62 protein-coding genes, 7 tRNA genes, 1 other RNA gene, 1 pseudogene, 1 riboswitch and 1 other annotated feature (1 of these 73 only partly in view) are annotated in these 55,935 nt (G+C 52.2%); of the genes and pseudogenes, 57 read left to right on the top strand and 14 right to left on the bottom strand.

Features of this window, described 5'->3' with window-relative positions; genetic code table 11:
- The 7 genes from IT084_RS14630 to IT084_RS14600 form a co-directional block, all read left to right on the top strand.
- On the top strand, positions 1-1,088 hold the 3' portion of the coding sequence (locus IT084_RS14630) for an alanine--glyoxylate aminotransferase family protein (RefSeq protein ID WP_195713630.1). 64 nt of this gene lie to the left of the window's left edge; only the last 1,088 of its 1,152 coding nucleotides appear in the window; its start codon lies beyond the left edge, outside the window; its stop codon occupies positions 1,086-1,088.
- Positions 1,088-2,677 carry a phosphoglycerate dehydrogenase gene (gene serA / locus IT084_RS14625; RefSeq protein WP_195713629.1) on the top strand — a complete coding sequence of 530 codons (1,590 nt, stop codon included), beginning with the start codon at positions 1,088-1,090 and terminating at the stop codon, positions 2,675-2,677. The genes IT084_RS14630 and serA overlap by 1 nt, the downstream gene beginning before the upstream one ends.
- Before the next feature lie 99 nt (positions 2,678-2,776).
- Complete coding sequence (gene serS / locus IT084_RS14620) at positions 2,777-4,045, top strand: serine--tRNA ligase (RefSeq protein WP_195713628.1); 1,269 nt, start codon at positions 2,777-2,779, stop codon at positions 4,043-4,045.
- Between the two features lie 85 nt (positions 4,046-4,130).
- Positions 4,131-4,220, top strand: a tRNA-Ser gene (locus IT084_RS14615).
- A 21-nt stretch (positions 4,221-4,241) separates the two neighbouring features.
- A tRNA-Ser gene (locus tag IT084_RS14610) sits at positions 4,242-4,336 on the top strand.
- A 178-nt stretch (positions 4,337-4,514) separates the two neighbouring features.
- Positions 4,515-4,591: transfer RNA gene (locus IT084_RS14605), tRNA-Arg, on the top strand.
- 79 nt (positions 4,592-4,670) lie between these two features.
- Positions 4,671-4,747, top strand: a tRNA-Arg gene (locus tag IT084_RS14600).
- 59 nt (positions 4,748-4,806) lie between these two features.
- Here IT084_RS14600 and IT084_RS14595 read toward each other — a convergent pair.
- The 7 genes from IT084_RS14595 to IT084_RS14565 all read right to left on the bottom strand — a co-directional run bounded on the left by IT084_RS14595 (position 4,807) and on the right by IT084_RS14565 (position 10,459).
- On the bottom strand, positions 4,807-6,003 hold the full coding sequence (locus tag IT084_RS14595; RefSeq protein ID WP_195713627.1) for a tyrosine-type recombinase/integrase: 1,197 nt from the start codon (positions 6,001-6,003) through the stop codon (positions 4,807-4,809).
- 3 nt (positions 6,004-6,006) lie between these two features.
- Complete coding sequence (locus IT084_RS14590; protein ID WP_195713626.1) at positions 6,007-6,381, bottom strand: hypothetical protein; 375 nt, start codon at positions 6,379-6,381, stop codon at positions 6,007-6,009.
- 148 nt (positions 6,382-6,529) lie between these two features.
- Positions 6,530-6,886: a hypothetical protein gene (locus IT084_RS14585; protein ID WP_195713625.1), complete on the bottom strand. Its 357-nt coding sequence runs from the start codon at positions 6,884-6,886 to the stop codon at positions 6,530-6,532.
- Positions 6,887-6,980: 94 nt separating this feature from the next.
- Positions 6,981-7,151: a hypothetical protein gene (locus tag IT084_RS14580; protein ID WP_195713624.1), complete on the bottom strand. Its 171-nt coding sequence runs from the start codon at positions 7,149-7,151 to the stop codon at positions 6,981-6,983.
- Complete coding sequence (locus IT084_RS14575; RefSeq protein ID WP_195713623.1) at positions 7,133-7,678, bottom strand: hypothetical protein; 546 nt, start codon at positions 7,676-7,678, stop codon at positions 7,133-7,135. The genes IT084_RS14580 and IT084_RS14575 overlap by 19 nt, the downstream gene beginning before the upstream one ends.
- Positions 7,656-10,163 (bottom strand): bifunctional DNA primase/polymerase, encoded by a 2,508-nt coding sequence (locus IT084_RS14570; protein ID WP_243276995.1) that lies wholly within the window; start codon positions 10,161-10,163, stop codon positions 7,656-7,658. The genes IT084_RS14575 and IT084_RS14570 overlap by 23 nt, the downstream gene beginning before the upstream one ends.
- A 50-nt stretch (positions 10,164-10,213) precedes the next feature.
- A complete protein-coding gene (locus IT084_RS14565) occupies positions 10,214-10,459 on the bottom strand; it encodes a helix-turn-helix domain-containing protein (RefSeq protein ID WP_195713622.1) in 246 nt (81 codons plus the stop codon).
- A gap of 492 nt (positions 10,460-10,951) precedes the next feature.
- Between IT084_RS14565 and IT084_RS14560 the strand changes: the two genes are divergently transcribed.
- From IT084_RS14560 to IT084_RS14535, 6 genes are all read left to right on the top strand, one after another.
- Positions 10,952-11,028, top strand: a tRNA-Arg gene (locus IT084_RS14560).
- A 256-nt stretch (positions 11,029-11,284) separates the two neighbouring features.
- Entirely contained in the window at positions 11,285-11,707 is a 423-nt protein-coding gene (locus tag IT084_RS14555) for a MarR family winged helix-turn-helix transcriptional regulator (protein ID WP_195713621.1), read from the top strand.
- 278 nt (positions 11,708-11,985) lie between these two features.
- On the top strand, positions 11,986-13,095 hold the full coding sequence (locus IT084_RS14550) for a 4Fe-4S dicluster domain-containing protein (RefSeq protein WP_195713620.1): 1,110 nt from the start codon (positions 11,986-11,988) through the stop codon (positions 13,093-13,095).
- An 11-nt stretch (positions 13,096-13,106) separates the two neighbouring features.
- A complete protein-coding gene (locus IT084_RS14545; protein ID WP_243276994.1) occupies positions 13,107-13,568 on the top strand; it encodes a molybdopterin-dependent oxidoreductase in 462 nt (153 codons plus the stop codon).
- Positions 13,526-13,894: a hypothetical protein gene (locus IT084_RS19045; RefSeq protein ID WP_395879923.1), complete on the top strand. Its 369-nt coding sequence runs from the start codon at positions 13,526-13,528 to the stop codon at positions 13,892-13,894. Before IT084_RS14545 ends, IT084_RS19045 begins: the two co-directional genes overlap by 43 nt.
- A gap of 34 nt (positions 13,895-13,928) precedes the next feature.
- Positions 13,929-15,038, top strand: coding sequence for an NADH:flavin oxidoreductase (locus tag IT084_RS14535; RefSeq protein ID WP_195713618.1), 1,110 nt, complete (start codon positions 13,929-13,931; stop codon positions 15,036-15,038).
- A 253-nt stretch (positions 15,039-15,291) separates the two neighbouring features.
- On the opposite strand, the gene yfcE is transcribed toward IT084_RS14535, so the two are convergent.
- Positions 15,292-15,870 (bottom strand): phosphodiesterase, encoded by a 579-nt coding sequence (gene yfcE, locus IT084_RS14530; RefSeq protein ID WP_207744619.1) that lies wholly within the window; start codon positions 15,868-15,870, stop codon positions 15,292-15,294.
- 472 nt (positions 15,871-16,342) lie between these two features.
- On the opposite strand from yfcE, the gene IT084_RS14525 reads away from it, so the two are divergent.
- From IT084_RS14525 to IT084_RS14430, 20 genes and pseudogenes are all read left to right on the top strand, one after another.
- Positions 16,343-16,849 carry an HPP family protein gene (locus tag IT084_RS14525; protein ID WP_195713617.1) on the top strand — a complete coding sequence of 169 codons (507 nt, stop codon included), beginning with the start codon at positions 16,343-16,345 and terminating at the stop codon, positions 16,847-16,849.
- A gap of 270 nt (positions 16,850-17,119) precedes the next feature.
- Complete coding sequence (gene tadA / locus IT084_RS14520) at positions 17,120-17,596, top strand: tRNA adenosine(34) deaminase TadA (RefSeq protein ID WP_313885495.1); 477 nt, start codon at positions 17,120-17,122, stop codon at positions 17,594-17,596.
- 36 nt (positions 17,597-17,632) lie between these two features.
- Positions 17,633-17,726, top strand: a tRNA-Ser gene (locus IT084_RS14515).
- 164 nt (positions 17,727-17,890) lie between these two features.
- On the top strand, positions 17,891-19,369 hold the full coding sequence (locus IT084_RS14510) for an ATP-binding protein (protein ID WP_195713616.1): 1,479 nt from the start codon (positions 17,891-17,893) through the stop codon (positions 19,367-19,369).
- 133 nt (positions 19,370-19,502) lie between these two features.
- Entirely contained in the window at positions 19,503-20,183 is a 681-nt protein-coding gene (locus tag IT084_RS14505; protein WP_195713615.1) for an MBL fold metallo-hydrolase, read from the top strand.
- 59 nt (positions 20,184-20,242) lie between these two features.
- Complete coding sequence (locus IT084_RS14500) at positions 20,243-21,010, top strand: DUF1848 family protein (protein WP_243276993.1); 768 nt, start codon at positions 20,243-20,245, stop codon at positions 21,008-21,010.
- 196 nt (positions 21,011-21,206) lie between these two features.
- Positions 21,207-21,467, top strand: a pseudogene (locus IT084_RS14495) (DUF3786 domain-containing protein); the annotation flags it as partial.
- A 97-nt stretch (positions 21,468-21,564) separates the two neighbouring features.
- Positions 21,565-21,652, top strand: a riboswitch (cyclic di-GMP riboswitch).
- Positions 21,653-21,809: 157 nt separating this feature from the next.
- Positions 21,810-23,210: an SLC13 family permease gene (locus tag IT084_RS14490; RefSeq protein ID WP_195713614.1), complete on the top strand. Its 1,401-nt coding sequence runs from the start codon at positions 21,810-21,812 to the stop codon at positions 23,208-23,210.
- Between the two features lie 384 nt (positions 23,211-23,594).
- Positions 23,595-23,688 (top strand) — tRNA-Ser (locus IT084_RS14485).
- A gap of 83 nt (positions 23,689-23,771) precedes the next feature.
- Positions 23,772-24,037: signal recognition particle sRNA large type (ffs, locus tag IT084_RS14480), an RNA gene on the top strand.
- A gap of 112 nt (positions 24,038-24,149) precedes the next feature.
- A complete protein-coding gene (gene dnaX, locus IT084_RS14475) occupies positions 24,150-26,051 on the top strand; it encodes a DNA polymerase III subunit gamma/tau (RefSeq protein WP_195713613.1) in 1,902 nt (633 codons plus the stop codon).
- Positions 26,051-26,368 (top strand): YbaB/EbfC family nucleoid-associated protein, encoded by a 318-nt coding sequence (locus IT084_RS14470; protein ID WP_395879929.1) that lies wholly within the window; start codon positions 26,051-26,053, stop codon positions 26,366-26,368. The genes dnaX and IT084_RS14470 overlap by 1 nt, the downstream gene beginning before the upstream one ends.
- Before the next feature lie 23 nt (positions 26,369-26,391).
- Positions 26,392-26,991 (top strand): recombination mediator RecR, encoded by a 600-nt coding sequence (gene recR / locus IT084_RS14465; RefSeq protein ID WP_195713611.1) that lies wholly within the window; start codon positions 26,392-26,394, stop codon positions 26,989-26,991.
- A 56-nt stretch (positions 26,992-27,047) separates the two neighbouring features.
- The gene (locus tag IT084_RS14460) at positions 27,048-27,320 is read left to right on the top strand and encodes a pro-sigmaK processing inhibitor BofA family protein (RefSeq protein WP_195713610.1); all 273 of its coding nucleotides are present in this window, start codon (positions 27,048-27,050) and stop codon (positions 27,318-27,320) included.
- 178 nt (positions 27,321-27,498) lie between these two features.
- A complete protein-coding gene (locus tag IT084_RS14455; protein ID WP_195713609.1) occupies positions 27,499-28,173 on the top strand; it encodes a hypothetical protein in 675 nt (224 codons plus the stop codon).
- Between the two features lie 56 nt (positions 28,174-28,229).
- Complete coding sequence (locus IT084_RS14450; RefSeq protein ID WP_195713608.1) at positions 28,230-29,318, top strand: ferredoxin oxidoreductase; 1,089 nt, start codon at positions 28,230-28,232, stop codon at positions 29,316-29,318.
- A 204-nt stretch (positions 29,319-29,522) separates the two neighbouring features.
- The gene (locus IT084_RS14445) at positions 29,523-30,281 is read left to right on the top strand and encodes a thiamine pyrophosphate-dependent enzyme (protein WP_195713607.1); all 759 of its coding nucleotides are present in this window, start codon (positions 29,523-29,525) and stop codon (positions 30,279-30,281) included.
- 3 nt (positions 30,282-30,284) lie between these two features.
- The gene (locus IT084_RS14440) at positions 30,285-30,851 is read left to right on the top strand and encodes a 2-oxoacid:acceptor oxidoreductase family protein (RefSeq protein ID WP_195713606.1); all 567 of its coding nucleotides are present in this window, start codon (positions 30,285-30,287) and stop codon (positions 30,849-30,851) included.
- A gap of 14 nt (positions 30,852-30,865) precedes the next feature.
- The gene (locus IT084_RS14435; RefSeq protein ID WP_195713605.1) at positions 30,866-31,126 is read left to right on the top strand and encodes a ferredoxin family protein; all 261 of its coding nucleotides are present in this window, start codon (positions 30,866-30,868) and stop codon (positions 31,124-31,126) included.
- 79 nt (positions 31,127-31,205) lie between these two features.
- Complete coding sequence (locus tag IT084_RS14430) at positions 31,206-31,442, top strand: sigma factor G inhibitor Gin (RefSeq protein ID WP_313885493.1); 237 nt, start codon at positions 31,206-31,208, stop codon at positions 31,440-31,442.
- Here the strand turns inward: IT084_RS14430 and IT084_RS14425 are convergent.
- The gene (locus IT084_RS14425) at positions 31,349-31,609 is read right to left on the bottom strand and encodes a hypothetical protein (RefSeq protein ID WP_195713603.1); all 261 of its coding nucleotides are present in this window, start codon (positions 31,607-31,609) and stop codon (positions 31,349-31,351) included. The two genes, IT084_RS14430 and IT084_RS14425, sit on opposite strands and share 94 nt — an antisense overlap.
- Before the next feature lie 147 nt (positions 31,610-31,756).
- Between IT084_RS14425 and IT084_RS14420 the strand changes: the two genes are divergently transcribed.
- From IT084_RS14420 to rsmI, 6 genes are all read left to right on the top strand, one after another.
- Entirely contained in the window at positions 31,757-33,217 is a 1,461-nt protein-coding gene (locus IT084_RS14420) for an aminotransferase class I/II-fold pyridoxal phosphate-dependent enzyme (protein ID WP_195713602.1), read from the top strand.
- Between the two features lie 209 nt (positions 33,218-33,426).
- Positions 33,427-34,044: a dTMP kinase gene (tmk, locus tag IT084_RS14415; protein WP_195713601.1), complete on the top strand. Its 618-nt coding sequence runs from the start codon at positions 33,427-33,429 to the stop codon at positions 34,042-34,044.
- Between the two features lie 34 nt (positions 34,045-34,078).
- Entirely contained in the window at positions 34,079-35,059 is a 981-nt protein-coding gene (gene holB / locus IT084_RS14410) for a DNA polymerase III subunit delta' (RefSeq protein ID WP_195713600.1), read from the top strand.
- A 16-nt stretch (positions 35,060-35,075) separates the two neighbouring features.
- On the top strand, positions 35,076-36,005 hold the full coding sequence (locus IT084_RS14405) for a stage 0 sporulation family protein (RefSeq protein ID WP_195713599.1): 930 nt from the start codon (positions 35,076-35,078) through the stop codon (positions 36,003-36,005).
- Complete coding sequence (locus tag IT084_RS14400) at positions 35,896-36,210, top strand: initiation control protein YabA (protein ID WP_313885492.1); 315 nt, start codon at positions 35,896-35,898, stop codon at positions 36,208-36,210. The genes IT084_RS14405 and IT084_RS14400 overlap by 110 nt, the downstream gene beginning before the upstream one ends.
- A 2-nt stretch (positions 36,211-36,212) precedes the next feature.
- Positions 36,213-37,082, top strand: coding sequence for a 16S rRNA (cytidine(1402)-2'-O)-methyltransferase (gene rsmI, locus IT084_RS14395; protein WP_195713597.1), 870 nt, complete (start codon positions 36,213-36,215; stop codon positions 37,080-37,082).
- Positions 37,083-37,090: 8 nt separating this feature from the next.
- Here rsmI and IT084_RS14390 read toward each other — a convergent pair whose 3' ends face one another.
- A complete protein-coding gene (locus tag IT084_RS14390) occupies positions 37,091-37,351 on the bottom strand; it encodes an AbrB/MazE/SpoVT family DNA-binding domain-containing protein (protein WP_195713596.1) in 261 nt (86 codons plus the stop codon).
- Between the two features lie 187 nt (positions 37,352-37,538).
- Positions 37,539-37,811 (top strand) — a binding site (T-box leader).
- A gap of 71 nt (positions 37,812-37,882) precedes the next feature.
- Between IT084_RS14390 and metG the strand changes: the two genes are divergently transcribed.
- From metG to IT084_RS14355, 7 genes are all read left to right on the top strand, one after another.
- Positions 37,883-39,439 carry a methionine--tRNA ligase gene (gene metG, locus IT084_RS14385; protein ID WP_195713595.1) on the top strand — a complete coding sequence of 519 codons (1,557 nt, stop codon included), beginning with the start codon at positions 37,883-37,885 and terminating at the stop codon, positions 39,437-39,439.
- 1 nt (position 39,440) lies between these two features.
- Positions 39,441-40,217 (top strand): TatD family hydrolase, encoded by a 777-nt coding sequence (locus IT084_RS14380; protein ID WP_195713594.1) that lies wholly within the window; start codon positions 39,441-39,443, stop codon positions 40,215-40,217.
- Between the two features lie 121 nt (positions 40,218-40,338).
- Positions 40,339-40,875, top strand: coding sequence for a cob(I)yrinic acid a,c-diamide adenosyltransferase (cobO, locus tag IT084_RS14375; protein WP_195713593.1), 537 nt, complete (start codon positions 40,339-40,341; stop codon positions 40,873-40,875).
- 299 nt (positions 40,876-41,174) lie between these two features.
- On the top strand, positions 41,175-42,191 hold the full coding sequence (locus IT084_RS14370) for a 3D domain-containing protein (RefSeq protein ID WP_195713592.1): 1,017 nt from the start codon (positions 41,175-41,177) through the stop codon (positions 42,189-42,191).
- 115 nt (positions 42,192-42,306) lie between these two features.
- The gene (gene rsmA / locus IT084_RS14365) at positions 42,307-43,170 is read left to right on the top strand and encodes a 16S rRNA (adenine(1518)-N(6)/adenine(1519)-N(6))-dimethyltransferase RsmA (protein ID WP_195713591.1); all 864 of its coding nucleotides are present in this window, start codon (positions 42,307-42,309) and stop codon (positions 43,168-43,170) included.
- A 21-nt stretch (positions 43,171-43,191) separates the two neighbouring features.
- The gene (locus IT084_RS14360; RefSeq protein ID WP_195713590.1) at positions 43,192-43,662 is read left to right on the top strand and encodes a ribonuclease H-like YkuK family protein; all 471 of its coding nucleotides are present in this window, start codon (positions 43,192-43,194) and stop codon (positions 43,660-43,662) included.
- Between the two features lie 175 nt (positions 43,663-43,837).
- The gene (locus IT084_RS14355; RefSeq protein ID WP_195713589.1) at positions 43,838-45,040 is read left to right on the top strand and encodes an MFS transporter; all 1,203 of its coding nucleotides are present in this window, start codon (positions 43,838-43,840) and stop codon (positions 45,038-45,040) included.
- Positions 45,041-45,107: 67 nt separating this feature from the next.
- Here the strand turns inward: IT084_RS14355 and IT084_RS14350 are convergent, their stop codons facing one another.
- On the bottom strand, positions 45,108-45,920 hold the full coding sequence (locus IT084_RS14350; protein ID WP_195713588.1) for a glycosyltransferase family 2 protein: 813 nt from the start codon (positions 45,918-45,920) through the stop codon (positions 45,108-45,110).
- Between the two features lie 150 nt (positions 45,921-46,070).
- Between IT084_RS14350 and yabG the strand changes: the two genes are divergently transcribed.
- Together yabG and IT084_RS14340 are read left to right on the top strand one after the other, a co-directional pair.
- On the top strand, positions 46,071-46,955 hold the full coding sequence (gene yabG / locus IT084_RS14345) for a sporulation peptidase YabG (RefSeq protein ID WP_195713587.1): 885 nt from the start codon (positions 46,071-46,073) through the stop codon (positions 46,953-46,955).
- Between the two features lie 52 nt (positions 46,956-47,007).
- Entirely contained in the window at positions 47,008-47,490 is a 483-nt protein-coding gene (locus IT084_RS14340; RefSeq protein WP_195713586.1) for a hypothetical protein, read from the top strand.
- 44 nt (positions 47,491-47,534) lie between these two features.
- Here IT084_RS14340 and IT084_RS14335 read toward each other — a convergent pair whose 3' ends face one another.
- Genes IT084_RS14335 through IT084_RS14325 form a run of 3 tightly spaced genes read right to left on the bottom strand, consistent with a single transcriptional unit; the run spans position 47,535 to position 48,492 of the window.
- A complete protein-coding gene (locus IT084_RS14335; protein WP_195713585.1) occupies positions 47,535-47,756 on the bottom strand; it encodes a DUF2283 domain-containing protein in 222 nt (73 codons plus the stop codon).
- A gap of 5 nt (positions 47,757-47,761) precedes the next feature.
- On the bottom strand, positions 47,762-48,163 hold the full coding sequence (locus IT084_RS14330) for a HEPN domain-containing protein (RefSeq protein WP_313885491.1): 402 nt from the start codon (positions 48,161-48,163) through the stop codon (positions 47,762-47,764).
- Positions 48,160-48,492, bottom strand: coding sequence for a nucleotidyltransferase domain-containing protein (locus tag IT084_RS14325; RefSeq protein ID WP_195713584.1), 333 nt, complete (start codon positions 48,490-48,492; stop codon positions 48,160-48,162). Before IT084_RS14325 ends, IT084_RS14330 begins: the two co-directional genes overlap by 4 nt.
- 153 nt (positions 48,493-48,645) lie before the next feature.
- On the opposite strand from IT084_RS14325, the gene IT084_RS14320 reads away from it, so the two are divergent.
- The 9 genes from IT084_RS14320 to IT084_RS14280 all read left to right on the top strand — a co-directional run bounded on the left by IT084_RS14320 (position 48,646) and on the right by IT084_RS14280 (position 55,316).
- The gene (locus IT084_RS14320; protein WP_195713583.1) at positions 48,646-48,933 is read left to right on the top strand and encodes a helix-turn-helix domain-containing protein; all 288 of its coding nucleotides are present in this window, start codon (positions 48,646-48,648) and stop codon (positions 48,931-48,933) included.
- Positions 48,915-49,760 carry a helix-turn-helix domain-containing protein gene (locus IT084_RS14315; RefSeq protein WP_195713582.1) on the top strand — a complete coding sequence of 282 codons (846 nt, stop codon included), beginning with the start codon at positions 48,915-48,917 and terminating at the stop codon, positions 49,758-49,760. The genes IT084_RS14320 and IT084_RS14315 overlap by 19 nt, the downstream gene beginning before the upstream one ends.
- Before the next feature lie 16 nt (positions 49,761-49,776).
- Positions 49,777-51,651, top strand: a complete 1,875-nt coding sequence (locus IT084_RS14310; RefSeq protein ID WP_195713581.1) for a type IV secretory system conjugative DNA transfer family protein — start codon at positions 49,777-49,779, stop codon at positions 51,649-51,651.
- 419 nt (positions 51,652-52,070) lie between these two features.
- A complete protein-coding gene (locus tag IT084_RS14305) occupies positions 52,071-52,880 on the top strand; it encodes a replication-relaxation family protein (RefSeq protein ID WP_243276992.1) in 810 nt (269 codons plus the stop codon).
- 72 nt (positions 52,881-52,952) lie between these two features.
- On the top strand, positions 52,953-53,531 hold the full coding sequence (locus IT084_RS14300; protein ID WP_195713580.1) for a hypothetical protein: 579 nt from the start codon (positions 52,953-52,955) through the stop codon (positions 53,529-53,531).
- Between the two features lie 15 nt (positions 53,532-53,546).
- Complete coding sequence (locus IT084_RS14295; protein WP_195713579.1) at positions 53,547-53,969, top strand: hypothetical protein; 423 nt, start codon at positions 53,547-53,549, stop codon at positions 53,967-53,969.
- 490 nt (positions 53,970-54,459) lie between these two features.
- Positions 54,460-54,666: a hypothetical protein gene (locus IT084_RS14290; RefSeq protein WP_195713578.1), complete on the top strand. Its 207-nt coding sequence runs from the start codon at positions 54,460-54,462 to the stop codon at positions 54,664-54,666.
- A gap of 180 nt (positions 54,667-54,846) precedes the next feature.
- Positions 54,847-55,122 carry a hypothetical protein gene (locus IT084_RS14285; RefSeq protein ID WP_195713577.1) on the top strand — a complete coding sequence of 92 codons (276 nt, stop codon included), beginning with the start codon at positions 54,847-54,849 and terminating at the stop codon, positions 55,120-55,122.
- Positions 55,110-55,316, top strand: a complete 207-nt coding sequence (locus tag IT084_RS14280) for a hypothetical protein (RefSeq protein WP_195713576.1) — start codon at positions 55,110-55,112, stop codon at positions 55,314-55,316. Before IT084_RS14285 ends, IT084_RS14280 begins: the two co-directional genes overlap by 13 nt.
- Positions 55,317-55,935 lie beyond the last annotated feature (619 nt).

Raw genomic sequence — 55,935 nt, 5'->3', positions numbered from 1 at the left:
CCATGTCCACACCGATGTTTGGTCATCGAACCCAGGATTTCCAAAATTTGCACCAGGAAATTGTGGCCAAATTACAAAAGTTCTTTCAGACCAAAAATGAAATTTTTGTTTTAACCAGCTCCGGAACCGGCGGCATGGAGTCGGCCGTGGCCAATACCGTTAATCCCGGGGATAAAGTATTAACCCTGGTGGGAGGCAAGTTCGGCGAGCGCTGGTCGGAATTGACCAGGGCGTATGGCGCTGAAGTGATCGAAATAAATTTCGAGTGGGGAACCTGTGTCGACCCGCAAGCCGTCAAGGAAAAACTGGAAGAACACCCGGATATCAAGGTTGTTTTCGCCACCCAGAATGAGACATCCACCGGTGTGGTCAATGACATTGAAAGCATCGGTAAAATAGTGGCCCAAACCCCGGCTCTGCTGGTGGTGGACGGGGTGAGCGGTGTGGGCGGTATTGAAATCAAGGTGGACGAATGGCACGTGGACATTCTGACCACTGGCTCCCAGAAGTCGCTGATGCTCCCCCCGGGGCTGGCCATCCAGAGCATAAGCCAAAAGGCGTGGGAAAAAATCGAAGACAACAAGTCGCCCCGCTATTATTTTGATTTATTAAAAGCCAGAAAATCATACGCTAAATGGAATACAGCCTACACACCGGCGGTATCGCTGTTCGTCGGCCTTAACGCGGCGCTGGATATGATGCTGGAGGAGGGCCTGGACAATGTCTACGCCCGGCACAAGCTGTTACGGGACGCCACCCGGGCCGCCATCCGGGCTTTAGGATTAAAGCTGATGGCCGAGGATTATTACGCTTCGCCGGTGGTTACATCGGTTTACGCGCCCGATGGAATCGGGGCGGACGATATCCGCAAAGTGCTGACGAAGGAATATGGCATTACCTTTGCGGGCGGCCAGGCCCAGTTGAAGAACAAAATATTCCGCATTGCCCATATGGGATTTGCCGGTAAAATGGATGTGCTGATCGCCATCAGCGGTCTAGAAATGGCGCTGGCCCGGGTTGGTTACCCGGTGGAATTGGGTGCCGGGGTCAGGGCGGCGCAACAAGTTTTTCTGGGGGTGCAATCATAATGGCTCAATATAAAGTACTGGTTATGGACAATGTCTCCGAAAAGGGTCTGGAGCCTTTGCGGAAAGAGCCCGACATTGAAGTGGTAATCGGGAAAAAAATGACCGAAGATGAACTGGTGGAGATTATCGGCGAATACGACGCCATGATTGTGCGCAGCGCCACCAAGGTAACCGCCAGGGTGTTGGAAAACGCTCCTAAACTGAAAGTAGTCGGGCGGGCCGGCGTGGGCGTGGACAACATCGACCTCAACGCCGCCACCCAGCGGGGCGTGCTGGTGGTAAACGCCCCGGACGGCAATACCATAGCCGCCACGGAACATACCATCGCCATGATGCTGGCGCTGGCCAGAAATATACCTCAGGCCGTGGCCAAGATGAAAAACGGGGTGTGGGATAAAAAGGCCTTTTTGGGAGTGGAACTGCGGGGTAAAACGCTGGGCATCATCGGCCTGGGGCGGATCGGCTCGGCGGTGGCCAAGCGGGCCCAGGCCATGGAAATGGATATCGTTGCCTATGACCCCTATATCAGTGAAGAAAAGGCGGAATCACTGGGCATCAGGCTGGTAGCTTTTGAAGAGTTGCTTTCAACGGCTGATTTTATCACCATCCACATGCCCAAAACCAAGGAAACATATCATATGTTGGATGAACGGGCCTTTTCTCTGATGAAAGACGGCGTGCGGGTCATCAACTGCGCCCGCGGCGGTATTGTTGATGAGGAAGCACTGTACAAGTATATGAAGTCCGGCAAGGTGGCCGGGGCTGCTCTGGATGTTTTTGAAAAAGAGCCCAACACCGAAAGTCCCCTGCTGGAACTGGACAACTTCATCGCCACGCCGCACTTGGGCGCATCCACGGCCGAGGCTCAGCTTAACGTGGCCCTGGATGTGGCGGAAGAAATTGTGGAAGCGCTGCAGGGCAAGGTTGTGCGCAATACTGTAAACATCCCATCCATAAGTCCCGATGTGATGGCCAAAGTCAAGCCTTACCTGAAGCTGGCGGAGAAGCTGGGTAAGTTCCAGGCGCAACTTGTGGAAGGCCGGGTCACCAAACTTGAAATTACCTATAGCGGGGCACTGGCCGGTGAAGAAGTTAAACCCATAACCACGGCATTGGTCAAGGGGTTTTTGGATCCCATTCTTCAGGAATCGGTCAACTTCATTAACGCGCCGCTGCTGGCCAAGAACCGCGGCATCAGTGTTACCCAAACGGTTAACGGTGCGGCAAATGGTTACGCTAGCCTAATCACTTTGAAGGTGATATCCGACAAGGGAGAAAAATCGCTGTCCGGCACATTGTTCCGGGACAACGAACCCAGGATCGTCATGGTGGATGGCTACCGGATAGACACCAAGCCCGAGGGATACATGCTTTACGTTCCACACATTGACAAGCCCAGGATTATCGGCCCGGTGGGCATGTTGTTCGGGGAGCACAACATTAATATCGCGGGCATGCAGGTGGGACGCAAGGAAGTGGGCGGCAAGGCCGTGATGATGCTGTCGGTGGACGCGCCGGTGCCGGAAGATACCCTTAAAGCGATCGCCGAAATAGACGGCGTTCTCGATGTGAAGTTTGTAAGCCTGTAGTTTTACATGGTTGCATAAATATGGTATAATTATGTCGGCTCAGGCCGGCATTTTTGTTTTGGAGTTTGAATTAGCTGTTTACGGTGGAGGTTTTTGGCCATGCTTGATTTGAAATTTGTACGCAATAACCCGGATGTTGTGAAGGAGGCACTCAAAAAAAGGAATACCAATATTTCACTGGATTCCTTCCTGGCGCTTGACGAGCGCTGGCGGGAAAAACTTGCCGAGGCTGAAAAACTTAAAAACAAGCGCAACGTGGTCTCGGAAGAAATAGGACGCCTGAAAAAGGCTGGTAAGCTGGCCGAAGACCTGGTGCTGGAAATGCGCGAGGTTTCTGCTGCCATCAAGGAAATGGATGAGGAAATTCGCCTCTTGGAGCAGCAACTTCAGCAAACTTTGCTGGGGATCCCCAACATTCCCGACGAAAGCGTGCCCGTAGGTCTTGATGAAAACGACAATGTGGAGATCAGGCGCTGGGGCGAACCCAGGCAGTTTGACTTTAACCCGAAACCCCACTGGGAAATCGGAGAGGCCCTGGATATCATCGACTTTGAACGCGGTGGCAAGGTTACGGGTGCCCGGTTCACTTTTTATAAGGGGGCCGGGGCGGCGCTGGAGCGGGCCGTGATCAATTTTATGCTGGATACGCATACCAGGGAGCACGGTTATGTTGAGATTTTTCCGCCGTTCATGGTCAACAGCAACAGTATGATCGGCACGGGACAACTGCCCAAATTTGCCGAAGACATGTTCAAGGTGGAGAACACGGATTACTACCTAATTCCCACCGCCGAGGTTCCGGTGACCAATCTTTATAATAACGAAATTTTAGATGGGGACAAACTGCCCATCTATCACTGCGCCTACAGCGCCTGTTTCAGGGCCGAGGCGGGAGCGGCAGGTCGCGATACCCGCGGGTTGATCAGGCAGCACCAGTTCAACAAGGTAGAGCTGGTTAAATTTACCCGGCCCGAGGATTCCTACGCAGAGCTGGAAAAATTGACGGCCAATGCGGAAAGGATTTTGCAGTTGCTTGAGTTGCCTTACCGTGTGGTGACGCTCAGTACCGGCGACCTTGGTTTCAGCGCCGCCAAAACTTATGACATAGAGGTTTGGCTGCCCAGCTATAACAGCTACAAGGAGATCTCCTCCTGCAGCAACTTTACGGATTACCAGGCCCGGAGGGCCAACATCAGGTACCGGGTGGGCAAGAGCAAGCCCCGGTTTGTGCACACGCTGAACGGCTCCGGGCTGGCAGTGGGCCGTACGGTGGCCGCTATCCTGGAAAACTACCAGACCGGGGCGGGTACCGTGAAAATACCGGCACCGCTGCAGCCATACATGGGTGGCAAAATAGAGATAAATTAACATGATTCCGGGAGATGCGGGTTTATTGACACGTCTTTGCCGCTGTGTTATACTTTTATATGTCTCTGGTTAAGCAGGTTTAGCTGGAGGGGTGTCCGAGCGGTTTAAGGAGGCGGTCTTGAAAACCGTTGAACCTTTGCGGGTTCCGTGGGTTCGAATCCCACCTCCTCCGCCACTGATTTACTATATTGTTTACGGAGAGATGGCCGAGTAGGTCGAAGGCGGTCGCCTGCTAAGCGATTATACGGGCTAAAACCCGTATCGAGGGTTCGAATCCCTCTCTCTCCGCCAAGTTAGGACCACGGAATTAGTTCCGTGGTTTTACAATGCACAATGTTCCGCTTGTGGCCGCCCGCTCCAGCTATTACTTTAAGTACAAGTTACACTAAGGCGCCAGTCATTTCCGGGTTGACTTTGGCAAGCGTCTTTGTTAAAATAATACCTGCGGCATTAATGAAACAGCTTTTAAGTGCCTGTAGCTCAATTGGATAGAGCATCTGACTACGGATCAGAAGGTTGGGGGTTCGAGTCCCTCCAGGCACGCCAGTAAAATCAAGGGTTTGCGGGTTCAACCACTTACAGCAAAACGGCAATTTACGACAGTTTTACGACAACGGAAAAATGTGCGCTTGTAGCTCAGCAGGATAGAGCAGCGGTTTCCTAAACCGCGTGTCGGGGGTTCGAGTCCCTCCAAGCGCACCAGCCGAAAAAGGAAAAACACCAGGGTGCTGCCTGGTGCTTATAAATGGGTCGTTTGTTTGTTATCCCCTGGCATGGGGGGATTTTTCTTTTTGCAGCATATAGCTGATTTTTTCCACTGCCCGCTTTTTAATATCCTCGTCAACATGGCTGTAAATATCCAGGGTCGTTGTTATTGTGCTGTGGCCTAAAAGCTCCTGTACGGTTTTAGGGTGTTCGTTCGCTTTCAAAAGCATTGTTGCGAATCCGTGCCGTAAGTCGTGAAATCGTACCTTTGGTAATCCGGCTTTTTTCAGCAAGGTTTCAAACTTTCGGGCAAGGTTTCGCGGGTCAATAGGTCCGCCTTTTTCGGCAGTAAACACCAGGTCGGTTTCCCTGCATGTTTGACCAAGCAGTTTTTTCCTTGCTTGTTTAGCCTTATGCCGCCTTAATTCCTGTACCACCTCGGCGGGTATTGGTATCGTCCGCCTCGACTTTTCCGTTTTGGGCTGCAGGTAAGTTAATTTTGTTTTTGTCCCCCCGCCGCTGACGTAAGTTCTGTTGATCGACTGCCTGATAGTAATAGTATGCTCTTTTAGATCAACGTCCTGCCATCTAAGGGCCAGTAATTCGCCTCGCTGCAGGCCACTATATACGGCCAGCAGGAAGGCGGGATATAACCTGTCCTCTTTGGCAGCATCTAAAAATTGTAGGGTTTGTTCCCTGGTGAGGGGTTTTAACTCCTTTCTCTCTTGCTTTGGGAGTGTTACAGCCTCGGCAACATTCCTGTAAATCAAACCTTCCTTAACCGCTTGGGCCAGTGCTGCATGAATTACCGTGTGCAGGTATCTTACCGTACGGGGGGATAAACCTCCTTTGCCATCCAGCCTGCCGCTTTCTCGCTTAAAGTTGTATAAACGCTGTAAATCAGCCGGTTGCAATTGGACCAGGGGAATATCCCCAACGACGGGTTTAATGTGCTGCCTGATAAGGGCCTCGTAACTATTCCATGTCGTCACCCGTGTTTTGGGTTTTGCGTAATCATTCAACCACCGTTCCAGCCATTCGCCCACAGTCGTTTTGTGGGGTTCAACGAATTTTCCCGTGGCCTTTTCGTGCTGAATCTTGGCAAGCCATTCCTGGGCCTCTTTGCGGGTTTTGAAATACTTGGTCAGCCGTTTTGGTTTGCCCTCATGGTTATAGCCAATAGTGATTTTTGCCTCCCATGTGCCGTTATTGCGCTTGCAAATAGTCCCCTCACCGTTTCCACGCCGTGCCATGTCTTATCCCTCCTTCAATTTTTCCAGGGCCTTGATTGCCGCCTCCAACGGCTTTGCAATGTCCGGCCTGGTATCTTTATACTTGTCCCGCTGGCGGGTAAGTAACCTAATAGTGCTTTCCAATGGTATGTCACGCTTTGGCTTAAGGGCCTGCTCGGGGGCTGTTTCCCGTAGTTGCTCCAGTAGTTTTCGTTGCTCCAGGGCGGGCAGGGCCACCTTACCGCTGGTAAGGTATTCGTCCAACTTGCGTTCAGCTTCGGCCAGGGTGGTTCCAAGGTAAACTGCTCGTGTCCGCACGGCCTTTTTTTCTTTGTCCCAATAAACTTCGCGCAAGTAACCATACGGGTTGCCTTTTTTGATTTGCCATCTAATGTGCATATGAGAATCACCTATATAGTTATTTATTCTTATATTACCAGAAAAAATATCCATAATCAAGTTTTTGTAAGGGGTAAATCCGGTTATTTCTGCACCATCCGCTTTACCACTTTAACGCACTAAAGTGCCATATGTCTGCCGCGTCGCCTTACCTTTCGTAAACATCAGGGTCGGAATATTGTATCCAATTTAACCATTCAACCAACGTATACCCGCCGCCCGCCCCGCCTGCATGAGTGCTGTATTCGATTAAACCGGCCTTCTCCAACTTGGTCAGCAGATTCCGCACCTGCCGCCCAGTTAGTCCACAAAGGCCACGGTCAGCGCGAAAACGTACTTCTCCGGGCTGTAAGGTCTCCCAACGGTTGGTTCCCGCATAAAAGCGGACCGGTTCCGTCGCCGCCGCCGCCAACAACTCAATCACCGCCGCCCGCTGTTGGGGGGTTAGCTTGCGCCAAAACGTGGATTCTAGCAGGGGGCGGGGGAGGATAATGCCGTCTTTCATACCGGGTCACCGCCTTTCATATGTCATTTAAAACATATCCAGACAACCAATATACCGGAAAAAAGGAACATTAACCAACTGTCCCATAAAACCATTACTGGTCCCCCTTATAACTTCGAATTTTTGCCGCCCGCGCGCGGGTAAACGCCTTACCTCGCCGTATGGCTTCCTGCCACAGTTCAGGTTCATGCTGTAATATTTGCTGCAGTTCCTGTTCGGTAAAGAAAAGCCTGCACTTGGTTAGCCTTATTTCAATGTAACGCATTTTTGCCACCGAATCCCCCTCTTAGCAAACACCGTATCCAGCACCGCCGCTTTCCCCGGGGGCAGGTCCCACACCCGCCCGCAGCCGAACGCGGCAATGGCTTCCTCCGTGGTTAGTACCCGCTGCTGTTCGTATGTAGTAACCAACATACCAAAGGCTTGCTCGTAACCAGCCGCCGCCCGCCGGCAGCCGGTCATGTCCTGCCCGTGAAACGCCTGGTCAAATTCCTTTTGCGCGGCCAACACCGCCTGCCAAAGTCGGGGCTGGTTCTGTTTCACCCAGCCAATGCAGTCGGGGGGAAATCGCCGCCGGATCCGGTCCAATGCCGCGCGGAATTGTGCCAGGGCGGCGGGTTCGGACCATAACTGCCCGTGCTGTTCTCGTGCCTTAAGTTCCCGCAGCAGGGCCTTAACCTCCGCCGGGATTTTTTCAGGGGGCCAGGGGAGGGATACCCGCACCCGCCCCCCCTCTATGTGAACGGCCACGCCGTGCCGGGCAAGTTCATTAATCAATTGGGAGTTCATCAAGGGTATATTCCCCCCTTAAGGTACCGAAAAAATCTCCCGTATCTCCGGAATCTCCGGAAACCTTGCCGCTGTAAGGCTCCCGGTCCGGAGGTTTTCCGGAGATATTATCTCCGGGCTTTGCAATATCTCCGGAATATCTCCGGACCTGAAAGGCTTGTCCTGCCTGGGTTCCGGAGATTCCGGAGGTTCCGGAGATATTTTCGCTAACTTTACGGATAATAATGTGGACGCTGTTATTTTCATTCCGGGTAACGTCATAAACAATGCCCGCGTCCAGCAGATTGTTTTTAACCTGCCTTAAACGCCTCGACAAAGCATTGGCTGCACGGGGCCACCCTTTCCCCTTGGTGTTAATCCTCTCGGTTTCGGCCACCTTATCAAGCGTGGATAATAACGCCGTTGCTGTTCCGCTCCATTCATTGCGTCCCCTCATCAGGGCAACCACCGCGGCGGCCACCGGACTCCCGGCTATGGCTTCCTCATTGGCTCGACTAATATTGTCTTGGTACGCATCCAGGAAAACTTCGCCGCCGATACCGAGGGCCTCGGCCACAGCATACCCCCACCTGCAAAAATCGGCCATTCTTGGCAACTTGTCCAGCTTCACCGTGGGATAAATCCTCATAGCACGGGCCAGGGTTTTGAAAATTCCTCCCATTATGTAGGGTCGTGCTTTTTCAAACTCCTGCCAAAACTCCGATTCCTCCCGCCGCTTATCCGGACTAATCCGTTCCAGTTCAAAAAGGATTGAACGGTCTAGTAGGTCCGATCTATTTGCCACCAAGTTAATGCCGTTTAATGTGACGCAACGGCGGAAAGAGAGGATTACTTCTTCGTCATCCGTGTAAAGCTCACGTTTGCTTATTCCACCACCAGTTGCAGCACAGCAGAATAGGTCCGATTGCCAGGGCTGTAAACCATCCAGGTTATCATACGCAGGCATGTAGTTATGCGCAAGCTGAAGTACCAGCTCGTTTTTATCCTTTGGCAGTGTAAGAAGTTCTTGCCGTGCCGGGTCAACAATTCGACGCAACACCCGCAGGGCTGTTGATTTGGCTGCCCCTTTTTCCCCATAGAAGGGGGGGATAGCGTGAGGGATATTTGGAATCAGACAAGTAACGATGTAAACCGCCAGCAGGTATTTGTCTGCCTTATTTTTCAGGTTCACAAAGTCCAACAGTCGCCAGATTCCGTCCCTCGCCTCGCGCGGTTCCACTTGCGGGGCAGTGTTTTTGTGTCGCCTAAACAGGATAGGGGGCCGGTCAACTATCCGCCACCCGTCGGGAGTTATTTTCACCGCTCGCCATTGGTTGTCGGCCAGGTCGTACCAAAAGGCATTGTTATGCTCGGCCACCCGGAGGTTTAACTTGTGTTCCGGACCTTCAAAACATGCCTTGCCTTCGATAACCCCCAAGGCTTGATTCACAGCATCCGAGGTTGGGGATTTCCCGGCCTGCTTATAAAATTGATATTTCAGCCACCGTTTAAAGAATTTACTCTTTAACGGCCATATCTCGCCGTGTCCGTCAACTTCCACGAGGGCAAAGGGCTCTTGCAGGTCATCGTGGAATAAAACCGCTGATTCGGCCAGTTCAATTAAAAGGTCCGCTTGGCCTTTTTTCTCACCCTTCCCCCCGGCTTCACCATCAGCGTTTACCGATTTTTGCTCCGGTTCGTACCGGGCCACACTCCGCGCTATTCTTTCCACTTCCGCATCATCCAGCGGCGGGCTGCACCGCCGCCGGTTTTCGGCAAGCAGGGCAGCCAAAATGGAATCGTACGTCATCCCACGCCGCCGCATGCTCCCGGCCAGGGAGGTTAGCGTGTCGTTCCGCTCCCCCTGGGTAATTACTCCCCTTTCGTGGGCGGCGGGGGGTTCCGCCACCCTGGGTTTGTCCATCAAGTTTAGCAGCCATTCGGGGGGGTCGGCCAATGGCTGGTTCTCGAAGGATATTTTCCACTCGTACCGCCCCCCGCTGGCGTGCAGGCTCGGCGGGGCCACAAACATGCCGCCGTTGCTCCGGGTGTCCAGGCCAGGGGCAAAGCGTGCCCGGTTGGTGATTGTCCGCCCCTGGGGGTATTTAAACAACACATGCCGGCCACCGCTGCCCGTGATTGTTTCCGGGGTATCGGGCAGTTTGCTATGCTCGGCTTCAAGTTTAGCCAGGGTTGCCGGTCCGTCGCCCTTCACGTCCACGTCCAGCAACAGGATTCTCGAACGTTCACCGGTCACAATGCCCACATTCGCACGGGGCCAGCGCTGCCACCATTTTAGGATTTGTGCCGGGTCGGTTGATGCTTGGTTTGTCCAATCCCGCAGGATTGGGTGTTTGCCAGGGGTCCGGCAGTCCGGGTTGCCGCAGGCACACTTGCCGTTTGCCGTGGGCCACCAGAGGGGGGTAATCGGCCAGCCATGTTCTGCATATTTTAACGCTGCTTGCAGTAGCAAATTATCCGCATATTGTGATATAATGGTTTCAGACAATCTTGCACCTTCCTTCCCTACCCGGTCCGCCGCCGGGGGTTTTTGTTTTTTTATCGTTGTTGAGTTTCCAGCCAGCGAATGAAAGCCTCGCGGGTAACGCGCAGGCAGCGGCCAATCCGTATGGCGGGGAAATCCGGCAACTGGAAAATTTGGTAGCCTTTATTACGGCCAAGGCCCAACACTCTCGCAATATCTCGCGGGGTCAGGGTCAAAGGTAGATCATTCCAGCTTATACCGTTCCTTCGCGGGGTTAAGGTTAAGGGAAGGTCATTCCAACTTTTACCGGGGTCTATCATGTTACAACGCCTCCTTTAGTTTTGTCTTGGAAAATAATTTTTTGTCCCCGTTTGTTTGGGGTGAACAACCCTGATCAGCGCACCTTTTGAGGTGAGCAATCCTAAAAGTAAGTGCTTTTTTAATTCCGGAAAGTACCGCAAGCCTTGGGGGACGCGGGCTGCAGGGGTTGAAAATTTACGACAGTTTTACGACAATTGGGGAGGGAAAACATAAAATTCGGGGGTATTTAAAGGGATTGGAAGGGAATTACAAAAACCCGCTATCCCTTGGGGGACGCGGGTTTGCGGGATTTTGCAAGGGTTGCGGAATTGGTAGTTTTTAGGTGTCACAAAACTACGGATCAGAAGGTTGGGGGTTCGAGTCCCTCCAGGCACGCCAAAAGTGCAGCGACACATAAGCTATTGTTGTGTCGCTGCACTGTGTATTCTCGGAGTAAGGTTTGTTGTCAAGTAAATTTGCCGGCAACGCCGGTTGCTTAATATGAACATGACGCGCTTGTAGCTCAGCAGGACAGAGCAGCGGTTTCCTAAACCGCGTGTCGGGGGTTCGAGTCCCTCCAAGCGCACCACGTAAAACCAGGCCCCGCAAGGAATTGCGGGGCTTCGCTTTTTCAGCCCATTTTTCCACGTTCTCACTGGAGGAGTAATACTTCTGCAATCCCTGAACCACTTGTCGTTATTGGGCATAGGCTTCCAGGCACGCTGTTTCGTAAAACTCGCCCCATAATCAGGAAATGCAAAAATGTATTGACAAAGATTTATTGATATGCCAAAATTAAATTAGTTAATTAATGATATCTAAAATATTATGAAGGAGGTTAAACGTTGCCTGCTTTTCATGAATATATTTGCTTTCAAGTGGGAATTGCTGCCAGGGTGCTTCAAAAATACTATAATGCCAAGTATTCTGACTATGGACTTACATTGGCTCAATCATTTATTCTTTTGGCGCTTTACGAAAAAGACGGTTTAGGGGTAAAGGGGCTGGCTGAATACCTGTTCCTGGATAGTTCAGCCGTCACAGGTCTAATTGATAGAATGGAGAAAGAAGATCTTTTAAAAAGAAGAGTTGATCCCGAGGACCGGCGGGCTTTTCAGATAAGCCTTACTCAAAAAGGGAGAAATCTTGCCGAACAAATACTTCCCATCTCTAAAGATCTCAATGAGAGTATGAAATTAGCTTTAAATAAGGAGGAATGGAATGGACTCATGTCTTTTGTGAAGAAAATTCAGGAGTACTGTAAGTAATTTTTTTGGCCATATAGTTCACATATCAATAATTTAGATACAATTTATAATTTAAGCAGGGTCACATGGTCAATAGAGTAGTAATGTAAATGAACGGTGCCACCATTACCGGCATACCGGATCGGCTGGCGCGTTTGGATTATGTTGATAAAAAGAATGCTTCGGAGGATTGGCTTGAAGCATATGAATGGGATAGCAATAAATAATAAACCTTTAAGAAGGTGACGGAGAAGCTTGCCGGTTACCTAATCACTTAATTTTACAAGGAGGGCATGGGCATGGGACACTTAACTCATAACAAGGACGAGGTTTACAGGTTGTTGGCCGAGCGCCTGAGCAAGAGTCCGGAAGGAGCACCGGTGAATGAGACCCTGATGGCTATTTTGTACCGTCTTTATACTGAAAGCGAGGCTCTGGTGGGTAGCAAATTTCCTATTCTTCCCGTTACGCTGAATCAGATTGCCGGTATTACCGGGATCAGTGCGGACCAATTGAAAAATATACTGGATGGTATGGCTGAAAAGGGATTGATACTGGATATCCCCCGCAAAGACACTTTCTATTACATGTTGGCTCCGGTGGTGATAGGGTTCTTCGAATATACCTTCATGCGGGTGCGGGACGATGTAAACATGAAGGATTTAGCGGAGCTTTTCCAAACTTACTTTAATAACAAAGAAGTCAGGGAAGAGATGGGCAGGTCGGAAACCAAGATGATGCGGACTCTGGTTTATGAACGTCTAATACCTTTAGCTGTGGAAACTGAGGTTTTGACCTACGAAAGGGCCAGCGAAATTATCCGGCAGTCCGGCGGAGGCGCCATCTCCATATGCCCCTGCCGTCATAAAGCAGCCCACCTGGGCAAGGCCTGTGGAGCACCTCTCGAGGTCTGCACTTCCCTTGGCAGCGCTGCCGAGTGGGTAATCCGCAGAGGTATGGGAAAACCAGCCACGGTGGACGATTTGCTGCGGGTGCTTGATGAAACAGAAAAGCTTGGATTGGTGCATAATTGTGATAACGTAATGAATAAACCTGCTTACATGTGCCATTGCTGCGGCTGCTGTTGCGTAATTCTGACCGGCATAAAAGAATTTGGATCATATGTCACACACCCCAGTAACTTTATTCCCGTATTAGAATCTGAAACTTGTGTGGGCTGCGGTACCTGCGCAGACAGCTGCCATATACAGGCTATCACCATGCTGGATAACGGAAATGGAGCGGAAATTCCGGCAGTAAATAAAGAGGTTTGTATAGGCTGCGGCGTGTGTGCCTCCGCATGTCCCAGTGGTGCGTTAACCATGGCCCGGCGTCCGGTTTTACACGTTCCTCCGGAGAATACAAAGGAAAAGATGACAAGGATTGCCAGAGAGAAAGGCAGGATTTAAGGGGGGTAACAATGGGCGAGTGGAAAAAAACCGGCTGTGTGCTTTGTGCACAGAACTGCGGGCTGGAGGTGTTGGTTGAAAACAACCGCATGGTCAAGGTGAGGCCGGACAAAGACAACCCCCGTAGCCAGGGATATGCCTGCCGGAAGGGGCTTAATATTGCCTATTTTCAGCATCATGACGAGCGTCTCACGCACCCGCTAAAGAAGGTCGGGGATAATTTTATCAAGATTTCCTGGGACCAGGCAGTCACAGAGATTGCGGAAAAGCTTCGTTTCATAGTGGGCGAATACGGTCCCCGATCGCTGGCCTTTATGGGCCTCAGCGGCCTGGGCTGCCAGTCCGAAGCGGCTTTTGGGCTTCGTCTCTGTTCCGGGGAGTACGGATGTAGCCGGGAGCCCATAATGGAGGGGCGGTTTGGAAGGACAGGTTGGTTGTTACTCTATCCGGAAATCCTGCAGCCTGTGCGGTAGGCTATGAAATCCTGGTAGCACCCTTGATCCGGAAACTGCAGGGCGGCCTTACCGATATAGTTACCGTTAATGCCGTTTGCATCAATGGTTACCCGTTGAGTACCAATAGATCGCGCAGGTTTCTCCGCGGGCGTTTAGTTTTCAAACGTGATCGCTGGGAGGTTGAGGTGCTCCCCGGTCAAAAGCCAAGCATGCTTTGCTCGCTGCTTGACTGTAATGCGTTAATAGAACTGCCCGCCGGGCACGCCCCAGTAACAGCCGGAGCCAATCTGTCCGTAATAGTTCTCTACGGCAGTAGTTTTTTTGACTCCCGGCAACCGTTTTAAAACAATATGTGGTTCAAATGAGTAGGAGGATAAAATGAGTAAAATGTTTGAGAGCACAGAAATAAATGGTATGGAGCTGGCAAATCGTTTTGTTCGCTCGGCAACCTGGGAAGGTATGGCCGCCAATGACGGGTCTGTTACCCCAAAACTTGTTGCGACAATGACCGAGCTCGCCAGGGGAGGCGTGGGACTAATTATCAGCGGCCACTCCTATGTCCTGCCCGAGGGCCAGGCTGCCCCATGGCAGCTGGGTGTTTATAAAGATGAACTTATACCCGGGCTGCGGGAAATGACCAAAGCTGTACATGACTGTGGCGGCAAAATAGTAATGCAGCTTTCCCATGCTGGAATGTTCGCACCGGAAAAATTGACCGGGCAGTTACCGCTGGTTGTCTCGGACCTTGAAGAACCCGGCAAAAAGCCGTACCGGGAAATAACGGCTCAGGATATTCGAGAGATAGTAACTGCTTTTGCTGATGGAGCACGGAGGGCAAAAGCTGCTGGCTTCGACGGGGTTCAAATACACAGCGCACATGGGTATCTGCTTAGCCAGTTTCTCTCCCCGGTATACAACCGGCGACGGGATGAGTATGGGGGAGATATACAAAATCGCGCCCGTATTCATATCGAGGTTTATCAGGCTATTAGGGAAGTCGTGGGGGAAAACTACCCGGTATTAATTAAGCTGAATTGTAAGGATTTTGTAGAGAACGGGCTGAGTCTGGAGGATTCCTTGCAAGTTGGGCGGATGCTGGCTGATGTTGGCCTGGACGCCATTGAGCTGAGCGGTGGTTTGCTTACAGGCGGCAAGCTGTCTCCCAGCAGGCCTGGGATAAAGTCTGAAAAAGAAGAGGCCTATTTCAGGGAAGAAGCCCGTGATTTCAAAGAAGCCATTGGCATCCCGCTAATTCTGGTGGGCGGTATGAGATCTTTTCAGGTGGCGGAGACCCTGGTGAAAGATGGGGTGGCGGATTATATTTCCATGAGCCGGCCATTGATCAGGGAGCCTAATTTGATTAACAGGTGGAAATCCGGGGATTTCAGCAAAGCGGAATGCAAGTCGGATAATATGTGCTTCAGAGCGGGTATGTCGGGAAACGGGGTATGCTGTGCAATGAAAGGGTGTGAAGAAATAGTCGGCTGACAGCTGCAAGCGGAGACCAAGAGTTGCTCCATCCACCAGGGTAAAATTGCGGAACGAGCGGAGGAAACCACCGGGCATCCAAATACAAGGATTTTATTATATGTTTGGGGCGACCCGGTTTTATTATTACTTTGCCAACAACCCGTTCCGGATTTTTAGCCGAATGCTTGTCCGGCAGCTTTTTCTCCTTGAGAAATAAGAAGCTAAATGTCGTTCAAATGGCATTTGGCGCAATAAATTGCGGGGTTTTGCTTTATATATCCGCGTGATCCAATATTTCACCGGTTAAGATGTTGACAATCCGCAATTGCCCGTTTTCCAACAATGCCACGGAGGGGATTCCATCTCCTTTGGGCAATGTTGGGCTGCCCGGGTTAAGGAGAACAACATCTTCCACCCGCTCCAGCATGCGTTCGTGAGTATGGCCCGTAATAAACAGGTTTATACCGTATTTCCGGCTTATATCGATCATATAATGTTTTTCCAGGCCCGGGCCGTCTCCGTGCTCCACCATGATGCGGAAATCACCGAACTGCATGAATAAAAACGGGCTTAAAAGGTATTGCAGTACAAGCCGGTCAACGTCGGCGTCACAGTTGCCTCTGGCCACAAGCAGGGGAATGGGGCTGGCGTTTAAAAATTCAGCCAGGCCGGCGGGGTTGTAACCCTCAGTGATCGGGTTTCTGGGGCCGTGGTACAAAATATCCCCGGCGTGAATAATCAATTGAACGTCTTTAAAGTAGCTTTGCCAGATTTGACGGCAAATACGCTCGTTTCCGTGGGTATCGCTAATAATACCAATTTTCAAACCGGGCACGGTAAATTTCCCCATAAAACAGTATCACCTTAATATAAAAATCTTACCTGGATATTATTATATTAAATAATATACCAGTTTAAATAGTTTTTTCGAATTAATTGATTTCATTGCAAAAAACCCATTTGAACCACCAGAGCTTCTACATTTTGTACTCCAACGGCTAAATACAACCTTTTATGTTGGGCAGCCTTGTGAAAAAAGAAGGTTTTTGCACCAAATCAATTAATTGCTAATTTCTTGTATTTTTGAACAAGGCGGGATTTGATATGTTCTTGAAGGACCGGTTGTTAAAATAAAAACCAAAAAAGTTTAATGTAGTTAAGTTTTTCCGCTTTTTGTGAAAAAAACGACGACGATTTCTTACGTTCCAAGTTCTAATAATGTCATTAAAAGAATTTTTAGTGGCAAGCAAATAATGTCTAAATTAAAATCGTAGTATAAATTTAAATATTCCCAATATTAATTTTAGACAGGGGTGTTTCACATGCCGGAAAAAACAGGAACGATAAAAGATTATATGATCCCTTTTTCGGATTATCCAAGAATTAACCAAAATGCCACCCTGGAGCAGGCGGTTAATATAATGTACCGCATGTCGCAGGAAAAAGGATACCGCTGGATTGTGGTTTTGGATGATAACGAAAAGATAACCGGGTTCCTTACCCTACGTAACGTATTTGAAGCGGTTGGCAATTTGGCTCCCAGGGCAGGCGGGTGGCTGGGCATCTTTACCTATAACCGGCCAGGTTTGTTTTATTGGGAAGGAGTACAATTAATTAAGGATACCCCGTTAAAAAAATGTATCCGGCCGCTGGTGGATGTTCATGTGCAGGAAACCGACCACCCTTCCAAGGCTGCGGAAATCATCTTAAACCGCCGGATCACCATTGTGCCGGTAACGGACGAACACATGAAAGTGGTTGGCATTGTAAGACCCATCGACCTGCTGCCTTTTATCAAAGAACTTTTTGATAACGCACCGCCAAAATAGAAAGAAACCATCGTGACCTTCACGACGGGAAATTATTTAAGCCCGGCGGTTTTGTTTAAATAAATGAGCAACAAAACCTTTGATGCGGGACTCCTTGGTCCTTTTTACTGGGATGGTAAAACAAAGGTGAACAGTATTTTTAAACAGGTTGTCAAGAGATAATTATTTGTGATATACTGGTTTTTGCGGGTACCGGCGAAAAGCCGCGGGCGCATTGGTTACAACTATTCCGGCAAGCGCCTGGCAGCCCGGAAAAGGAGAGCATTCCCGGTGAATCATGCCGGATACATGCGCGAAGCCCTGGTGGAGGCCGAAAAGGCCTATGTTTTGGGCGAGGTGCCCATTGGGGCAATAGTGGTTCTCGGCGGTGAAATTATCGGCCGGGGGCATAACCTCCGGGAGACACTGGCAGACAGCACCGCCCACGCGGAAATACTGGCCATGAGGGAGGCCGCTCGCCATATAGGAGACTGGCGGTTGGATGGAGCCACGGTGTATTCCACCATTGAACCCTGTCCCATGTGCGCGGGGGCGATGATCCAATTCCGGGTGCAAACTCTAGTTTACGGTGCGCCTGATCCCAAAGCGGGCGCCGTGGATTCCATTATGGACGTGCTGCGGGAACCCAGGTTCAATCACCAGGTGGCAGTGGTATCCGGTATCCTGGAAGATGAATGCCGGGAAATCATCCAGCGTTTTTTCCGGGAGTTGCGGGAAAGTAAGAGGGAAGGTAAGATTAAAAGTTAGCGGGTTATATGTTTGTAATAAAAACAAAGATAAAACGGAGAGATGGCCGAGATGGTCGAAGGCGCTCGACTCGAAATCGAGTAGACCGTTAGTAGCGGTCTCGTGGGTTCGAATCCCACTCTCTCCGCCAAATTAGATTAAAAAAGACAAGGGATTCTCATGGTTCAAGGTGAGAGTCCTTTGTTGTTTTGCGGGTAAAATCGGGGTGGGGGAACCGGGGTAACCTGTTCTTTTATTTTTGCAAAGCATATGTTACAATTTTTATGGTTAAAATGTAAAACAGGTGATGAATTAATGGCTATTATTGATAGAGAAAGGCTACTTAAAGTTTTATTTTCATTTAATCCTTGGTGGATCACTGGAAATGTACCGAAAGAATCTACCAAGCCGGTAAAACGGTTTGCGTACTATGAAGCATATAAGGTTCTCAATCATCCCACTATTCGCCGGTCAGTTATTCTGTCCGGTGCAAGACGTGTGGGAAAAACAACAATACTCTATCAGCTCATTGAGGAAATGTTGAATAACGGTATTCCCGCAAAGCATATTTTATATGTCTCTTTTGACCACCCGATTTTAAAGTTTTGTACTATTGAAGAAATCCTTGATGTTTACGAAGAAAATGTTTCCGGAAGCAGCCAAAACTTGTGCTTTTTCTTTGACGAGGTACATTACGCCAGCCAGTGGGATCTCTGGATAAAGTATCTTTACGACCACCGTAAAAGTTGTAAAGTAATTGCCACTGGTTCAGCCAGTCCTATTTTAGCCGCTCATGCGTCTGAAAGCGGAGTGGGTAGATGGACAATAATAAAAATTCCCACTCTGTCATTCTACGAATATTGTGAACTTATGAGAATAAACGATCTGCCTGTGCTTCCCCAGGGATTGAAACCGGGCCGGCTCTGGACTCTTCCACCGGAAAAGTTGGAAGATCTCATACGTTCACTTGCGATACTGCAAAAATACTTCCACAGGTACCTTTTGGTAGGGGGGTTTCCTGAAATCGCACTTTCCGATGATGTTCCATTTGCCCAAAGAATTCTTAGGGAAGATGTAGTCGATAAAGTATTAAAGAGAGACTTGACTGTCTTATTTAATGTCCGTAACGTAGCGGAACTGGAAAAGATTTTTTTATATTTATGCATTCATTCCGGCAATCTGATTACCATTGACACCATTGCAAAAGAAATTGAGGTTGCGAGGCAGACTGTTTCAAATTACTTGAACTTATTGGAGGCGGCCAATTTAATTTATATCAGCAACCCGGTAGAAATGGGCGGCAAAAAGATATTAAAAGCCAAGCCGAAAGTATATATTGCAGATGCGGCTATCCGTAATGCGGTTTTGATGCTGGAGGACGTGCTTTCAGACCCTGAGGAAATGGGTGTTATGGTGGAAACCGCAGTATACAAACATGTCGCTTCATTCTACTATAGACAACAGACCAGGGTCGGCTATTACAGACAGGCGGGCAACCGGGAAAAAGAAATCGACGTGGTTGTCGACTACCACCCGGTCGGACGTATTTTAATCGAGGTGAAATACAGGGAAGATGTAAAAATAGGTTTAAAAGAAGCAATTGTAGAATTGGCAGATGATAACAATACTGCCGCTGCTATGGTGATTACAAAACGGCCTGAGGATTACGGATTCCTTAATGTAAAAACCAAGATCCCGATAGTTAAAATACCTGCTTTTGCATTTCTTTATATGTTGGGACATGCCGAAAAATATGGATATTTACTTCCAGCCCAAGAAATATCCCAGCCTTGAGGTGCTCCGTTCAGCAGGCCCTATTTTTCTTTTTCGCGTTTATTGATTTATACCCGGTTGGAGAGGCTTTATGATAAGATATATTTGATGATCATGACCCGGATAATAATCGTGGAGGAAAGAGTTGTTTTAAATGAACAAACCTGGGCAAGTTTTTGAAAGTGTTTACATTGTGGGGGGACCCGGGATAACGGATGACCGTGATTGTTGCATCTACCTGGTGGACGGCGGAGCAGAGCTGGCCCTGGTGGATGCCGGACTGGGTTATTCTACCCGGGCTGTTTTAGAGAACATCGAAAAGCTTGGCCTGGACAGTTCCCTGTTGAAGCATGTCATCGTCACCCACGGACACATTGATCACATTGGGGGCCTGCATTACTTTCGGGAGCGGGGAGCGCAGGTGGTGTGCCACGAGCTGGATCGCAACGCAGTCTCCGGGGGGAAGCCGGAACTGACAGCGGCATGGTACTACCGGGTCAATTACCGTCCCGTGCCGGTGGATAGATTATTAAACGGGGAGACGCAGAATGTTGCCGTGGGAAACGCGGTTTTACATTGCCTGCATACCCCCGGTCACACACCGGGGGGAATCAGCCCCTACCTGGATGTGAAGGGGACCAGAATTTTGTTTGGCCAGGATATCCACGGGCCATTTGACTCCTCCTGGGGTTCGAACATGGAACAATGGCGGGACTCCATGCGCAAGCTGATCAATTTAAATGCGGACATCCTTTGCGAGGGCCACTTTGGGATTTACAAACCGGCGGAAAAAGTCCGGAATTACATTGAGTATTACCTGGATTATCACTCCTGATGGGTAAAGGAGGAAAAAATGATCCCAACTATCATGATGATTCGCGGCATGATGGGCGCATGAAAAAAGTGATCACCATGTCCAGGCGTACCGATATGCGCTGGTTCGCTGAAAAACTCATCCCTGTGTTATCGGAAAAATACCCCCCGGAGAAAGTGCACACGGTTGTTTGTATAACCAAGTTTCCGGGCTTTATTTATAACGGCCCCTATGCAGAAGCGCTGAAAAAATATGATCATGTTTTTGCCCATGTGACCATCACGGGGCTTGGTGGAACTCCGCTGGAGCCGAACGTGCCAGGTTGGAGGGATACCGCCGGGGAACTGCCGGGGTTGATCGAATTTTTGGGTTCACCGGAGAGAATCCGGCTGCGGGTTGACCCCCTGGTCACGATCAAAAAAAACGGTACGTTAATAAGCAATATTCCCCTTGCCGAGCAAATCATCGTGCAGGCGGTGGAAATGGGGATTTTCTCTTTTTCCACTTCGTTTATGGAAGAATACCCTCGAGTGAAACGCAGGTTAGCCGGGCGGGGCTACGAAATTATCACCCTCACGCAAGATCAAAGGGTAAGGGTGATCAAGCGCCTGAAACAAGTCGCCCAAGAGCGGGGCGGCGCGCTTTATACCTGCGCGGTGCCCGGCTTTGCCACTTCAAAATGCATTGACGGCGCCCTGTTGCAAAAGTTACATCCCCGCAAGGAACCCTGCAGCTTGGAAAAGGCCCCCGGCCAGCGTGAACTGTGCGGCTGCACCAAAAGTGTCGATATCGGCTGGTACAACATGCGCTGCCCGTCCGGCTGCCTTTATTGCTACGCGGGGGTCTGACTTGCAAAGAAAGCCGTAGCCCTTTATTAACGGCGCACTTAAGAAGGAAGCCACCAGGTTTGTGACGCCGGAATACGCGCCCGGGGGAGATGTAAAAGCCCGCCAGGACAGGGAAAACGGCAGGTTATTATGGTTAGACAAATAGCGCAGATGATCCACCCAAAATGGACTCCATTGGTGATGGAAACGGCTAAACGCCCGGCTTGAGAAAAGAGCCGATGTCCACGCTGTTTTTGATTTCCTGCCGAGGTTTCCGGTAACGGTGAAAATCCGGCTCAAAGACGAAGAAACCGGCGGCTCCGCGAACATTTTATTTGACGCCAGCGCCAATCATTATCTTCATACCGAAGACATAGCCGTCGCCGGAAATTTGGTCTCATATTTTTTGATTAAGCAATATAAACTAATGTTAAATAGATCACGAACTATGCGAAATGGCGTTAAAAATATAGTATAAGAGACTAGATTTAGATGTAAGGCTTATTGATAAGTTGATTGACAAACTAAAAAAGTGTAAAATATTATTAACTCTGTAGAAAAACTTAAAATTCTCTCCACGGGTTGGGCAAAACTGGCGAAAGCCAGTGACGCTAAAGCTATGGGTCTGTGGACCGTATGGTCTATGATTGCCAGGCTGTAACGGTTTCCGACTACTGGGGGGGGTGGTCAATTTATTTGACCATCCCCTCTTTTATTTTACCTTTTTATGGCAGGAGGTGTTTATAAAGAACAAAGGAATGGAAACGGGAATATTAATGATGTCTTAAAATTTCTATGGAATATGGAAGGGAGATAATTTATGCAGGCTGAAACCCAAATAATTTTTGCCACGGCCGTTTTTCTGGTCACTTACGCCATTATCGTATCGGAAAAGATCCACCGGGCGGTTGCCGCTTTTTGCGGCGCGGCGGTGGTCATTTTGGCCGGGATTGTGGACGAGGAACAGGCTGTCCATTTTGTGGATTTCAACACTATCGGCCTGCTGGTGGGGATGATGATTATTGTTGGTATTACCCGGCAAACGGGGGTATTTGAATACCTCGCCATCAAGGCCGCCAAACAGGCCAGGGGAGAGCCCGTTCGAATTATGGCCGCCCTCGGTTTGATCACTGCGGTGCTCTCCGCCTTGTTGGACAACGTTACCACCGTGTTGCTCATTGTGCCGGTGACTTTTGCCATTGCCCGGCAGTTGCAGGTTAATGTCATACCGTTTTTAATCGTGGAAATCCTGGCCTCCAATATCGGCGGCACGGCAACGTTGATCGGCGATCCTCCCAATATTATGATCGGCAGCGCCACCAAGCTAGGGTTTATGGATTTTGTTATTAACCTCACTCCCGTGGTTGTGGTCATCTATGTTATAACCATATTTATTTTGAAATTGATCTACCGGGGGCAAGTCGCCACCAGGCCTGAATTAATGAAAAATGTTATGACCATGGATGAAAAAGCCGAGATTAAGGACCCCGCCCTATTGAAAAAATGTGTAGCTGTTTTGGGTTTAACAATTACAGGTTTTGTCTTGCACCAGTTCGTACACCTGGAAAGCTCGGTTATTGCCCTGGCGGGGGCCGCTTTGTTGCTGCTGGTGACCCGTATGGACCCCGAGCATGCATTTCATGCCGTGGAGTGGCCGGTGATTTTCTTCTTTATCGGTTTATTTGTGGTGGTGGGCGCCCTGGAAGAGGTGGGGGTTATTGAAGCCATCGCCAGGTACGCGCTGGATGTGACGGGCGGAGAGCTGTTGCCGGCAGGCCTGTTGATTTTATGGCTGTCGGCCATGGCGTCGGCCTTTGTTGATAACATCCCCTTCGTGGCCACCATGATTCCGTTGATTCAGGATATGGGGCGCCTGGGCGGCATCCAGGATCTTAATTTCCTTTGGTGGTCCCTGTCTCTGGGCGCCTGCCTGGGTGGCAACGGCACCATCATTGGCGCCTCGGCCAACGTGGTGGTCATAGGCATGGCGGAAAAAAGAGGTTTTCCCATTGGTTTCATGGGGTTTTTCAAGGTGGCCTTCCCGCTGATGGTGCTGTCCATTGTGATTGCCATGCTCTACCTGGTAGCCTGGTACGTATATCATACCACCGTGGCCATGCTTGCTACTTTAACCCTTGGAGCAGTATTGGCTTTGCTGTTGGGTAAATTGGATAGGGGTTCAATCACATCGGATTTAAATGAACCAGACTCCAACATGTGAAACGAAAAAGTATGCACATTGGAGAGCAAGTAAATTAATGAGCTATAAATAAAAATTATAACAAAGTGAGAACTGAAAAGGTTGGAGGTTTCACTCCAACCTTTTGTTGTGGTGAGCCCGGGCACGCCCGGATGATGACACCGTTGTGCACTTTTTCAAAATCTACGCCGGGTGGGGAAAATCGTTAACTACCTGGAATACAAGTTTCTGAAATATGGCATTTATTAGCCCGAACCTGGCAGGCATGCCAGTAATTAAGAGGACGTAACGGTCAAAAAGGGTTGCAGTCAGGCCAAAATAAATGTATAATAAAGATTGCGCAGTTGCCGGAGAGACGTGAACTCTCTCCGCACCGATTTATATAGTATTGCTCATGTAGACCACGGAGAGATGGCTGAGTTGGTCGAAGGCGCGCGACTGGAAATCGCGTAGACGGTGTGAAACCGTCTCGAGGGTTCGAATCCCTCTCTCTCCGCCACAAATGTTGTGCTTGCGGACGGGCCTGGTTGAAATTGTTGTGGGTCCGTCCTCGTTCTAAGTGCAAAAAGTTTATATTCTTGGCCGTGCTAGACGGGGAGGTAGCGGTGCCCTGTACCCGCAATCCGCTACAGCGGGGTTGAACTCCCGTCCCGAGGGTTTGGCTTGTGGGGTCCGGCTTCTGTAAGGGGCGTTGACGGCTGGGTCTTGCGCGACGGAGCCTTCTGAACCGTGTCAGGTCCTGACGGAAGCAGCACTAAGGAAGTAATTCCGGGTGCCGCAAGGGTGCCTGGTCCGAGTTACCTGCAGGAGTAACGCTTGGAAGCCATTATTCGACGGCGGGTGCGCGGCCATCAAATTTAAACAAAAAATCGGCTGCGGCCGATTTTTTGTTTAAAGCAGGTAAAATTATACGCGCAGCGAAATAAGTTGGTAGGTAAAATTGATCGGGAGGTGTGACAAGTGGGCTACCTTGCCCTGTACCGGCAGTGGCGCCCGCGGACGCTGGGCGAAATTGTGGGGCAAAAACACGTAACCGAAACTTTACGTAACGCCGTGGTGGCGGGGAAGGTCAGCCACGCTTACCTGTTTTGCGGCCCCCGCGGCACCGGCAAAACCAGCACGGCCAAGGTGCTGGCCCGGGCCATCAACTGCCCCGAGCAGCGCGGGGGCGAGCCGTGCAACCAGTGCCGGGTTTGCCGGGAAATTATTTCCGGTGCCACTATGGATGTAATTGAAATAGATGCCGCCTCCAACCGGGGGATCGATGAAATTCGCGAACTGAAGGAAAACATCAAGTTTTTCCCGTCCCTGGGCAGCAAGCGGATATATATTGTAGACGAGGTGCATATGCTTACCAACGAGGCGTTTAACGCCCTGCTCAAAACGCTGGAGGAGCCGCCCGGGCATGTGGTTTTTGTGCTGGCCACCACGGAGCCGCACAAGGTTCCCCTCACCATTTTGTCCCGTTGCCAGCGTTTCGATTTTCGTCCCATCCCCGACAACGTTATTGCCGATCGTTTAATTGAAGTGGCGAATAAAAGCGGGTTTAACGTCAACGAGGAGGCCGTTCGGGTCATCACCCGGGCCGCCGCCGGTAGTTTGAGGGACGCTTTAAGCCTGCTGGACCAGGCGCTGCTGCTCAGCGGGGACGCCGCCGTAACGGCCGAAATTGTGCACGGTATTTTGGGCACGGTGCGGGAAGATGTTTTGCGCGAACTGGTCCTGGGACTGGCGGAAAAAAAGACGGCGGATGTGTTGAATCTGGTGGCGGCCATGATCAGCGAGGGCAAGGATTTGTACCTGCTGGCCGGTGAACTGACGGAGTACCTGCGCCGGTTGTTGGTGGCGGCGCTGGCGCCGGAACAGGCCGGTGACGCTGCGCAGGACGCCGCGGGTCTGCTGGAGTTGTTTTCCCGGAGCAGGCTGATCAGGGCCATAGACCTCCTGGTGGAAGCCGAACAGGCGATGCGCCGGAGCGTGCACCCGCGGGTACTGTTTGAGCTGGCCCTGATCAGGGCGACCGGCGATGACGGGGCGTCGCCCGCCGGCGAACTGCTCCAGCGGCTGGAGCGGCTGGAACGGGCGCTGGCCGGGGGGGGTCGGCCAATTAATGCCGGAGTTCCGGGACCGGGGACACCGGGGCAAATTATGCCTGTAACCATTGCCGGCCAGCCTGGAAAGGAACCCGCTCCGCCGATTACAGAAAAAAGTTTTGAAAAAAACCAGGGCATAAAACCGCCTGGTACAACACCCTCCGGTGAAAAACCGCTGCAAACGGGTAATACTACAGCTAGCGGCACGGCAGCGTCCCCATCCGGGCAAACGAAACTGGTACCGGGGTGGGAGGTCCCCCAAAGGGCGTCTTTGGAGAAGGACGAAAAGGCCGAAATTCCAGGGCAGGGGATTGAACAGGGCGATCCGGGGAAAAATGGAGAAGCCGTGGCCATTGCCGGGAACGGCGCGGGTCATTACAGTATTGAACAAATTAGAAACTGGTGGCCGGATATCCTGGCTACGATAAAAAAATCCAGCCCGGCCGCATACGAATATTTTAACCCGAAACAGGTTTGGCCGGCTGAGGTTAATGACCACGGTCTTGTACTGGGCGTTACCCGGGAGGATATATTTTCCAAAAAGATAATCGAAGAAAATGAGACTGCCAGGAACCTGCTGGCCCAAACGCTCACTTCGTTTACCCGTGCCAGCTGGCAAATCCGGTGCAGTTTTTATGATGCCCCTCCCCCGGGCTGGGGCGAACGGCCTGCCGCGCGGCTGGAACCAGGGGAAACGATCAGTCTTTTCCAGGGAGAGGAAATTCCTTTGGAAGAGGCCGAAGATAAAAGTGAGATGGGAGGTAAATAATTATGGGCGGTAATATGGCTAAAATGATGAAACAGGTGCAGAAAATGCAGGCCGAGATGGCCAAAATGCAGGAGGAGTTGGGCAACCGGACGGTGGAAAGTACGGCCGGCGGCGGTGTGGTCAAGGTGGTCGCCAACGGCAGGCTGGAAATAGTTTCGGTTGAGATCAAACCCGAGGCGGTTGACCCGGAGGATGTGGAAATGCTTCAGGATCTGGTGCTGACCGCGGTTAACGAGGCGCTGAAAAAAGCCCAGGAAATGATGACCGCCGAGATGGGTAAAATCACCGGGGGGCTTGGTATTCCCGGATTATTTTAATTCTTTTGGGAGTGGAATCATCAATGCAATATGCCGGTGCGGTTTCACGCTTGATCGGCGAACTGGCCAGATTACCCGGGATCGGCTCCAAAACAGCGCAACGCCTGGCTTTTTTTCTGCTCAATGCGCCCCCGGAGGTGGCTGAAAACCTGGCTGCGGCCATCAGGGAGGCCAGGGCGACGGTGACGCGCTGTTCCGTATGCGGCAATCTCACCGATATCGACCCGTGCGCGATCTGCTCCGACCAGACCCGGGACAGGGGGGTGATCTGCCTGGTGCAGGACCCGCGGGATGTGGCGGCCGTGGAAAAATACAGGGGGTTCAAGGGCGTTTACCATGTGCTGCATGGCGCTCTGTCCCCCCTGGCCGGCGTGGGACCGGAGCAATTGAATATTAAAAGCTTGCTGGCCAGGCTGGAAGGTGGCGATGTCCAGGAAGTGATTCTGGCCACCAACCCGGACGTGGAAGGGGATGCCACCGCGCTTTACCTGGCCAGGTTGATCAAGCCACTGGGCGTCAGGGTGACCAGGATCGCCCACGGTTTGCCGGTGGGCGCTCACCTGGAATACGCCGATGAGATCACCCTGGGCAAAGCTATTGAAGGGCGAAGGGAGATTAAGTAAAAGTAATTTATTTCAACACGCCCCCATATATTGGTAATACTAATGTTTTTTAGGGGGTGTCAGCGTTGGAATGGAATTTGCTAGTCATAGGGCTAGCGGTGTTGTTGGGCTTGTATATAGTGGTTACGTTGTTTTACAAACCACTGGGTTTGCTGGTCAGGCTGTTTGTTTGTGCGATCACGGGCGTGGTGCTGTTATCCGTGTTTAATTTTATTCTCGGTTACGTGGGCCTGCATGTTGCTTTCAACCCCTTTACGGTGCTGGTGGCCGGCATTTTGCAACTGCCCGGCTTGATCATGCTTTTGGTTCTCACCCATTGGTTTATTTGAATACCGTATGCAGTGTAAAAATTCTGTGAATGGGGCTGTTTCTTGACGTTTTTTGGCTATTTAAATATACTTAAATAAGTTTGAATAATAAGACGCCATAATGTTCATAAAATGTGTTTAATTTATCAAAACTATTAAAAATCACAAATAAAAAGTTAGAAATTTAAACGCGCGGGGGGTGAAACCGATCGACCCGCGAATTGTAGAAGCGTATGTGGGGGAATATGCCAGCGGAAAAAGCGAGGTGGCGGTAAACAGGGCCGTTGACCTGGCTGCCGCCGGGCGACAAGTGGTTCTGGTGGATCTGGATATTGTGGAACCCTGTTACACCCTGCGCCCAATTAAAAAGGAACTGGAGCAAAAGGGCATCACCGTGCTGGCCTGGGAAACCAGGGAAACTGCGGGGCTGGGCGAGACCGGCAACATACTCCGGGCGGAAAACCGCTGGGCGCTGCGTCGCGCCGGGGATGTCATTCTAGATATCGGCTACGGGGTGGAAGGAGCCAAAACCCTGAACCTGTTGGAGGGATCCGAGGCGGACCCCGATTTGAAGATTTATGCCGTGATTAATATCGCGCGCCCCATAACCGGCACCGTGGAGGAAATCGTGCAATACGTGAGGGAACTGGGCAGGGTGCACGGCTTGGTTAACAACAGTCACCTGGGTGACGAAACCGGCGTGGACATTGTGCAGGAAGGAGCCAGGTTGGTCGGCGCGGCGGCCGGGATGTTGGGCGTCCCGGTGGTGGCCACCACCGCGGTGGCGGAAATTGCGGCAATGATCGGACCGGTGGATGACGCGGGCAATCCGGTAAGGAAACTGGTAAGGTATATGCCGCGAACATTATGGTAGTAGATTCCAATATGGGAATTCCAATATGGAATTAAGATTTAGGAGGTGTCAATTTAATGCCTGAAAAGCCGATTCAGGGAGAAAAAAGGGTATTCATGACCGGCAACGAAGTTGTCGCATGGGCCGCTCTGGCCGCGGGTGCCGAGATCATGTACGGTTATCCCATTACGCCCCAGAACGAGATCATGCATTACTGGACCAGGTTGATGCCCAAGTATGACCGTAAATTTTTGCAAACCGAGGATGAGCTTTCAGCCGGGTTCACCACCGTGGGGGGTGTACTGGCCGGCAGAAGGGCGTTTACCGCAACGGCCGGGCCGGGCAACACTCTGATGCAGGAACCCATGAGCATGGCCGAGGCCATGCGGCTGCCGGTGGTTGTGGTGGTTCAGCAGCGCGGCGGCCCTTCCACCGCCACCGTGATTTATTCACAGCAGGAAGTGACCATGACCACGCTGGGCGGGAATGGTGAAGGACTGCGGGTGGTTTATTCCACTGCCACGCACCAGGAACTTTTCGATTACACGATCAAGGCTTTCAACACCGCCTGGAAATATCGTTTCCCCACTTTTGTTCTGGGCGACGGTTACCAGGCCAAAATGAGGGAATCGCTTACCTTTTATGACCCCGCGGAAAGGGGCATTGAAATGGTGCCCACCGAGCCGTACGTGGGCAAGCCGGGTATGCCCGGCGTGGACAGGCCTCCGACGCACCTGCGGAACACCTACAATGTAGAAGAGGAATTGTATGAGGTGCTCAAGGATTACCTGGCCGACTATGCCAAGGCCGCGCCCGAAATCGCCGAGTACGAGGCCTTTGATACCGAGGACGCCGAACTGGTGGTGGTATCCCACGGCGTGGTGTCCCGGGCCGGCAAAGCCGCGGTTAAAGAGTTAAGAGAAGCCGGTTACAAGGTGGGGTATTTCCGTCCCATCACTCTGCGGCCGCTACCGGTGGACCAGTTGAGGGAAGTGGCCAACAAGGCCGGGCAACTCCTGGTGGTGGAATCCGCCAACGGGCAGCTGGACAGGCTCGTCAAAGAAGCCGCTTACGGGTGTTCCGCCGAAATACTGCCGATGTTCAAACCGGGCGTGGGCATTACCGCCGAGGAAGTGGTCGCGCGGGTGAAGGAAATTAAAGGTTGATTTAACTTACCCCAAAAGTAAAATTGCGAAACGAACGAAAAAAACCGCCGGAGCGCCAGGTACAAGTAATGGTTTTTGCAGCGAAATCAAGGTTAAAAAGCAGTAGGTAGATAGATTAAATTTTAACAGACCGGTTCCTATCCGGAAGGTACTACAAGATTGAAATTTATTATGCTGAGAGAATTTGAAAGGGGGCTATTGCTAATGTCAGTACAGCCTGCCATGCCCAAATGCTGGCGAATGGAATCAAAACCCCATAAATTCTGTCCGGGTTGCGGCCATGGCCTGGTGCTTAAAGCACTGGGGCAGGCCATCGACGAACTGGGCATTCAGGATAAAGTGGTTTTCGGCTGCGACATCGGCTGCTCGCTGCTGTCCTGGGACTTTTTCAACGTTGATACCGTGCAGACCCACCACGGTCGTACCACGCCGGTGATCACCGGCATCAAGCGGGCCAATCCCGGAGTGCTGGGAATCGCCTACATGGGCGACGGGGGCGGGTACGCCATCGGCGCGCAACACCTGGTCAGCGCGGCCACCCGTAACGAGCGCATCACTGTAATTTTGGTCAATAATACCCAGTACGGCATGACCGGCGGCCAGATGGCGCCCACCACCCTGCCGGGGCAGAAAACGGAAACGACTCCCTATGGCCGGGATATCCAGGCCACGGGTTACCCCACCCAGGGGCCGGAAATGGTGGCGGCCATCACCCCGGAAGGCGCCTACGTGGCCAGGGGTACGGTAGCCAATGTCAAACAACTGAAGGGATTCATTAAAAAGGCGCTGGAAAACCAGATGGCGGGGAACGGGTTCAGCTTTGTCGAAGCGTTATCCACCTGTCCCACCAACTGGCGTACCAACGCGGAAGAGACTTGGAAATTTGTCGAACAAGAGATGACCAAGTATTTTAAGGTGGGGGAAATAAAAGTACCCGGTCCCCGGGAGAAGGAGGGACAATAAGTAATGGGTAAGGTGGTAAAAATCGTCCTGGCAGGTGAGGGCGGCCAGGGAGTGCAGTCGGTGGCCGAGATTATCGCCGAGGCGGCCAACGAGGAAGGACGCGAGGCGCTGTATATACCCAATTTCGGTGTGGAACAGCGGGGTGGCGTTTCGGTGGCTTACCTGCAAATCGGCGACGAACCTATCGGCGCGCCCAAGTTTCAAACCGGAGACATCGTGGTGGCGCTAAGTGACCGCGCCGTGCACCGCACGAAGCAATACGTCGGGCCCGAAACCATCTTTGTTTATGACAGCGGGATTGAAAACGTGGAAAACGAATTGCCCAAGAACGCCAAAAAAGTGCTGGGGATTCCGGCCATTGAGGTGTCCAAGAACGAACTGCACCCCCGGGTGTTCAACATCATCATCATGGGGGCGGTGATCAAGGCCACGGAGGTGGTTGCCGTGGAAGATGCCAAGGCCGCCATTGAGAAAAAATTGGGCTATAAATTTGAAAAGAATCCCAAGCTCCGGGAAATGAATTTCCGGGCCATCGAACGCGGTATGGAACTTGTGGCCAGCGCAATGTAAAGGGGGGAGATATTATGGCTCAAACCTTCAAGGGAAGGACCCTGGAGACGGAAAAGGGTTTTTGGACGTTATTCCCCGGGCTGTGTAAGGGCTGTGGCCTGTGCATTCAAAAGTGTCCCAAAAAATGCATGAGCTGGTCGGATGTGCTGGGAGTATACGGCACGCCTTCAGTAGAGATTAATGATGAATGCATTGCTTGCGGCATTTGCCAGAATTTCTGCCCGGATTGCGCAATAACAGTGGAAAAAAAGAAGGAAAATAATAAAAAACAATAACAAAGCGCCAAGCTGCGGGATGTCCCGCAGCTTTTGGTTTGCACCGGATTTTGCGCCGCTGCATATACTATAAAAGGTGATGATGGTGACCGGAAGTACGTGCATCATTTGCGAAACGGCGCGGGCCGGTGAAAATGGCCTGGTTGTATGCGGGAATTATATTTGCCCGCTGTGCGAGGAAAAAATTACCAAAGTATCCGTAAGCGACCCCGCTTATGAATGTTACACCAGCGGCCTTAAAAAAATATGGCGCTGTACGGGTAATTGCTTGCCTTCCGGTGACTCCATTTTTTTGGCCAGCCTGGCCCGGCGGTGAGTTAATTCTATATCGCTCCTGATTCTGTAGAGAGTGGCGACGTTAATACCGGTGCGGCGGGAAAGTTCCAGATCCGACAGGCCTTTTTTCCAGGCGCGAATCAGCCGGGCCACATTGGTGCGATACTTGCGGGAAAGTGCCTTGATGTCGATTTCTATGCCGGACATGGCCGATCACTCCTTTATTTTAGTTTGGCCCGCCCGGACATCTTTATTATGTCAATGAATTGCAAAAGAGGTTGCAGGTTGATGCTTAACAGCGGGACAAGTATGTTAAAATGATATTTTAGTATAAATTTTTAAGTGGTGAAAATATTGCCGGAAAATTCAAATCAAATGCATATACCTTTGATTGACTCCCTGGAGAAATACCGCCGCCGGAACCCGGTGCGGCTGCACGTACCGGGCCACAAGGGTGGACAGGCCCTGTCCCCGGTAATGCGGCAGGGCGATCTGCCCGGCTGGGACGTTACCGAACTGGAAGGCCTGGATGACCTGCACAACCCGGACGGAGCGATTGCAGCGGCGCAGCAACTGGCTGCCAACTTGTACGGCGCCCGGCATACTTTTTTCCTGGTCAACGGCACTACGGTGGGCATTCATGCCTTGATCTCCGCTACTTGCGCCGAGGGCGATATGCTGGTGCTGCCAAGAAACGCCCACCGGTCGGTATTGGGCGGGTTGGTGCTCAGCGGTGCACGTCCAGTGTTTTTGGAACCTGAAATCGTACCGGAGTTCGGGTTTGCCGCCGGGTTCGGAAAGGACAGGCTAAAGCAACTTTTGCCCCGGCGCGGTGTCGCCGCCGTGCTGGCGGTTCACCCCTGTTATTATGGCGTAGTGGGTGATCTGGCGGGGGTGTCGGAACTATGCCGCCGCTACAGCGTTCCCCTGATTGTGGACGAGGCCCACGGTACACACCTCCGTTTTCACCCCGCACTGCCGGCGGACGCGCTGTCCCTGGGAGCGGACGCAGTGGTGCAGAGCGTGCACAAGACTGGTGGTGCCTTTACCCAGGCATCCTGGTTGCACCTGGGCACCGGGCGGGTGCAACGGGAGCAGGTAGCCCGCACGCTTCGCCTGCTGCAGACCAGCAGCCCTTCTTATCTTTTGCTGGCCTCGCTGGATGCCGCCAGGCAGCAGTTGGCCCGGCACGGCGGGGATATGCTGGACGAATTGCTGGAAATAACGCAGGAAACGTTGCGGGAGCTAACCCGCATACCGGGGCTGGTGGTACTGGGTAAAGAGCACCTGGGCACCTGCGGCGCGTTGGATCACGACCCCACCCGGCTGGTGGTGTCGGTTAAAGGGCTTGGTCTGAGCGGCTACGAGGTGGGCCGGCGGCTGGCGGCCGGGTACGGGGTGTATGTGGAAATGGCCGACGCTTTTAACGTGGTGGCGGTTTTGGCTCCGGGGACGGGGCGCGAGGACGCCCGGGCGCTGGTCCGGGCCCTGGCGGATATAAGCCTGGAGGCACGGCGGGATGCCGGGTTGCCTCGCGTTGTTATTCCTTCGCCGGCGGGCCCGCCGGTGCCACCCCAGGTTACGACGCCGCGCCGGGCCTGGCTGTCGCCGCAGCGGAGCGTACCGCTGGAAGAATCCCGCGGTCGGGTATGCGGTGAAATCATCGCGGTGTACCCGCCCGGCACGGCAATAATTTATCCCGGGGAGGAAATTACCCCCGAAGTGATCGAATATTTATTGCAGGTGCGGGCATCCGGCCTGCACTGCCAGGGCGCGGCCGACCCGGCATTGCGGACGGTCAGGGTGGCTGATTAGTCGCAGGTGGTTGGTGGTTGGTTGTTGGTACGATTAATGGTTGCCGGCGGCCGGTCGCCGGATACAAGTACCGGGTTTTTGCAGCAAAATCATATTTTGATTTTTTCGCAGTAAAATATTGGTTGGTTAAATCTTTGCGTTAATAAGCTGTATTTCCGCGGGTGCTTTGGCCAGGCGGGGTTTTGGTATTATTGGGGAGTTGAATTTATTTGACGCGCGGCAAATTTATCGTTTTTGAGGGGATAGACGGTTCGGGTAAAACCACCCAGATGGAATTGCTGGCCCGGGTCCTGGAAGCCCGGGGCATGCCCGTGCTGCGTACCCGCGAGCCCGGCGGCACCAGGGTGGGGGACAGGCTGCGGGGGCTGCTGTTGGACCCGGATTACCGGGACCTGACGCCTCGTACCGAGGCTTTTTTGTATGCGGCCGACCGCGCCCAGCACGTAACCGAAAAAATATTACCCGCCCTGCACCGGGGTGAGACGGTGCTGTGCGATCGTTTTCTTTATTCCACACTGGCTTACCAGGGCTGGGGGAGAGGCGTGGACATTGTATTTCTCACCAGGTTGAACCAGCTTGCCACCGGCGGGTTGGCGCCGGACAGGGTGATCTTGCTGGACCTGGAGGTGGAGGACGGTTTGCGCCGGGCGCTGAAAAACCGCCCGCCGGATCGCCTGGAAGGAGAAAAAGCGGCTTTTTTCCGGCGGGTGCGCCAGGGGTACTTGGAACAGGCCTCCCGGTGGCCGGAGATATTCCGCGTGGTGCGGGCGGATGCGCCGGAGCAGGAGGTGCATCGCCGCGTGTTGACCGCATTGGGGATGGAATGACGGCTGTGTGATTAATTTTTTTCGGAGGTGCCGGATGCCGGCTTTACGTGACGTGGTAGGCCACGATAAAATAAAACGGAGTTTATCCTGCGCCCTGGCAACGGGCCGGGTTTCCCACGCTTACCTGTTCAGCGGGCCCCCGGGCGTTGGCAAAAAGACCACCGGCCATGCCTTTGCCCGGGCGCTGCTGTGCGGGCAAAGTGAAACCGATGCCTGCGGTTATTGCGATGATTGCGCCCGGTCGGAGCGGGGTGTGCATCCCGACCTGCATATCATCCGCCCCCAGGGGGGTTCCATCAAAATTGCCCAGTTGAGGGCCTTGCAGGACAGCGCCGCTTATACTTCCTTCAGCGGGGGCAGGCAGGTTTACCTGGTGGAACAGGCCGAAAAAATGACCCTGGAAGCGGCCAATTGTATTTTAAAGATATTGGAGGAACCCCCCCGGGGGGTAACATTTATTTTAGTTGCGGATGAAACCGACGGGTTATTGCCCACGATCCGGTCCCGGTGCCAGTTGTACCGGTTCAGCCCGCTGCCTGAAGAAGAGGTATACCGGGTGGTGGAAGCAAGTAGGGGTGGCGATGCCGGGCGGGCCAGGGTGGCGGCGAGAATATCCGGAGGGTGCCCGGGGCGGGCCCTGGCTTTTCTGGAAGGTGCGGACAAGCGGGACCAAATGTGGGGATTGCTGGACCGCTTGGCCGGGGAACGGCCGTACGGCGCCCTTTTGCCGGTTGACGGGTTGGACGGGCGCGATGACCTGGAGGCATTTATCAATTGCGCCGTCCTCTTTTTCAGGGATGCCCTGGTTTGGCGAATCATCGGCCGGGATGAGTTGCTGATCAACGTTGATTACAGGCAGAATATATCCAGACTGGCAGATATTTACTCGGAAAGGGAAATATTGGATATACTGGTAGCACTGGAAAAAGCGGCCCGCCGGCTGGCCGGGAACGTAAACCATCGCTTGTTGTTGGATACCCTGGCATTTAAAATTGCGGGATTAGGGGACGCGTGAACGGGAGGTATTGTCATTGTCGTACCTGGTAGTGGGAGTACGCTTTAAAAAAGCGGGAAAAATATATTACTTCGACCCCAACGATTTACCGCTGGCGGTGGGCGACGGAGTGATCGTGGAAACGTCCCGGGGCGTTGAATACGGTATGGTGGTAACCGGGCCCAGGGAAGTGCCCGAGGAAGAGGTGGTGGGGTCCCTGAAAAAAGTGCTTCGCAAGGCGGAAGCGGAGGACCTCGAGCAATTAATGGCAAACCGGGAAAAAGAGAAAAAGGCGTTCGACATCTGCCTGGAAAAAATCGCCGCCCACGGTCTGCCCATGAAACTGGTGGACGTGGAGCAGACTTTTGACGGCAATAAAATTATTTTTTATTTTACCGCCGACGGGCGAATCGATTTCCGTGAACTGGTGAAGGACCTGGCGTCGGTATTTCGGACCCGCATTGAACTGCGCCAGATCGGGGTCAGGGATGAAGCCAAGATGATGGGGGGACTGGGCTGCTGTGGCAGGGAGCTCTGCTGCTCCATGTGGTTATCTGATTTTGCGTCCGTTTCCATCCGGATGGCCAAGGATCAGAACCTTTCCCTGAACCCGACCAAAATATCCGGCATCTGCGGGCGTTTGATGTGCTGCCTCAAGTTTGAAAACGAGGCGTACGAGCAGGCCAAGGAAAAGTTTCCCGAGCCCGGCCGGCGGGTAATCACCCCGGACGGTGAGGGGAAAGTAAACGGAATCAACATTTTTAAGCAAACCGTGCATGTTGAGCTCAAGGAAAGCAAGCTGGTCAAGGAATATCCCTGCAGCGCCATAGAAGTTGAAACACCGGTAGGTGATCAGAATGAAACCATTAACGCTAAAACTGAAGACCATGGAGAACAGGGCGCAAGAACTGTTGAGCGAGATCAGAAGTGTGAAAAGCCAGGTGGAAATGCTGGAAACAGAAAATGAAAAACTGAGACGGCAGTTGCAGCAAGTGTATCACTGGCGGGCGAATGAAGCGGGAGACGAGGGTGGCGCTGCGGGTATGGTAACGGGCCGGCAAAACCTGGTCAATTTATACCAAGCCGGGTTTCATGTTTGCAATATCCAGTTCGGGCAAACCCGGGCCGACGAGTGTCTTTTTTGCGCGGCCTTCCTGCGCCGGGAGCGGTAGCCATGGAACCGGGCCCCAAAGGCGTTCTGTATCTTTGCGCCACTCCCATCGGCAACCTTGAGGATATCACCCTGCGGGTTTTACGCGTGCTGAAAGAAGTCGACTTAATTGCCGCCGAGGATACGCGCTACACCCGCAAGCTGCTCAGCCACTACGATATCCACACGCCGTTGACCAGTTACCACGAGCACAACCGGCACCGCAAGGGAGAGTATCTTTTGGAGCGATTGCTGGCGGGGCAAAATGTGGCCCTGGTCAGCGACGCCGGAACCCCGGGCGTGTCCGACCCGGGCGAGGAACTTGTCCGGGCTGCTCTGGAGCAGGGGATAACGGTGGTGCCTCTCCCCGGTCCGAGCGCGCTTTTGCCGGCGATCACCGTCTCTGGTTTGCCGTCGGGCCGGTTTGTTTTCGAGGGGTTTCTACCCAAAAAAAATAAAGAGCGGCAAACGCGCCTATCCCTGCTGGCCGGGGAAACCAGGACCATTGTTTTGTACGAGGCGCCGCACCGGCTGCTTAAAACGCTGGATCAATTTTTGAATGTGCTGGGTGACCGGCGGGCTTGCGCGGCAAGGGAACTAACCAAGCGGTTCGAGGAAATTCACCGCGGAACCATCAGCCAATTGCGAGATTATTTCAGCGCGAACCCGCCCCGGGGGGAATTCGTATTGGTCATCGAAGGCAAAACCGGCGCCGGGGAAGATTCCGGAACCGGCCGGGAGTGGAATTTCCTTGCGCCGGAGGAACACGTGGAACTTTTGACGCGGGAAGGGCTGCACCCAAATGAGGCGATTAAAAAAGTGGCCCGCCTGAGGAATATCCCCCGGCGGGACCTGTACAAGCTTATGAACAAAGAGAAAACTAAAAAAACATGAATATGTACTTACATGGCTTTTTCCTTGACGTTCTGGTACATGGCCTCGGCGCAGCTCCGGCAGACCAGCTTGCCCTTGTAATGTTGCACGTCGGCGGCATTGCCGCAAAATACGCAGGCCGGCTCGTATTTCTTGAGGATGATTTTTTCGTTGTCTACATAAATTTCCAGGGCATCCTTTTCATCGATGCCCAGGGTGCGGCGCAATTCGATGGGAATAACCACGCGCCCCAGCTCGTCCACCTTTCTGACAATACCTGTTGATTTCAAGACTATCCCTCCCCTAAAATGACAAAATTCGACATAAAATGATTTAATTATTCAAGTAAATGGTACCAATGATGTAATTAAAAGTCAACATTTTTTTGAAAATATTTGGTTATTTTTGTATAAAATCTTTTATTCCAGGGAAAACTTGACAAAATACATCGGATTCTTTTAAAATACATATGATTGCCAAAAGGCTGTGATGGAGAGGAGTAAATCCGGGGGAACCGCCCAGAGAGCGGGGTGAGGTGAGAGCCCGCCGGGGAGACCGGGTTGAACATGGCTCCGGAGCCGTCGGCTGAACGGATAGAACGTTGTGGTTCCCATTAGGCCGCACCGGGTTAAGCACCGTTACCACGCTTGGGGTATCGGGAACAGTGTTCCCCGTACCTTAAACGAGACCTTTTCCACCTGGAAAAGGGAAAATAAGGGTGGTACCGCGGATACCATTTCCGCCCCTGGTCAACGGGGGCGTTTTTTATTGGAAGCGGCCATTTTTTGGCCATAATTTCAAATATGGGGAAGGAGTTATTTATGGCGGAAAAGAAAACTTTTTACATCACTACACCCATTTATTACCCCAGTGATAATCTTCATATCGGCCACGCATACACCACCGTGGCGGCCGATGCCATGGCCCGGTTTAAAAGGCTGACGGGCTATGATGTTTGGTTTTTGACGGGTTCCGACGAACACGGCCAGAAAATTGAGCGCTCGGCCCGGGAGAGGGGGCAAACCCCGAAGGAATACGTGGATAAAATCGTGGCCGGTTTCCAACACCTCTGGCGCAGCTTAAACATCAGCAACAATGATTTTATCAGGACCACCGAGGAAAGGCACAAGAAAGTGGTGCAGCAAATTTTTCAGAAGCTGTATGACCAGGGAGATATTTATAAGGCCAGTTACGAAGGCTGGTACTGCACTCCGTGCGAAGCGTTCTGGACCGAAAGCCGCCTGGAGGAAGGAAACTGCCCGGACTGCGGCAGGCCGGTTGAACTGCTGCGGGAGGAAAGCTACTTCTTTAAAATGTCCAAATACGCGGACAGGATGCTGAAGCATATCGAGGAAAACCCGGATTTCATCCAGCCGGTGTCCCGGCGAAACGAAATGGTCAGTTTTATCAAAAGCGGGTTGGAGGATCTTTGCGTGTCCCGGACCACGTTCAACTGGGGCATTCCGGTGCCCTTCGACCCCAAACATGTGATTTACGTTTGGGTGGATGCGCTCACCAACTATATTTCCGCCCTGGGCTACGGGCAGGAAAATGATGAGTTGTACCGCAAGTACTGGCCGGCGGATATTCACCTTGTGGGCAAGGATATTGTGCGCTTTCACACCATTATCTGGCCGATCATCCTGATGGCTGCGGGACTTCCCCTGCCCAAGCAGGTTGTCGGGCACGGCTGGGTGCTGCTGGAAAGCGGCAAAATGAGCAAATCCAGGGGGAACGTGGTAGATCCCCTGATCTTAATTGATAAATACGGCGTTGACGCCATCCGGTATTTCCTGCTCCGGGAAATGCCTTTGGGGGCTGATGCTTATTACTCGGAGGAGGCCCTGGTGCACCGCATCAACCAGGACCTGGCCAACGATTTCGGCAACCTGTTCAACCGCACCTGCGCGATGGCATACAAATATTTCAAGGGGCATTTAAGTGAGCCGGGACGGCCGGAGGGACCCGACGGGGAACTGATCGATCTGGCCCGGGGTACCCCCGGCGCGGTGGAGGAACTGATGGAGCGGCGGGAGATTTCCAACGCCCTGGCAACCATTTTGCGCCTGGTGGGGCGGGCCAACAAGTACCTCGAGGAAACGGCGCCCTGGGCTCTGGCCAAGGACCCGGAAAAACAGGGCCGGCTTAATACCGTGCTTTATAATGTGGCCGAAGTGCTGCGCTTCGCCACCGTGCTGATTTCGCCTTTTATGCCCGGGTTGCCCGAACGGGCCTGGCCTCTGCTCGGGCTTGAGGACAAACCGGAGCTGCATACCTGGGAATCATTGAGCTGGGGCAAACTGCCCGGCGGCACCGTGCTAAAGCGGGGCGAGCCGCTGTTCCCGCGCATTGACCCGGCTACCCTGGGGGAAGAATAACATGCCGGCGGAATTGTTTGATACACACGCGCACCTGTACGACGAGCAATTTGCGCAGGACCTGGACCGGGTGTTTGAGCGCATGGCCGAAGCGTCCGTAACCCGGGTTTTGTGCGTCGGCTATGACCTTGCTTCGTCTGAAGAAGCCGCGGCCATGGCGTTAAAATACCCCGGCGTGCGGGCTTCGGCGGGGGTGCACCCGCACGACGCCGGGGATGTCCCGCCGGATTACCTGGCCCGGCTGGATGAACTGGCCCGCCGCCCCGAAGTGGTGGCCCTGGGGGAGATAGGCCTGGACTATTACCGGGACCTGTCCCCGCGCCCTGTTCAGCAACAGGTGTTTCGGGAACAGCTGGCCCTGGTAAGGGAACTGAACATGCCGGTAATTATACACGCCCGGGACGCCTTTGGCGATTTACTGGATATTTTACGCCGGGACGGCATCAGCCCGGCGGGAGGAGTAATGCACTGCTTCAGCGGCAGCTGGGAGGTGGCCGGGGAATGTATCAAAATGGGCTTTTACATCTCCCTGGCCGGCCCGGTGACGTTTAAAAACGCCGTCAAGTTGAAGGACATTGCCGTACGGGTGCCCGTGGATCGCCTGTTGATTGAAACCGACTGCCCCTACCTGGCGCCGGAACCCCACAGGGGACGCCGCAATGAACCCGCCTATGTGCGCCACGTGGCCGAGCACATTGCCGCCCTGCGGGGCGTATCCGTTGATGAGCTGGCTCGGGCCACCACCGCCAACGCCAAAAGGCTGTTTAATATAGAGTAGATGTCCGTGCCGCAAACGCATACCGGCAATTTTCTTCAAAGAGGAAAATTGCGGAGCGTACGGAGGAAACCACCGGATCGCCTGGTATATAAGAGTATGGGAAAAAAGGAGGGGACGGGTTTTGAGCAATGAAACCAGGGGCCTGACGCTGGTGTTTACCGGCAACGGCAAGGGGAAAACCACCGCCGCGCTGGGCATGGCCCTGCGCGCGTGGGGGCAGGGAATGAAGGTGCTGGTGTTGCAATTTATCAAGGGCGGGTGGAAGTACGGCGAATTAAAGGCTTCGGAAAAACTGGGGTCGAACTTTGAAATCCGGCAGATGGGCGAGGGTTTTATCCGGGACGCCGGTCCGGAGGGGCTCAACGCGCACCGCGAAGCGGCGCAAAAAGCGCTGGAGGAAGCCCGGCGCGCCGTGCGGGAAGGGGAGCACGACATGGTGATCCTGGATGAGATTAATTACGCCATATCCTATGGACTTGTAAACAAGGCGGATGTCTTGGAGCTAATCCGCAACAAACCTCCCCGCATGCACCTGGTGCTGACCGGGCGAAACGCGGCCGGGGAGGTCATTGAACTGGCCGACCTGGTAACCGAGATGCGCGAAATTAAACATCCATTTGCCGCCGGCATTCCGGCTCAAAAAGGAATTGAATTCTAACCGGGTACAATGAAAGTGCAACAGTTGTCCTATGGCGACTGTTGTATTTTTTTGTATTATTTTCCAGAAAGGGTTTTCAAGTCCGGTTAACCATGGTAATGTTATTATGATAATAATTTTTGCCCGGGTAAATTTTTAATTAATAAAGGCATATTAATAAAAAAATAGGTTTTAAATTGGCCCGAGAAAATTTAACTTCAAACGCGGCAGGAAACAACCTGTAACATGGCGAATAACTACCAGTACCCTTTTGCCGTGCATTGGCCTGTCGGTGGCTTACCGGGGAGGGATTTGAAAAAGTGCATATTTCCAGTTCTTATTTGAATAACCATGCGAGACGGCACGCGTCAACCGCCAACTTCTTTTCAAGGCAGGTTGCGGCGGCTCTGGTGGCTGTGATACTGCTCTGCGTGGCTATTCTGGTGGCTTACAATGGCACTAAAAAAGAAATAAAGATTCTGGTTGACGGTAAACAAGTGGAAGTGCAGACTTTCGCCGGTGATGTGGGAACGCTTTTACGGGAAAACGGCATTACCCTGGATGATCAGGACAGGGTTGTACCGGCTCGGGAAACCCGCCTGGAGGAAGGGATGACGGTTACGATCCACCGGGCGGTTCCGGTTACACTGCAGGTGGGGGAGGAGAAAAGCCGGATTACCACGGCGGCGGCAACGGTTGGCGATATCCTGCGGGAAAAAGGGGTTGCCCTGGGTGATAGGGATATCGTGGAGCCCACCATTGATACACCTGTGCAGCCGGGAATGCTAATCCGGGTGGACCGGGTTACCACCCGGATTGTTGAGGAAGAAGTCCCCATTCCCAATAAAATTATCCGGGAAAGCGACAAAACCCTGCACAGGGGCATTATCAGGGTGGTCCAGCAGGGCAGCCAAGGACTGGAGCGCCGGATATGGCAGGTTGTACTGAAAAACGGTAAGGAAACGGAAAAACGGCTGCTGGCCAGCAATGTAATCAAGCAACCCGTTGACCGGGTGGTCAGGGTGGGCGTCTTGCAAACCGTATCCCGCGGGGGATATGAATTGAGATTCTCCCGGGCGTACGACATGGTGGCCACGGCATATACCTATACCGGCAACAACACCCGCACGGGGGTGCCGCCCCGGGTGGGGACGGTGGCGGTGGACCCTTCGGTGATACCTCTGGGGAGCCGTCTATATATCGAGGGCTACGGTTACGGCCGGGCTATGGATGTGGGCAGTAAAATCAAGGGGAACCGGATCGATGTATTTATGGAAACCCATAGCCAGGCCCTGCGCTGGGGCAGGCGAACGGTCAAGGTATACCTGCTTGAGTGAAAGGAGGGCGATTAAGCCCTCCTTTTTGACATTTTGCCGCAAATAGGGGTAATATATATTTAGGCTTCAAGTGAGAGAAAATACAGAATAGAACGTTGTTATTTGGAGGCAAATTATGGGTTCCCTGTCCCCGGGCACGGTTAAGGATTTAATTGGGCGGTACAACTTTCGGATTAAAAAAACATTAGGGCAAAACTTTCTGGTTGACGGTAATATAATAAAAAAGATCATTGAAACCGCCGGCCTCAAACCCGGGGACGTGGTCGTGGAAATCGGTCCGGGGCTTGGTTCGCTTACCTGTGAAATGGCGGAAAAGGCGCGGCGGGTGATTGCGGTTGAAATTGATCGCAGTTTGTTTCCCATTCTGGAAGAGACCATCGGCAGTCTGAACAATGTCTCCCTGGTGGAAGCCGACGCGCTAAAAACCGATTTTGACCGGCTGGTTTTCGACGCGGTGAGAGAACCCGCGGTTTACAAAGTTGTGGCCAATTTACCTTATTATATTACCACCCCGCTAATCATGCACCTGCTGGAAAAAAGATTTTCCATCAGCCGTATGGTGATCATGGTGCAGGAAGAGGTGGCCCGTCGCCTTACCGCCCGGCCGGGAACCCGGGAATACGGGTCGCTCACCGTGGCCGCCAATTATTACGCACGGGTGGAAACCGCCTTTCGGGTACCCCGCACCGTTTTTATTCCCCGCCCGGAAGTTGATTCGGCGGTGGTTAGCCTGGAGGTAAGGGATCAACCCGCCGTTTCCGTGCTAAATGAGGAGCATTTTTTTGCCCTGGTCAGGGCGGCTTTTCAGCAAAGGCGCAAAACCTTGATCAATGCCTTGAGCGGTATGCGCGATCGGGTGCCCAAGGAAAAATGGTCCGAAATTTTACGACAGGCGGCCATTGACCCGGCGCGCAGGGGGGAAACCCTGGACTTGCGTGAATTTGCACTCCTGGCCAACCTGTACACCCAAACCAGCTAATTTAAAAGGAGATGGACCGGGTTGTTTTTTATAAGTCCGTCCAAGGGCAAGCTTTCTTTTAACGAGATGATGGAAAATATCATGGATTACATCAGGGGCTTGCCCAGTTCATCATATAAAATTATCGTCGGCACCGATTCCATGGTCAGGGAGGAAACGTGTTTCATCACTGCCGTGGTGGTGCACCGGCTTGGCAAGGGCGCAAGGTATTATTACCGCAAAAAAAGGCACCGGAAAATTAAAAGCCTGCGGCAGAAAGTGTTTTACGAAACGGCCCTGAGCCTGGAACTGGGTGGGCAAATCGCCAAGCATTTTTCCGAAAGCGGTTTTGACGATATGCAGGTGGAGATTCACATTGACGTGGGCGTACAAGGCGAAACCAGGGATTTGATTAAAGAGGTTGTGGGTATGGTCACCGGAAGCGGCTTCCGGGCCAAGATCAAGCCCGAGGCGTACGGCGCTTCCAGCGTGGCGGATAAACATACGAAGTAAATTTCTGTTGGAATTATCAGTTGTCCCAAAGAATATTAAAAAATGTGCAAAAATAAGCAACTTTAAAATATAAAGGCATTTGAGAAAACGTGTAGAAAATTATTAATTACACGTTCTTTTTTTATGCGAGACGCGGGTTGTGAAGGAAAAACCGGGTTTTTAGAGGGAGACCGCCATGAACGGCGACTTGACCAAGGATCAAAATAAACGCGTTTTTTTCCTGGTGATGGTTCTCATTTTCACTGATACGCTTCTTTACGGCGCTGTTGTGCCTTTAATTCCCTTTTACACCAAACAATTTCAATTAAACTCTCTGACGATTGGTGTGGTTTTCGCGGCTTATTCCCTGGGATTGCTGGTTTTCAGCATCCCCCTGGGGCTGATAGCCGAAAGGTACGGGTATAAAAAAGTTTTTGGAGCCGGAATGCTGGGGCTGGCGCTGACCACCATGTTTTACGGTGCCGTCAACGGCCCGTGGATGCTGCTGGCCAGCCGGTTTACCCAGGGTGTTGCGGCAGCCGCTTCGTGGACGGCGGGGTTGGCCATGGTGGCACTGTTATATCCCCGGCAGCAGGGGGAAAAGCTGGGCCTGGTTATGGCGGCCATGGGTTTGGGTACAATTTTGGGCCCGCCAGCAGGCGGCGTGTTATACCATTTTCTTGGGTACCGGGGGATGTTTACTTTGCTGGCGGTATTTTGTTTGATCCTGTCGCTGGTTGTATTGAAGGCGGACTTCGGCCCCCTGGCCGGGGGAAACGGGAATGCGGGGTTTTCCGCCCGGGGGGCGACAAAGAACACGGGTTTGATATGGCTGGGCGTGGTGGTGGTGATTTCCAGCAGCAGCGTCGGCATGTTGGAAATTTTATTGCCCAATTATTTCGACCGTCGTTTTGAGTTGGACAGCTTGCAAATTGGCCTGTTATTCGGTGTGATGGGCCTGGTGCATGCTTTTAGTGACGTCGGAGTGGGTATTTTGTCGGACCGGTACGGGTACGCTCCTTTTATCTACTGGGGCCTGATCACCAGCGCCATTTGCCTTCCGTTTCTGGCCCTGGCGCCGGGATTAATACCGGCGCTGGCGGTTATGATCCTGTTGGGTATAACCCTGGGTGCGGCCCTGACGCCGAGTCAACCGCTCATGTATCACGTTGTTGCTGCCGGCCGGGACCGGGGGCAGGAGGGCGGGGCCGGGCTGGCCTACGGCATCTTCAACACCTGCTTTTCCCTGGGGCTTTTAGTGGGGCCGGCGCTGGGCGGGGTACTGGACAATTTTTTTGGTATCCTGGCCGGCCTGAGTTTCTTTGGTGCGGTAATTATGTTGACGGCAGTGCTTTTCCGCTATAAGGTTGAAAAATATCTTTCCACATTATCAACTTAAAAACTTGTCGGCCGGCAAACAACAGGATCCTGGCAAAAGCTGCCAGGATCCTGTTGTTTTTTTTAAATTAAAAATAATCACCGGTTAAACCATCGCTTATAAATGATTCCAACAAATCCCAGCGCCGTTCGTTGTGGTAACCGATATATTCCCTTCCATCCAAGGTTCTGTGGCCCGGTTTTCCGTTCCTGGCATGCAGGGCGGACAGGCAGTCGCCGGTAATGGTTTCCAAAATTTTTTGGGTGTGATGGTTGCTTCTCAAGGAGGAACCCAGTAGTAAATGAAGTGTTTCGGCGTGTACCGCCACTTGCAACCCGGCCCGGGCGGCCCTGGCCAGCAATAACGGGGGAATGGCGAAGTCGGCGGGGTCCGCCAGTTCCAGCAAGCGGGCCGACACGGCGTGCGGGCCGTGGGAAGGCGTGGCGGAGCCGATCTTTTCCAATAGGTTTAAATGTTGGTTAAGTTTTTTTCTGATTTCAATCAGGCGGACCGCCTCCGGGCTCAGGCCGCGGTAATTTCCAGCCGGGTAACAGTTGGTGAGGGCCAGATCCGTTCCGTTATCCCGCACTGCCCGGATCAGTTGCCGCAATATTTCCCCGTCAACCCCCTGCATGTCTCCATCCAGAAAGAGCACGCCCCCGGCACGCAGTTTACGGGCCAGAGCCGCTCCCACCGCCCGGGGGACATCTATTCCCAGCGGTTCGGCAAAATACAGCGGGGCCAATAGCGGGCAATTCATTTTCAATAGTACGGATAATGAATTATCGGTGCAGCCGTTCAGCACCGGGATAACCAAGTCCAGTAAGTCTACGGGCAGTTTGGCGATTACCTTCCCCAGGCTGCCGGCTTCGTTTTTTGCGGGTATAACGGCCACAAACATAAGCGGGCCCTCCTGTTAACAGCATTTGGAAAGGTATTTTAGATTATGCTGAAATGCTGTAAATGTTTCATCTGGAAGTTTTTATAACCGGATATTCACACCTGCCCACTGGTGCTTCATAGAATGTAAAAAATAGTGGAGGGTCTGCCTATGGGAGAAATCAATGTAGGTGATGTGGTTGGGCGAAAATCGTATGGCCTGGATATTTATTTTAAAGTTAAAAAGATTAATGAAGATGAAAACGGCAATAAAATAGCCCGCTTAAACGGGCTGGACATGCGCCTGTGCGCCACGGCTCCACTGGAAGACCTGGTTCCGATTGAGGCGGCCAAGGTGGCTGAATACTGGCGGATGGCCATGTTGAAAAATCATGAAGCAATGCGCCGTGTTTTTACGCGTCGCAAGCAGGAGCGCCAAAAAAACCTCATGCGGTCGGTGGAGGGGGATGATGCCAACCCCGGGGAGATAGATAGTTTTGACGTCCCCGGCAGGGTATTGCATGTCGACGGGGACGGCGAATACCTGGATCTTTGTATGACCACCTACCGCCAGCTGAAGATACCGGCGGACGGCTATAACATCCCGGAAAAGCAGCAGGCTGAAAAAATTTATGATTTGCTGCAGGAACACAGGCCGGATTTGCTGGTACTCACCGGGCATGACGGTTTTAAGAAAGGTGCCAGGGATTTCACCGATATTAACAACTACTATAATTCGATCCATTTTGTGGACGCCGTAAGGGCTGCCCGGCGCTACGAAAAAAGCAGGGATGATCTGGTAATATTTGCTGGAGCCTGCCAATCCCATTACGAGGCTTTGCTGGAAGCAGGGGCTAATTTTGCCAGCTCGCCCCAGCGTGTGCTGATCCACGCCTTTGACCCTGTTTTTGTGGTTGAAAAAATCGCCTACACATCAATTTATGATCCGGTTCCCCTGCGGGAGGTTATTGCCGGTACAATTACCGGTTTTGACGGTATAGGGGGCATGGAAACAAGGGGGAAACACCGCCTGGGTGTGCCCCGGTCGCCTTATTGAAGGGATCAACTTTTTTTAGCTGCCAAAAGACACCAGTAAAGGAGGGGGTATAATGGAAAGACATTTTCGCACTTTGGAAAAGGTCAAGGATCGAATTTTAAAGTTGCCGAATGTCAGGGGTGTGGGCGTTGGATATAAGCGGGTGGATATGACCCGCACCGATAAACCGGCTATTATTGTCTTTGTTGAAAAAAAAGTGGCTGCAAAGGAATTGCACCGTGCACACAGGGTGCCGGCTAAAATAAACGGGCTGGATACGGATGTTATTGAGATCGGGCGGGTAAGGCTGCTGAAGGAAAGATCCAATAAAATACGCCCGGCCCTTCCCGGGAGCAGTATCGGACATTATAAAATCAGTGCCGGCACTTTTGGAGCTGTGGTAAAGGATAAAAAAACCGGTGAAAAGTTAATTTTGTCCAATTGCCACATCCTGGCCAACGGCAGCAGCGGTAATGACGGCAGGGCGAAAATTGGCGATCCCATTTTACAACCCGGCGGTTGCGACACTTTATTGAAAAGCGGTAATAACGACTGAAAGCCGGTATTCCAGCCGGATTCCAATTGGTTGTCAATTTGTGATTATCCCCCGGCATAGTTATGGGCATTAAGCATAGTTATGCCGACCATTTTTCCAGCTTGGTAACGTATAATTAGACCGTCTTCGGTTAACTCGGTATCATCCGCTTCCACCGGTTCTCCGAAGTGAATGTAGAGTACGTCAGCCTCATCATCGTAATGTAGGATAATTTTCTTTTGGCCCAGGGTCGATACCAGTTTTCTGGTTTTTTGTTTTCTAGCCATTTTTTTCAACCTAATGTCATGGATTCCAAAGTGGTTTTTATTGTTCTTAAGAATCTTTTTGCTGCTTCCAATTGGCTTTGGGCTTCTTCTTTACTGACTAAATAAAAATCGGCGTAATCAGATGATTCTCGTCTCACCCGGGCTTTGTTAAAATCCTTGCCGGTAGCACGGTCAACTATATTGGTTTTAACAAAATGTTGATTGAATAGAGAAATCACGCCGCTATGTTTTTTGCTATCAAGTTGTTTCAGGGCTAATAGAGCTCTTGCTGCATTAAACATGGCATAATATGAGCGCCCAAGAGAATCGTTGTACATGCCGGCGTAAAAAAGTATTTCTGCTGATTTTAAATGATCTTGTGCTCTTTGGAGACGGTATCGGGCCAAATCAATGCCATTTCCACTCACAGCGTTACCCCGTCCCTCGTGATTTCTTGATAAAACAGGGTTTGGTGCTGTTGATTCTTAAGGAATTCCGCAGTGGTAAGCACTACAGGGGATATTTTTGAAGCATAATTAAGTTCCACGTCCAACAGAATGTCGCTTATTACATCTAAAACTTTATCGTCCCTGTGGTTGACGATTAAAAGTATGTCAATATCCGATTCATGATCAAATTTGCCTGTTGATTTTGAACCAAATAGTTTTAAGTCAAATAAATTGTCGCCAAGGGCATTTTTTATCCGGGTGGAGAATTCGCCGAGTGCTCTTTTTTCATTTTTACTTAAAAATAGCATAGCGCATCAACCTCTTTGAATAGTTACAAATAACATTATACCATATACTGTCAGTTAGAACAACTGAGGGGAATTCCACATACATCCTGTAATTTGCAACAACAAGGCCATTGCTTTGTTGTTTTTTCATTTCCCTGGAGGGAGGTTAAGTTTATGGAAAAAACCTTGGTTATCCTCGACCCGACACTTAGAGGCGGGTTCACACCCATACCGAACGCCGTGCTGACTGCAAGCGGGTTGTCCCTGGAAGCAAAAGGTTTGTATATGATTATATCGGCGTTTGTTTACGGCGGCGGAACTTTTCCCGGCCGACATGAACTGGCTAAAGTAACGGGATTTCCGGTAAAGAAGGTAAACCGAATTATCGAGGAGCTCGAGCGGGAAGGTTATCTTTCTGTTTTCACCCCTGGGAGGGAAGATGAGTGCAAGAAAAGACACTAATCATAATGGACCCCACCTTGAAAAAGGGGTTTACTTCCATACCAAACAAGGTACTTTTTGCGCCGAATCTATCGATGCCGGCAAAATGTCTATATTCAATGTTGCTCGCCTTCGCCTGGCAGGAAAATGAATGTTTCCCGGGGCAGGAGAGACTGGCTCAAGCGGCTGGGTGCACGGACCGGACAGTCAGAAAATACTTGGATGAGCTCCGGGAGTTTGGATTAGTCTCCTGGATTCAGCGAGGCCTGAATCAAACTAACATATACTACATTCATGACATCTCTGAAAATGATCGCCTGGAACCCTTGGGGGACGCGGACCGGAAAGAGCGTTCCGGTCCGGACCGGAAAGAGCTTTCCGGTCAAGAGCGGAAAGAGCTTTCCGACAGAAAAATACTCAGTAGTAATAATGTTGTTGTTGTTAAGGAGCCGCCTGTCGAAAAAAGTCGAGAGGATAATATCCCCGAAAGCTCACCTGCCGACGAATCAAACAACAACATCAACGAGCTCCAGCAACAAGCGGAAAAAGCCTGCGGGGCACAGCTGCCGGCGAAGCTGCTTGAGAATCTGGTCAAAAAATACGGCCAAGAAAAAGTGAAAGAGAAAATCCGAATGCTCGGAAGCGTGGAAACCAGAAACGCCCCGGGCTTTCTTATTGTTGCGCTGCGTGATGATTACATCCTGCGCCCGGGGCGTCAACAACAACAAAGCACGAGAGCATCGCCGAAACAACAAACCGGGCGTAAGGCGGCCAACACCGCCGGCACGGAGCACGACGACGAAGCCCGGCGGCGGAAAGAGCTGATTAGGTCACTATATATGAATTGATGGGGGGCATATAACGGTGATACATACCTTTCGTAACTGGCTAACTGAAGTTCCGGGCAAATACAAATGGCCAGCGCTGGCCAGCCTGGGCTGCCTGGCTCTGGTTGTCATATACCTAGTGGACGTTTGGCTCCTAGGGACTGCCGCGGCATTCATCATGGCTATAATAGACGGGCTAAAGCATTTCCCGGTCCCTCCCGATTTCAGCCTGGTTACCTGGTATTGGCAGCACCCGTTTTTCACCGCCCGGGCCTGGCTGTTTGCAGCGGACAAGCTGTCCAACCCCGAAATACGTACCTGCTGGATATTCCTAAACAGCGTCTTGGTTACCTTGGCCCTGGCCGGAGTTACCGCGGGCAAAGTAAAGGCTTTTAGGAAGGGCAACAGCATAGACCACCGGGACATCCGAAAAATCAGATTCAAAAAAGTGCAGTTCGACATCAACAAATACCTGGCCCGCACGCCCCAAAACCAGTACTTCCTCGGCCTGGACGACCAGCGGCGGCCTGTGGTGCTGTCGGCTGTCGAGATGACCGAGCATATTCACATCCTGGGCGGCAGCGGCAGCGGCAAAACCGCATTCGGCGTAACACCCATATGTATCCAAGCCATTCGCAAAGGTGCTGCCCTGGTAGTAATCGACTTCAAAGAGGACCGGCAGGCTATTCAACTGCTGGCCCGGGAAGCCAGGGAAAACGGTAAAAAGTTTTATGTCTTTACCCTGGACCCGAGTGCCAACAGCAACACCTACAACCCCCTAGCCAGCGGTAACGCACTCAACAAAGCGGAGCGGATCATGACCGCGCTGGAGCTGGTATTCCAGGGGGAAGCCAAGTTCTACAGCTATGTACAGCAGGCCACATTCATCCCGCTGCTGAAAGAGTTGGACCGCCGGGGAGTGAAATACACCCTGGGCGACATTCACGGTATTTTATTGAACCCGGGTTTGGTATCCAAGCTGACTGGCCAGAGGGTGGACGAAAGCCAGATCAAGGGCCTGACTGCCGCTTTAACACCCTATGCCGACCTTTTGCAGATCAACTCACCCTGCCCGGATATCAATCTGGCGGAAATCATGAGCCGCGGTGACGTGGTATATTTCGATTTGAAATCCGCCCTGGCTCCGGAGACCAGTTCGGCCCTGGGCAAAATGATAGCCCAGGACCTGCAGTACCAGGCGGCTTTTCGCACGCCGCAATCCATGCTGGCGGTCATAGCCATCGACGAATTCCAGAACATGGCCTGCCAGGCCTTCCGGAACGTTATTTCCAAAGTGCGGAGCGCCAACTACAGCCTGGTGCTGGCCAACCAGGCCATGGGCGATTTGCAGGCGGTGGGTGACGACTTCATCAACACCATCCAGGTGAATACCAGGACCAAAATCATTTTCAACGCCGACACGCCGGCTGACGCCGAGCTGTTTTCGCAGTACACCGGCACCGTGCTGCATACCGCCACCAGCTGGAGCGAAAACAAGACAATGACCAGCGGTCTTCTGCAAAGCGTCAACAACCAGCGTAACACCATGGGTAAAAACATCACCGAAATAGAAATGCCCTTGCTACACCCCAACCTGTTCAAAGCCATGCCCCCGGGCAAGTCGGTGATCATCAGGCGCGGGCGGTTGGCCACCCTGGCCAACCACACCTACCTGATCCCTAAAGCCGAAAAGGATCGGCTGGAACAAACGCCGCTGCCGGTACCCGAGCCGCCGAAGCCGGGCCCGGAAACAAACACGGTGACGGAAATGCTGTTTAGGGCCAAACAAAAATTGGTCCAGGCGGAAGAACCGGGGGATCAAGCCGGTAATGATGGTAAGCAAAACCAGGCTGTGATGGAAAGCGGTGGCAACAAAAACAGCAACGCGCGGGCGGAAGAGGTTGTCCTGTAGCCAGACAGCAACCGCCATATATGGCAGTTGCTGTCTGGCTTTCACCCGGCGCCACCCCGCAGAGGTACCCCGCAGACAGCCTCCCCGCTTCGCGGTGTGGGCTGTCTGCGCCGTCCTCCTGCGAAGCGCCTGGTGCCTTTAGCCCGCGCCGTTGCTGTTTTCCTCCGCCTGTTGTTTGCCGTTTTGCGGCAAACAACGGCGGAGTTGGAGCAGGCCCCCCGCCAATGGTCCGTAGCTCACTTCGTTCGCACGGACCATAAGCGGGGCTTCGGCCTGCGGCGGCACCCTCGCTTCGCTCGGGCAAGGGGGCTTCGCCCCTGCCGCTCTCCGGCCTTCGGGGTTCGCGCTCCGCGCTCACCCGGCCTGCTCCAGCGGCCCTGCGGGCCGCCCAAGGGGAATGGGGCGCCGCCCCCTTCCCCTTGGAACCCCATACCCCCGCCGGGGGTTATTTAACCCCCGGACCCCCGGCGGCCCTGCGCTCCGCCGGCAATTCGGCTTCTTCGCCTCATTGCCCGCCGGCTGCGCTACGGGCCGTTTTTGCCCCGGGCTACCTTGGGTTACTATGCACAGGAGGTGGTATTATCGCACGCATAACCAAAGCCAAACAGTTAACAGAACGGGATAAAGCTATTCTTACGGACCTGGCCAGGTGCCGGGTCTTGTCTTTTGCCCAAGTCAAGAACGCCTACTGGCCGGCGGCCAAGGAACGTACCTGTGATGACCGGCTGAAACAGTTGCAAAAGGCGGGGTATATTGCAGAGCATACCGTAAATGCTGAAAAGCCGGGCACTTTCATGAAGGTTTACAGCTTGGACACAAAGGGCAAACGCTGGGCTACCGGCCCCGAAGGGCCGGGCCTGGATCGGAGTATTGTGTTCACCCACCCGGGCAAATCCAACGAGATCGTGCACCAGGTGCGGACGAATGAGGTTTACTTTACCCTATCCGACAGCGAAAAAGCAACCTGGCGGATCGGCGATGCCATGGAGATTGAGCGCGGGGTTTTTGAAGGGGGAAGTGACTCGATAATCCCCGATGCCTGTTACGTCAGTGACGCCGGCGAGGAAGTTTTTGTGGAAACTGATTGCGGTAAATATACTCCCACGCAGATCCGCGAGAAGGTGGACGGGTTTGCCGGCAAAAGGACGGTATGGGTGTGCCCCGCCGGGCGGGAACAGACGCTGGCCAGGTATGGCGCTACGGGGGAGTTTATGACTTACGTTGTGTAAGGGGGAATAGACCTGGTTGTAGTTACGGAAAGAGATAAACAAGTGCTGGGGTTTTTGGCCCGGTGGCGGTTTGTGACGCTGGAACAGCTGTTCAAGGCGGGTGTATTTAATAGTGCCCGTAATACTGCTTATAGAAGGCTGCTGGTTTTACGGCGAGGTAAGTTGATAAACGGCGGGCAGCTTGGTCGTGGCCGGATGTATTATTACCTGGCTCCCCGGGGCGGTGAGGCGATTGGTTTGGTGCTTCCCTGGTATGCGAAGGTTTACCGCAATGCCGGCATAGATGTGGTGTTAAAGCACTTGGTGGCATGTGATTTCGCCCTGGCAACGGGGGTTGAGTATTTGCCGCGCCGGGAGGTGTTAAGCCGGTGGATGGATGCCGATTATGACGTGCTAGCCAAGTGCTTTCGCGGTTCGGATTTGTTTTTCGAGAAAGAAGATATGTTACACGTTTTGGTGATCGATTACCAGTATTCGTTGAAGTACCTGGTGGAAAGGGTCAGGCTTTATGGCCGTCTGCCGCCGGAGTTGCGGGAAAAACTGGTGGTTAATTTTCTGGTGTTCGCGGAAACCAGGCAACAGCAGGTTTTAGAACTGGCAAAGGATGTTGGGATGAGGGTTAAGGTTTTAAAGGCCAACTGGAAGTATTGAGGGGAGGGTTTACGTGTGGAAAAACACGTATTTGAGATAACCAGGCGGTGTTTGCAACGTTCGTTGAGTGTCATGCTCCCCGGGCCGGATGTGGTTGGCGAGCCGTTTTGGGCGTTGATGAGTATTGAACCTGACGGGGAGACGAACGGCAATTATTACGCCGTGTGGCAAGAGGGGAAAAGGATTGTGCCGCTGTATCCGGGCAGGAAGCTTGCCCAAGATTACCTGGCTAAAACCGGTGAACATGACCTGGCGGTGCGGGGTATCAGTAAGGAACACCTGCGGGTGCTGCTGGAGTTTCAGAAACGCGGGTGGATACAGCTGGGTGTTTGTGTGCCGGTGGCGGCCAGTCCCACCGGTTACGGGGTTTACCTTCCCACAGCGGAGGATATTGAACGGATGGTTAAGGAGTTGGGTTATAGCCTGGATGATGTTTAAGTGGTGTGAGTCGCCGGACCGTCGCTTTTGGGGTCATGACTTTGGGGTATAACGCGACCGTCCGGCTCGGTCTTGTGGGGCGGCATATTCCAGCCAGCTTTTGGGGCCGGGCTTTGGGGTCGGACGGAAAATGCCGCGGGGAAGCGGAAGCGCCGCCGGCGCGGCGCCTTGGTTTTCGCCTATCGGCGGCCTCATTATAGCGCCGGCTCTTTGGCCCTCCAGTAAAGGGCAAGGGCCTGCGGCATATCCTCCCGGCCCGTCTTTGGGGTTTTTCTTCGGGGTCCCGGGCCGGTCCGGTATTCCTCAGCCTCGCGCATGCGCGACCCTTTACTGGAGGGCACGCCGGCGCTGGTTCGGCCTTTAAGCCGATAGGCGAAAAACGGCGGGGTTTGATGAGGGGACGATTTGGGGATTGGGAATCCCCAAACCCCTGTATGGGCTTCGCCGGTGTTTCCCGGACATTATTTTTTATCAAAGGGGGCGGTTATGTATGGAGAAGGTGTGGAAAGTCAGGAAGACGGTGCAGGGGATTTGGGCGGTGTACAACGAGGTTTCTTTGTTGGTGGAGTGCGGCACTCTGGAAACGGCGGTGGAGTGGTGCTGGAACTACGGCGCCAAGGTGGTGGTGGAAAACGTGATCGTGGATACCGGTTATGATTGCGGGGATCCGCGACATTTCGCGGGAAAGGTTGGGTGATGTGCGGCAGTTGCTTGTAGGCGACGGGGTGCATTAACGGGAAGGTGGTTGGGTATTTGGCGGCGATAGTTTTTAATATGGGAGGCATTACACCTTTCTGCCAGCAAGCGAAGCGGGTGTAATGCTCTCCCCCGAGGGGTAACCCCTGGTGCCCCTTATTTTATCAAAGGAGGGGTTATTGTGGTAGATGTTGGATGTGCTGAAGGGCAAAAAATTTATATAGATTTGGTTAATCGCCGTAAACTTGCGGAGATGGTGGATGTATTACTTGAAAAACCGACGGGTGAATGGTGGCCGCTGTTGTCTGAACTATGTTTTGTGGATTTTATGGCGGTTTTGGCTATAGTGGTTTCGGGATGTAGCGGATTCAAGCGGCAAGAGTTAAGGGCGAAGGTTTTGAAGATTAAGCTGTTACCGACCGGTAATGAGGATTACAAGATCGTGTGGGGGCTTTAAAATCATTGCCGGTTTGCCCGGAATTGTACCTGAAATTAATTCATAAAGAGTTTGGTGAGTTGCCTGTGTCAGAGCTTGAGGTTTTGGCGAAGTCGTTAAGGAAAACGACGGATTCGATGAAAAAGCCTGATAATTTTAATGCAGGCATTAAGACTGGCACTTACCCATTACCACGCTGGTTAAAAGCGCTTTAAAGGGCGTTTACGGGCGTCTGAGAGGGTATTAATTGGTTGGTTGGTTAGTTGGTTGGGTAAGGTAAATGGTAAGGCTGTGTAGTGGCTACTAATGCCCGGGTGTCACATGGGTATTTCGTGGCCACTATATGGCCTGAATGAAAGGTGGTGGTGCCTGTACAGACAAAAGGAAAATTTTTCTGTCACAATGACAAGAAAATGGTAAAATAATGTTGGGAATACTGGACTGAGGGCGGGCCTCACCTGCCGGGGATGGAAACATCCATGAAAGGGGGTGAGGCGGGATGATCACAATTAATGATGCGGTACAAATTGTCATAGCAGTGATTCTCCTGTTAACCCTCGTTGTTCAGCTAACTAACCGCGGCAAGTAATCAAAAACCTCTGAAACTGCCGCTAACAGTTTCAGAGGTTTAAGATAAAACCCCGGTTGGTGGGGACCTCGAGCCGTTTTCAGTTTCAGTATTCCCATTTATAAAGGGGTGATAACTTCTATCCTGAAAATTAATGATCTCGCTATAAAAAAGGCAATAACAAACTAACCCGACTAATCCATTCTTCATAAAATGGATTCGGACAGCAGAAGGATAATATACTAACTTACAAAATTAGGCTATTG

Source organism: Desulfallas sp. Bu1-1 (assembly GCF_015594625.1).
Classification (GTDB): Bacteria; Bacillota; Desulfotomaculia; order Desulfotomaculales; family Desulfallaceae; genus JADNRQ01.
This window is presented reverse-complemented; position numbering and strand designations above follow the sequence as displayed.

Bases quoted from the DNA above. Each gene is read 5' to 3' on its own strand.
- IT084_RS14380 (WP_195713594.1), top strand. From the start codon at position 39,441: ATGCCGGCGGAATTGTTTGATACACACGCGCACCTGTACGACGAGCAA.
- IT084_RS14350 (WP_195713588.1), bottom strand. From the start codon at position 45,920: ATGTTTGTGGCCGTTATACCCGCAAAAAACGAAGCCGGCAGCCTGGGG.
- IT084_RS14430 (WP_313885493.1), top strand. From the start codon at position 31,206: ATGATGGTGACCGGAAGTACGTGCATCATTTGCGAAACGGCGCGGGCC.
- IT084_RS14525 (WP_195713617.1), top strand. From the start codon at position 16,343: ATGCCGGAAAAAACAGGAACGATAAAAGATTATATGATCCCTTTTTCG.
- IT084_RS14440 (WP_195713606.1), top strand. From the start codon at position 30,285: ATGGGTAAGGTGGTAAAAATCGTCCTGGCAGGTGAGGGCGGCCAGGGA.
- IT084_RS14325 (WP_195713584.1), bottom strand. From the start codon at position 48,492: ATGCTATTTTTAAGTAAAAATGAAAAAAGAGCACTCGGCGAATTCTCC.
- holB (WP_195713600.1), top strand. From the start codon at position 34,079: ATGCCGGCTTTACGTGACGTGGTAGGCCACGATAAAATAAAACGGAGT.
- IT084_RS14425 (WP_195713603.1), bottom strand. From the start codon at position 31,609: ATGTCCGGCATAGAAATCGACATCAAGGCACTTTCCCGCAAGTATCGC.
- IT084_RS14580 (WP_195713624.1), bottom strand. From the start codon at position 7,151: ATGCGTTACATTGAAATAAGGCTAACCAAGTGCAGGCTTTTCTTTACC.
- IT084_RS14565 (WP_195713622.1), bottom strand. From the start codon at position 10,459: ATGATAGACCCCGGTAAAAGTTGGAATGACCTTCCCTTAACCTTAACC.
- IT084_RS14445 (WP_195713607.1), top strand. From the start codon at position 29,523: ATGTCAGTACAGCCTGCCATGCCCAAATGCTGGCGAATGGAATCAAAA.
- IT084_RS14535 (WP_195713618.1), top strand. From the start codon at position 13,929: ATGAGTAAAATGTTTGAGAGCACAGAAATAAATGGTATGGAGCTGGCA.
- IT084_RS14545 (WP_243276994.1), top strand. From the start codon at position 13,107: ATGGGCGAGTGGAAAAAAACCGGCTGTGTGCTTTGTGCACAGAACTGC.
- IT084_RS14510 (WP_195713616.1), top strand. From the start codon at position 17,891: ATGGCTATTATTGATAGAGAAAGGCTACTTAAAGTTTTATTTTCATTT.
- IT084_RS14585 (WP_195713625.1), bottom strand. From the start codon at position 6,886: ATGAAAGACGGCATTATCCTCCCCCGCCCCCTGCTAGAATCCACGTTT.
- IT084_RS14335 (WP_195713585.1), bottom strand. From the start codon at position 47,756: ATGGCTAGAAAACAAAAAACCAGAAAACTGGTATCGACCCTGGGCCAA.
- IT084_RS14400 (WP_313885492.1), top strand. From the start codon at position 35,896: ATGAAACCATTAACGCTAAAACTGAAGACCATGGAGAACAGGGCGCAA.
- IT084_RS14435 (WP_195713605.1), top strand. From the start codon at position 30,866: ATGGCTCAAACCTTCAAGGGAAGGACCCTGGAGACGGAAAAGGGTTTT.
- recR (WP_195713611.1), top strand. From the start codon at position 26,392: ATGCAATATGCCGGTGCGGTTTCACGCTTGATCGGCGAACTGGCCAGA.
- IT084_RS14320 (WP_195713583.1), top strand. From the start codon at position 48,646: ATGGAAAAAACCTTGGTTATCCTCGACCCGACACTTAGAGGCGGGTTC.
- IT084_RS14500 (WP_243276993.1), top strand. From the start codon at position 20,243: ATGAAAAAAGTGATCACCATGTCCAGGCGTACCGATATGCGCTGGTTC.
- IT084_RS14450 (WP_195713608.1), top strand. From the start codon at position 28,230: ATGCCTGAAAAGCCGATTCAGGGAGAAAAAAGGGTATTCATGACCGGC.
- IT084_RS14550 (WP_195713620.1), top strand. From the start codon at position 11,986: ATGGGACACTTAACTCATAACAAGGACGAGGTTTACAGGTTGTTGGCC.
- serS (WP_195713628.1), top strand. From the start codon at position 2,777: ATGCTTGATTTGAAATTTGTACGCAATAACCCGGATGTTGTGAAGGAG.
- metG (WP_195713595.1), top strand. From the start codon at position 37,883: ATGGCGGAAAAGAAAACTTTTTACATCACTACACCCATTTATTACCCC.
- serA (WP_195713629.1), top strand. From the start codon at position 1,088: ATGGCTCAATATAAAGTACTGGTTATGGACAATGTCTCCGAAAAGGGT.
- yfcE (WP_207744619.1), bottom strand. From the start codon at position 15,870: ATGGGGAAATTTACCGTGCCCGGTTTGAAAATTGGTATTATTAGCGAT.
- rsmA (WP_195713591.1), top strand. From the start codon at position 42,307: ATGGGTTCCCTGTCCCCGGGCACGGTTAAGGATTTAATTGGGCGGTAC.
- IT084_RS14595 (WP_195713627.1), bottom strand. From the start codon at position 6,003: ATGGCACGGCGTGGAAACGGTGAGGGGACTATTTGCAAGCGCAATAAC.
- rsmI (WP_195713597.1), top strand. From the start codon at position 36,213: ATGGAACCGGGCCCCAAAGGCGTTCTGTATCTTTGCGCCACTCCCATC.
- IT084_RS14590 (WP_195713626.1), bottom strand. From the start codon at position 6,381: ATGCACATTAGATGGCAAATCAAAAAAGGCAACCCGTATGGTTACTTG.
- IT084_RS14290 (WP_195713578.1), top strand. From the start codon at position 54,460: ATGGAGAAGGTGTGGAAAGTCAGGAAGACGGTGCAGGGGATTTGGGCG.
- IT084_RS14355 (WP_195713589.1), top strand. From the start codon at position 43,838: ATGAACGGCGACTTGACCAAGGATCAAAATAAACGCGTTTTTTTCCTG.
- IT084_RS14340 (WP_195713586.1), top strand. From the start codon at position 47,008: ATGGAAAGACATTTTCGCACTTTGGAAAAGGTCAAGGATCGAATTTTA.
- yabG (WP_195713587.1), top strand. From the start codon at position 46,071: ATGGGAGAAATCAATGTAGGTGATGTGGTTGGGCGAAAATCGTATGGC.
- IT084_RS14490 (WP_195713614.1), top strand. From the start codon at position 21,810: ATGCAGGCTGAAACCCAAATAATTTTTGCCACGGCCGTTTTTCTGGTC.
- IT084_RS14505 (WP_195713615.1), top strand. From the start codon at position 19,503: ATGAACAAACCTGGGCAAGTTTTTGAAAGTGTTTACATTGTGGGGGGA.